Origin of the sequence: Microbacterium sp. (assembly GCF_047607225.1) — a bacterium.
In the GTDB taxonomy this organism is placed as follows: Bacteria; Actinomycetota; Actinomycetes; order Actinomycetales; family Microbacteriaceae; genus Microbacterium.
The window spans coordinates 1-40,630 of the sequence record NZ_JASGDO010000029.1 but is presented as its reverse complement, the minus strand read 5'-3'; the positions used below and the strand labels follow the sequence as shown (position 1 = coordinate 40,630).

Here is a 40,630-nt window from a genome sequence, read left to right as displayed (position 1 = left end):
GTGGGGGTGGTTGTCTCCCGGGGTGCTCGTGTGGGTGGTGGGGGGGGGGGGGGGGGGGGGGCGCTGGCGGGGGGGGCGGGAGTGCGGCGCGGCGGCCGCACCCCCGACGGGTCAGTCGACGACGAGGTTGGAGGCCTCGAGGTTGTACGTCTCGGCGATCTTGGCGAGCGTGCCGTCGTCGTACAGGGCCTTCAGCGCCTCGCGCAGCGGCTCGGTGACGGGGCTGTCCTTCGCCAGGAACATGCCGAACTGGGTGCTCGGCGGGAAGAACCCGCTCACGAGCCGCAGCTGACCGTTCGAGCGCGCCACGATGTCGGCGGCCGCGACATCGGTCTCGATGAGCGCGTCGGCGCTCCCGTTGACGACGGCCACGACCGTGTCGGCGGTCTTCGGGTACTGGTCGACCGACGTGCCGCTTCCGCACTCGGTGGCGATCTGCTCCGCGACCGTGGAGTTCTCCGATCCGCTCTGGCCCGAGATCGTCAGACCGCACAGATCGCTGTTCTTCGTGTAGTCGGTGTCGTCGTCGGCGCGGACGATGAGCGCGGGTCCGGTCTGCATGTACTGCACGCCGTCGAGCACCTCCAGGCGCGACTCGCTCATGTACAGGCCACCGGGGATGATGTCGCAGCGCGCGGCCTGGATACCCGGCTGCAGGCCCTCGAAGGTCGTGACCTCGAAGGTCGCCTCCTTGCCCCAGTACGCGGCGATCGCACGGGCGGCATCGGCGTCGAAACCGATGATCTCGCCGTCGGTGCCGTTCTCGTAGTACTCCAGCGGCGGGTACTCGGGGTCGATGCAGAACGTGACGGTGCTGCCGTCGACGAGGCCTTCCGGAGCCTCGGCGCCGGCGGCGACGGAGGGGGCGTTGCTGGTGGGGGATTCCGGCGCGGTCGAGGAACAACCGGCAAGGGCGAGCGTGGCGGCAAGGGCCGCGACGCCGACGGCGGTGAGCTTCTTCATGCTGACTTCTCTCGGTCGGGTGCAAGGGTCCGCTGTGGAGCTCACGGATGACGATCATGCTAGGTACGGCGCGCACCCGGTCCCGCCCATATCGGCGATGGGCGGCACTCCTCGTTGCGGATTCGGTCGCGAAGTCGGCCTGTTCCCGAGCAGTCGCGGACGCTCGGAGGGGTTCGGGTGCGATTCTGTTATCGCACCCGAACAGAATCGGGCCGTAAATTCCCTGTTTCTAGAGTGTTTCGGACGGCCAGAAGCGCTGTCGGCCAGGTGATCGGGGGATCAGGATGAAACTCATGGCGCGTGGACCCCGATCACTCGACGACGCCCTGATCGGTCTGTTGCGCACCGACGGGAGGGCGTCGATCAGTTCGCTCGGACGCCACTTGGGGGTGCCACGACCCGTCGTCCGCGAGCGCCTGCGACGGCTCGTGACCGAGGGTCACGTCACCGTCACCGCGGTCGCCGACCCCGCGGTCCTCGGGCTCCAGACCCTCTGTCACCTCGCCGTGCACATCGACCGCTCACCGCGCGAGGTGGCGCACGCCCTCACCACCTTGGCCGACACGTCGCTCGTGACGATCACGAGCGGTCCGCACGACCTGGTCGTCGAGGTACGCTCGCGCGGGCAGAGCGAGATGTTCGACGCCATCGCCCGTATCCGGGCGATCCCCGGCATCACCCACGTGACGACGCTCCTGTACGTCGACGTGCACAAGAGCCCCTATTCCTCGCTCGACAGCCGGCCCCAGCGCACCGTGCTCGACCGTCTCGACGAGCGGATCATCGGTATCCTGCAAGCCGACGGGCGGGCGTCGTTCACCGCCATCGGGCAGGAGCTGGGGATCAGCGAGTCCACCGCGCGCACCCGGGTTCGCCGGCTCGTCGACGACCACGTGATCCGCATCACGGCGGTCGCCAAGCGCAACACCGTGACCCAGAGCCTCGCGCTCGGCATGGGGATCAACGTCGGTGGCGACACCGCGCCTCTCATCGCCGATCTGATCCGCCGCCCCGAGGTGGAGTTCCTCGCCACGAGCATCGGCGCGTTCGATCTGCTCGTGACCCTGTCGGGCGACTCCCTCGAGGTGCTCCGACGCGTGACCGACGATGTCCGCAGCGCCGAATCGGTCACCCGGATGGAGTCGTGGATCCACCTCTCGATCATCAAGGAGTCGTACTCGCCGCCGGACGCGCTGGGCCTCACGCCCGCGACCCCTCTGGACACCGGCGCTGCTTAGCAGTCTGCCCTGGGGTTATCCCTCCACGTCCATCGCGTCGCGGATGCGGCGATCGAGCTCATCGAGTTCGGCGATGACCTCGAGAGCCGCCCAGACCCGGTCTTTCTTGCGACCGGTGATCTCCATCAGCTCGTTGCCGAGGGGTCGCCGCGGTTGCCCGCGATCGCCTTGGCGTAGTCGGCGGCGCAGACGGGCGGTGAGTAGCCCGCCCGCTATCGCACCATCCGCGCGTCAGTGATCAAGGGAGCGTGAGGGTCGACCTGCTCGACGCCGTCGAAGTGGAAACCGTTGCGGAGATAGAACGCGGTTGCGCGCGGATTCTCCTTTGCCACCCACAGCATCGCCGGGCCGTCCCCCAGCGTCTCGTCCAGCAGCGCCTGGCCGACCCCCGTCCCGTGCTTCGCGGCCAGCACGTAGATCGCATAGAGGAGGCGCTGACGAGGTGGCTCCTCGCCGCCTATCCCTTCGCCCGGGCCGACCCACGCGAATCCAACGATCTCGCCATCGGCCTCAGCCACGCGAACGGTCATGTCGTCATTCGGATGAGTCAACACGTGCTGCCACATCCGGCGACGGCCTGCGACGTACTCCTCAGAGAAATAGTGCTCGGGGAGCAGGTCGGAGTAGGTCTCCTTCCACGTCGCGACGTGGATGTCAGCGATCGCGGAGGCCTCCTCCGCGCGCGGCTCCCTGACGGTGAATGCCATCCGCCAATGCTGTCACGGCCGGCGACTGTGGGTCGACGCGTCCATATGGACATCGCGTCGGAGACCTACACGACCGGCAGCCGCCTAGTGGAAGTCGTTCGCCATGTCGGTGAAGCGGGAGAAGTGACCCTGGAAGGCGACGGTGACGGTGTCGGTGGGGCCGTTACGGTGCTTGGGGACGATCAGGCCGGCCTCGGCGGCGCGGGGGCTGTCCGTCTCGTCGGCGGCCTCGCGGTGGAGCAGATCGCTGATGGCGGGCTTCCGCGGACCCTCCCGCACGACGACCATCCTGGAAGAGTGCCGCGACCTTGACCACCGACGGTCAGGCGCAAATGGCCTCTGTCAACGAGCCAGGATAGGGGTCGGGCACCAGCAGACACCAAACATTGCGAGCGCGCGGATGAGCGCAACGACCGCCCAAAACAGAGCACGGCGACCTGCTGCTGGAGAACTGACCCCACACTGAGGTCATTACGAGAACTGTCAGCACCGGAGCCGAATCCGGGACGACGGATGCCACCCGACCCAGCCAGCCACGGCCTTCAGCTATTTCGACTATTCACACGGTAGGCAATGAGCCAGGCTTCCGACCTCCGCGCGTTTGCGCTCCGAGTAGCGGATGCGGACAGCCCCCGGATCCGCGTTCCCGTCGCCCGCGACAAGCGCCGCGGCTCACGCGACGGAACCTTCGACGGCGACACCGCTGACTATCGAAACCGCAACGCCATCGAGCACCGCACCATGCAACGACGCGGCCTCACACCCGCCACGAAGGGCTCGCGAACGTCTACCGCGCCTCCAACATACTCAACGGCCTCATCGCCTGGAGACGGCAACTCTCAGGCATGCCCGGCGCCGTGAGCGAACCAAACCTTGTGAGCTCCGACTCCAGGTGGTGGAAGGCACCGGTGCGGCGTTCTTCTATGCCGTCAACTCGAGGACGTGCTCGAAGAGGGGATGGTCGTGCTCAAGGGCCAGACTGCTTCCCGTTTCAATCACTGCGTCGTCCGCAGCATTATGGCATCGGACACAGCCGAGTTATCCACAGCCTCCAATCCAGCTGGTTCGACTGCCTAGGGGTCAGCTACACTCTCGGAATTACTGCGCAGCTCGAGTTGTGGCGGCGCGGTGCCGCAGGACTATCGTGATCTCGATGAGGAGGAGGTGAATGCATGGGCGCCATCAACGAAACGACAGAGCAGGTCTCGATTGAGGATCTGATCTTCGACGAAGTCGAGCTCGACGATTTTGTGGACCTCGCCAAGAACACTGTCAATGTCTGCAAGATCGTCACGTGAGACCGGCCGCGCGCTCGGTGCGCCGAGCGCGCGGCCCGTCGGGGAGCAACAACAGATGCAGGTAAGCCAGTTCGTCGAGTTCAGCGATCGAGTCCTAACACATCACGATGGAAGTGAGCGCGTCGGCGTCTACGTCACGAACATCCCGCGACTCATCTTCATTCCTCTTGATCTTGCGAGACAGGTCGGGTCAGGAGAAATCGAGACCTTGTCTCCTGACGCCGCGCGCGCCCTCCAGCGCGCCGGGGTCCTCACAATGAGTGCAGCAGAGGACCGCGCTGCGGTTGTTTCGGAGATGGCTGAGGCAGAGCTTGACCCATCGGTGCGTAGCTTTGTGCTTCTGCCCAGCTCCTACTGCAACATGAGCTGCTCCTACTGCGGTCAGGAGCACCTCCGGGGCACGATGGCACCTGACCATCGCACTACCATCGAAGAACGAGTGATAGGTGCTATCAGAGACCCCACTGTGGAGCACGTCCACGTGGCATGGTTCGGCGCGGAACCACTCATGGCATATGCCCGGCTGATGGACATGGCGCAGAAGTTCATCGGCGAGGCCGATCTCCGCGGCGTTCGCTACACCTCCAAGATCACCACCAACGGCGCCCTTCTCTCCGAGCGCAAACTTCTCAGCTTGTGGGAGGACGCTCGAGTATCACGGCTCGATATCACGCTGGACGGTCCTGAACACATCCATGACGCGCACCGACCACTCAAAAGTGGCAAAGGGTCGTTTGCCTCCCTCGTCAATGTACTCAAGTGGGCGGCCAGAGAGTCCCGACTCGATACCGTACAGTTCATCCTCCGCACCAACGTGGACAGGCACAACATTGACTACATTGATGAATATCTCACGATGATGGCTGAGAGCGGTCTGACCAGTGAAAAGTTCGTCTACCAGCTCTCACCGATTCACAGCTGGGGCAACGACATATCTGAGCTAGAGCGAGAGTCCGAAGCCATGGCCAAAGAGTGCGACTGGTTCCGGACCATGGAGGCCCTGGGACTGAAGCACAAGCTCCTACCTGCGAAGATTTCCGGCTCAACGTGCGTTGCGACTCACGTCGGCAGCGAAGTCATCGATAAGGACGGTCGAATGTATAGCTGCACCGAGCAGCCCCTAGTGCCTAGAGACAAGTTCACCACCATGATCACCTCAGTCTCCAACCTCGCAGCATCCGCCAAACGCCCGCTCGGATCACTCGACGAATGGTCGGCTCAGGTTAAGTCACGGCCCGAGCTCCCCTGCAGCACATGCTCGCTACTACCCGTGTGCGGGGGCGGATGTCCAAAGCGCTGGAACGAAGGAGAGCGAGCTTGCCCGACCCTGCGCGCAACCGTGCGCCAACGTATCTCACTGCTGGCACAACGAAACGGCTACGTCGCCGGCGACCCGTTCCACCTCCGATGACGGATCAGACCGAGGCTCGCCTCGTCCGATCTCCGGATTTACGCATCCGCCCGCGCGGGACGACTTTTGTCGTCGACTCGCCGCGCCTGACGACAGCGTATGAAGTCCATGGCGCTGGGCTCGACGTCCTGCGCCTTACCGCCGAGCCCGTCTCGCCCGAGGTACTTGTCGACTGGCTGGACCTCGACCGCGACACTGCAGCGCGTCTTGTCGGTTCCATGGTTCGGTCAGGTCTATTGATCGACGCGACTGAGTCGGTGGCACCCGCTTCACCCTTCGACGTGTGGGGTCAGGCCGTCGGTGTCGCGCACTGGGAAGGAGAGCGCACCGCTTACGCTGCGAACGAGGCGGACGAAAACACCGTCAAAGCGAAGGTGTTGAGCCGCACCCGGCCGCCAATGACCAACCGGCGAGGGGATGTGACCGGCAATGACGTACGGCTGACAGCGCCAGAGCCGCTCGTGCGACCGCTCGGCGAGGTGTTGCGCAGCCGACGAACGTCACGGTTCTCGCAGCGGCGCGCCGTCAGCTTGGTGGACCTGTCCACACTTCTTGGGTCCGTGTTCGGGATAATCAGCGTTCGGGACGCGGGCGATTTTGGTGCCGGTTACCTCAAGGCCTACCCCAGCGCCGGTGCGCTCCACGACATCGACCCGTACCTGGTCGTCTTCGACGTCCCCGGTGTGGCGCCAGGGACGTACGCGTACATCGACTCTAGGAACTGTCTCGTCCCGGTCTCGGACGAGGCGGATTCCGCGGAGTGGGATCGAGCGACTGCTAGCCAAGGCCCGCCCGGAGCCTGTGCGATGCTGCTCGTTCTTGTGTCTTCCACGGAAAGGCTAGCCTGGAAGTACCGCTCACCACGTGCGTACAGAGATGTCTGGCAGCACGCGGGCCACGCTACTCAATGCGCGCTCCTGGTCAACACTGCTTTGGGTCTCGAGTCCTTCGTAACCAACGCCATCACGACGCCCGAGGTAAGCAGATTACTGGGATTGACCTCGACTGAATGGCCGACAACGGTTATCGCAGTGAATGGTGGTCCCACAAGATCATGAGCGTCGCGACCCCCTCATTGCCGTCCAGCATGCGCGAGATCATCGGGGATCGAAGCTACCTGGAACTTGATCTCGCCTCCAGCACCGCAGCAGCACAACGGGCGTTCAGCAACGGCGGGTTCAGCGAGCCGACTGCGCGTGAGCTTAACGGACTCGCGCTCGCGCTCTCAGTCGCAGGCAGGGCGAAGCTCGCAAGGAGTCTCTGTGTCGCCGTTGTGCGCCGCGCTTCGTCAGAGCCTCGGATGTGGTACCTAGGCACAGACGCACAGCTCAACATCGTGCGGCTCGACGTGGCAAGAGACGGTGCGCGCGCTCCCGTCGTTGACTCTCTGCGCCGCCTCATCGTGAGCGGTGAGAGCAGCCTTGCTGGTAACTGGCATCTCCGACTGCCGTCCTCCGCCCGTCATGCTGATGCCAGGCGACTGGCCGCCTTCCGGCTGCAAGCGCTTGTGGCGTACACCGATACGATCGCACAGGCTCATCTTCGTTCTGGCTCACATGAGTTGCTGCTTGACCACGCTCTCCGCAGCGCCAGTGACTGGCCTCGGGCACTCGCCAGTGGGCTAACCACCCCGCTCGAGGTTCTCGCCCACACGAACCTCCGTCCACCTGTGCCTGCCTATACAACTGAGACGGTGAAGGCCCGGATGACCGTGCTCGTCGACGTCCAGGCGGCGATACACCAGGCCTCCTTTGACGCGACGCGGGCCGGGGCCAACCTCTATGCGGCTGGTATCGCTGCACTGAAGTCCCAGGACGCTTTCGCCTACAGGAGTACTTCGCAACGGATCGCTCTGACGGTGGCTACCACGCTCAGCGACATTCAAGATTCGCGCGGTGCTGAGCTTTCATTGCGTGCACTGCGGATGAGTGGCCTCGAAAACCGCCCGAGGCTTCGTAACCGGCTAGCGTCCCTTGCAGGGACGCACGCAGGCCGTGTCATTCCGTCCCAGAAGCGCGTCGACGAACCGGCCGTGCTCGATCTGATCTCCGCCCTCAACAGGCCCACTTGACAAGGACGCCATGACTCCGAGACATCAAACGCTCTTCGCTCTGCCCTTGACCTTCTTCGGGTTCCTGATGGCAGTGGCTGTTTCAGACCTCGGGGACTCCTTCCGGGTGCTTGCACTGGATCTGTGGTTCTACGAATCGAGTCCAGATAAGGAAGGCGCGCGCCTCACACTCCTCTTGGCCTCAGTCATCCCCGCTCTGCTCATTGCGCCGCTCGCGGGGGCTGTCGCAGACCGTTTCGACCTGCGCCGCACTTTCATCGCGACGACCACCCTGAGGGGCGTCATCAGTCTCGGCCTGGCGGCGGTCGCCTACAGCCTCGGGGCCGGGGAGATCGCCCTCGTGCTCGTCATCGCCTCCGCGGTGGCAAGCGTCTTCTTCACATCGTCGGCATTCGTCTTCGTGCCGAGACTCGTCACGCAGAACCTCCTCCCTCGCGCGAACGGCATCCTGGAATCGATGACCTGGACGCTCGCGGCGGTGGGGCCGGCCGCGGGAGCGCTCGCGTTCGCCGCGTGGGGACCGGTTCCTTCCTTCCTCATTGACGGGGCCTCTTTCCTGCTCTCCGCTCTCCTGTTCACGTTCGTACTCAGGAAACCGGTCGAAGAGGTCACCGAACAACAGAGCACCCGAAGTGGCCTTCGCCAGTGGGCGCGGGAGTTCGGCGCACTGCTTCGCGGGATCAGGCCCGCCGCTGCCTACCTCACGTCGAATCGGTACGCCCTGGGGCTTCTCGTCGCGTCCTACGGAGTCACCATCACGGCCGCCGCGAACTCGTTCAGCCTCATCTTCCTCATCGCGGCAGACTTGCAGCTGCCAGCGGAAGCGTTCGGGTTCGTACTGTCTTGGAACGGCGTCGTCGCCGTGGTCGCCGCACTCGTCGTCGGCTTTGTCGTGAGAGCCTCCGGGATGCAGACCCTCTACCTCACCTGCCTCGGGCTGTTCGCGGTGGCGCAGATCGTCATCGGCCTGGCACCCAACTTGCTCATTCTCACCCTTGGCGTGGCCCTTAGCGCACTCATCAATGCGCCCTACAACGTCGCGGTGACGACGCTCTTCCAGACCGCTATCGCTGACGAATACCTCGGCCGCGTCGAGGGGCTCGACGTGAGCATCGACAACGCGCTGCGTATCGGGACTTTCGTTGCGGCTGCGGCTGCCGTGGCGATGTGGGGGGCACGTTCTGTTCTCGTGTTGTCGGGTGCCGTTGCGCTCGTCCTTCTCATTGTGGGGGGCGCACTCATGCTGAGATCAACGGCCCCGGGCGGCACGTCTCGGAACGAGGCTGACGACGTCCCCGCGAGCAACCTCTCCTCCCCGTCGCACGACTGAGGCGGCGATCCGGGGACCCGCAAAGCTGAGCGGCCCAGCACCCGCCTCGTCCGCCCAACTCGGCGTTCGGACCTGTGGGCAGGAGAGGGAGACGACGCCGCCTCGGGCTGTGAACGCACCGGGGAGCTGGGGTCACGAAGCGCCGTCCTAGGGGCGCCTTCGATGAGGTCGCCTCCCGCGGTTAGCGCCTCGACGATCAACGCCGAGCTGGTCCGCGAGTTTCGATACCAAGTTCGAGGGTCAAGTTCCGTTCACTCCGTTCGGCGGAACTGAGATAGGTCCTGTGGGAGCCAAGGTCCTGCGCGAACTCCTGTTGCGAGCGCCCGCGGATGGGACGGAGCGGTCGTGGGTTTCCCAAGCGTCATGTTCAGCGGGATCCGCTCGGCCAGCGTTCGCGCATAGCAACCTGCTGCAAATCGGTCGACGTACGCACACCCCCTACTGGAAGTCGTTCGCCATGTCGGTGAAGCGGGAGAAGTGACCCTGGAAGGCGACGGTGACGGTGTCGGTAGGACCGTTACGGTGCTTGGCGACGATCAGGTCGGCCTCGCCGGCGCGGGGGCTGTCCTTCTCGTAGGCGGCCTCGCGGTGGAGGAGGATCACCATGTCGGCGTCCTGCTCGATCGAGCCCGACTCACGCAGGTCGCTGATGGCGGGCTTCTTGTCGGCACGCTGCTCGGGACCACGGTTCAGCTGCGACAGCGCGATCACCGGCACCTGCAGCTCCTTCGCGAGGAGCTTGAGCGCACGGGAGAACTCCGAGACCTCCTGCTGGCGGCTCTCGACGCGCTTGCCGCTGGTCATGAGCTGGAGGTAGTCGATGACCACCATCTTCAGCCCCACTCGCTGCTTGAGCTTGCGGCACTTGGCGCGGATCTCGACGAGGGTCATGTTGGGGCTGTCGTCGATGTAGAGGGGCGCGTCGTTGATGCGGCCGCGGGTGGAGGCGATCGTCGTCCAGTCGCGGTTGTCGAGCATGCCCTTGCGCATGCTCTGGAGCGGCACGGCCCCCTCGGCGCTCATGAGACGCATCGCGATCTCGCTCTTTCCCATTTCGAGGGAGAAGAAGATCGTGGGGTGGTTGTGCTTGATGGCGGCCGCGCGGGCGAAGTCGAGCGCGAGCGTGGACTTACCCATGGCCGGACGCGCCGCCACGACGATCATCTGGCCCGGGTGGAGGCCGTTGGTCAGCTGGTCGAGACCCGCGAAGCCCGTGGGGATGCCGGTCATCTGACCGTCGCGACCACGTGCGGCCTCGATCTCCTCGATGGCGGCACCGACGGCGACCTCGAGCGGCACGTAGTCCTCGGCCTGCTCGGCGCCGGTGACGGAGTAGATCTCGGCCTGCGCGTTGTTGACGAGGTCGAGCGCCTCGCCCTGACCGTTGTAGCCCATCTGCACGATGCGGGTGCCGGCCTCGACGAGGCGCCGCAGCAGCGCCCGTTCGCGGACGATCGACGCGTAATAGGCGGAGTTCGCCGCCGTGGGAACGATCGAGGTGAGCGAGTGCAGGTAGTCGGCACCACCGGAGCGCTGCAGGTCGCCCGTCTTGATGAGCTCGTCGGTGACGGCGATGACGTCGGTGGGCTCGCCGTGCGAGTACAGCGAGAGGATGGCCTCGAAGATCAGCTCGTGCTTGGGGACGTAGAAGTCGGTGCCACGCAGGGCCTCCACGACATCGGCCACGGCGTCGGGCGAGAGCAGCATGCCGCCCAGGGTGCTCTGCTCTGCCAGCAGATCGTGCGGTGGGGTGCGATCGTGACCGCGATCTCCGGACGGGCCGCCGAGGCGCTCCTCCGAGATGTCGGCGATCGACATGCGCACTCCCCTTCCGCAGCCCACCCATCGAGCCACACGCCACGCTAGGCACGCCCTCCGACACTCGCAAACGCGCCTGTGGATAACTGTGTGGAGAAGATGCGCGAAACGCCGCACAGCCTGTGTACAGCTTCTGTGGAAAACGCCCGGGATCCGAACGAATCTCGCAAGCGATTATGGCTCTGACCTGGTGTTCTCTGTTCCACAGCCTGTGGAGGAGAAACGTGTGTGAAGTGGCACTTGAAGGTTGAGAGTGCGCGGTCGGTCTGGGGACAACCACGGGGATAACTCTGGATTTGTCAAGTCCGCTCGTCCGGCGGCGTCTCATCCCTGGCGCGTCGTCGAGACCCGCGGTGGCGTCAGCTGCGCTTCTGCGTGGGAAAGCGCCGACGCTCCCACGAACCCAGGATGTGCTCCTCCATGGCCTGCCGCGCAGCCTGACGATCGCCGGCGGCGATGGCGTCCACCACACGCTCGTGCTCCTGCATCGTGAGCTCGAACGCCCGCTCCGGGTCGACGCCGTGATACCGGGTGCTCTCCAAGGCGCGTTCGAACAGCACGCGTGCCACGTTCTCGGCCAGAAGGTTGTCCGAAAGCTCCATCACGGTCTGGTGGAACTTGACATCGGCTTCGCGGAAAGCGGCGGAGTCGTCGATGACCGCTCGCATGGCGTCGAGGCTCGCGCGGAGTCGGGCGACGACCTGCTCGTCCGCCGACGTCGCCACCGCCCCCGCCATCACGGACTCCAGTGCTCCTCGCACCACACTGAGGTCGTCGAGGATGCCGAGGTCGTCGTCGTGCCCGATGAGGGCCGCCAAGACGAGAGGGTCGAGCAGGTTCCACGACGACATCGGGTTGACGTGCGTGCCGCGTCCCTGCGCGACGGTGACCATGCCCTTCTCCTGCAGTCGTTTCATCGACTCGCGGATGACGGTGCGGCTGACGCCGAACTCTTGAGCGAGCACCGCCTCGGGAGGAAACCCTCCGCCCTGCGGAATGGTGCCCGAAACGATCGTCTCGACGAGTTCGCGCAGCACCGCGACACCGATGCGGTCGATCGGCGCGCGTGCGGCGACGACGCGCGCACCCCCGTTATCGACAGCCATGCGCCCACCTTAGGGGAGCGGATGCCGTTGCGCCGTCGAGACGCACCAGATTGGCTATCTTTCAGCAGACATGTGATGTATGCTGTTTGGACCACCGTCGGTGTCGAGAGTCAAGGGCGATATGAAGATCACGGGGTACCGCACGCTGCGGACCGTCCACGACTGGGGTCGTCCGGTCGGCGATGCGAATGGACACATCTCCTCCGGCGTCACCGAGGTGCCCCTGGTCATCCTCGAGACCGATGAGGGCATCGAGGGCGTCGGCATGGGATCCCACCACGACCTCGACCGCATCTATCCCGCGCTCGACGGACGCGACCCCCGCGCCGTGACCTCTCTGTACGACGCCATGCTGGCCCGAGTGTTCAAGTCCGGCCACACCGGCGCGACGTTCGGCGGCATCGGCACGTTCGACATGGCCCTCTGGGATCTCAAGGCGAAGATCGCTGGAGAGCCGCTCTGGCGCCTGCTCGGCGGCGCCGACCGCTTCGTGCCCGGCTACGCGTCAGGGCTCGACATCGCGCTCGACGACGACGAACTGCGCACGTTCTACGACGCGATGGCCGAGCGCGGCTTCACGGGCGGCAAGCTCAAGGGCGGCCGCGACGCCGATCATGACATCCGGCGCCTGGGCATCGTCGCCGACGCTCTCCGTGCGAACACGTCCGCACCCACCCTGCTGCTCGACGCCAACGAGTCGTGGAACCTCAAGCAGGCGGTGCGGTACCTGACGCGCATCGAAGAGCATCTCGACCTCACCTGGATCGAAGAGCCTCTGCGGAGGTGGGATGCCGTCGGCCACGCCCGTCTCAGCACAGCGGTGCGCGCCGCGGTCGCCACCGGCGAGAACCTGACGGGGCTCGAGCAGTACCGTCCGCTCTTCGATGCCGGCGCCGTCGACGTGGTGCAGGCGGGGGCCGTCTGGGGGATCACGCACTTCCTCCGGGTGGCGATCGCCGCCCACAGTCGCGACCTGCCGGTGAGTCCGGTCGGCCTCACGGCGAACTACGCCGTGACGGCGGCTGCCGCCGCGGTGCCGAACCACCTCACGGCCGAGATCCAGGATCTCGGCGCGCCGTTCGGCCTCTCCCTGGACCAGATCGTGACCGACGGCGGCGTCGTGCTCGGCGACACCCCCGGCGCGGGCGTGTCGATCGACGAGGCCGCGATCGCCGCACAGCACCTCTCGGGAAGCTGGGCCTCTCCCGAGGGACCGCACGTGCGGTCCCAGCGTGCGGGCCTGCGCATGTTCACCCACGCCGACGGGGAGTGACCGTGGAACTTCGCCCCGGCATCCACCGCATCGCCGCCCCGCTCGGCGAGCGGTTCATCGCGATGTACCTGTTCACCGGCCCGGCCGGTGCGCTCCTGTTCGACACCGGAGTGGACGAGAGCATCCAGCAGACCCTGCTCCCCTATCTCGCCGAGCACGGCATCGGCCTCGACACGGTGCGCTGGGTGGTGAGCTCCCACTGCGACTTCGACCACACCGGCGGAAACGCTGCGCTGGCCGCCCATGCACCGGCGGCCGAGTTCCTCGCCGGTGCCGCGGACGCGGAGATGACCGTCGACGTGGAGGAGCTGATCCGCGGCCGATACGGCGAGTTCGCCGAGCGCGACGGATTCGACGACCCCCCGGAGACGACGGCTCTCGTGCGCTCCTCGACGCGACTGCACCGCGTCGATCGCACCCTGCACGGCGGCGAGACCTTCGACCTGGGCGATCGCGTCATCCGCGTCGTGCACGCGCCGGGCCACTCACCGGGACATCTCGCCCTGTGGGATGAGGAGAACGCCGCGCTCGCGATCTCCGACGCGGTGCTCGGCGAGACCGTGCCGACCGCCGATGGCGCGCCGGCCTTCCCCCCGACCTATCGCGACACCGACCCGTACCTGGCCACCATCGCCCGCATCCGCGCGTTGGCGCCGCAGCTGCTGCTCACCGCGCACTATCCGGTGTACGAAGGCCGCGCGGCGATGGACTTCCTCGACACCTCCGAGGCGTACGTGGCGCGGATCGACGAGGTCATCACGCGCGCACTTCGCGACGCGACCGGGCCTCTCACGACCCTCGAGCTCATCGCACGCACCCACGCGGAGCTCGGCCCCTGGTCAGACGACGCCGCCCAGTACCTGATCTTCCCTCTCACCGGCAATCTCGAGCGTCTGGTCGCTCAGGGCATCGTGACCGAGGCGGACCGCGCCGGGCGGCGCACGTGGGAATGGAGCGGCGCATGACACGTGTGCGGCTCGGCGCGATCGGCGCCGGCTGGTGGGCCACCAGCAACCACTTCCCGCTCTTCGCCGCACGCGCCGACGTCGAGCTGGTCGGCGTCTGCGGGCTCGGCGACGACCTGCCCGACATCCGCGACCGGTTCGGCTTCGGATTCGCCACGGAAGACCCGGAGGAGCTGTTCGCGGCAGGCCTGGATGCCGTCGTGATCACCACCCCGCACGATCTCCACCATCCGTTGGCGGCCCGCGCGCTCGATCTCGGTCTGCACGTGCTGTGCGAGAAGCCGATGACCCTCGCAGCCACGGAGGCCTGGGACCTGGTCGAGCGTGCCGAGAGGGCCGGCACGGTGTTCCTCGTGCCGTACGGCTGGAACTACAAGCCGTTCACGACCGCCGCCAAGCGCCTGATCGACGACGGCTCGATCGGTGAGATCCAGTACGCGCTCTGCCACATGGCCTCGCCCACGCGTGGCCTGTTCGGCAACGACCCGTCGCACATGCTCGAGCGATGGAGCTCCGCCACCGCCCCCGACCCCACCACCTGGTCGAGCCCGGCGCGGGGCGGGGGCTACGCCCACGGACAGGTCACCCACTCCTCCGCGCTGCTGTTCTGGCTGACCGGCCTGCGCGCCCGCAGCATATCGGGGCGGGTTCTCGCCGCCGGCGCCCCGGTCGATCTGTTCGACGCGGGTGTCATCCGGTTCGACAACGGTGCGCTCGGCACGCTCTCGGGGGCGGCCACCCTCGCCGACGGCGACAAGTACCAGATCGACATCCGCCTCTTTGGCACGGAGGGGGTGCTGATGATCGACGTCGAGCGCGAGCGTGTGGCGCTGAGCCGCTACGACGGCACCCGTGTCGACATCGAGATCGGCGAGGGAGAGGGCGAGTACGAATGCCTCGTCCCGCCTGCGCGGTTCATCGACCTCATCACTGGCGCGTCGACCGAGAACAACTCGGGCGTGGAGGTCGCGGCGCGCTCCGTCGAGCTCGTCGATGCGCTCCTCCGATCCTCGGCCGCCGACGGCGCCGACGTCCTCGTCCACGACTGAACCTGCCCCGACCCCTTGGTGATCCGATGACTGACCTTCCCCGCGTCCTCTCCGGCATCCGCGTGATCGACTGCTCGATCGCGATGGCGGGCCCCTTCGCCGCACAGCGTCTCGGCGACCTCGGCGCCGACGTGATCAAAGTCGAGCCGACGCGAGGTGAGTGGCAGCGCTTCGCCTCGGCCGGCGGCGCGCAGGGCAACGCCGTGAACGTGTCGTTCCTCTCGCTGAACCGCAACAAGCGCTCGCTCGCTGTCGACCTCAAGGCAGAGGCGGGACAACGGGTCGTGCGCGAGCTGGTCGCCACCGCAGACGTGTTCCTGCAGAACTACCGCCCGGGGGTGGCGGCACGTCTCGGCCTCGACTACGAGACCCTGCGCGAGGTGAACCCGTCGCTCGTGTACGTGTCGATGTCGGGTTACGGCGAAGACGGGCCCTACCGCGATCGGCCGGGACAGGACCTGCTGCTCCAGGCGATGAGCGGCGCGATGCTCTCCGCGGGCCGCGCGGGCGAGCCGCCGAGTCCGGCCGGTCAGTTCCTCGCGGATGCCGTGACCGCGTCGACCGCGTTCGAAGCGGTGCTGGCCGCGCTGCTGCACCGGGAGCGCACCGGCGAGGGGCAGCTCGTGACGGTCAACATGCTCGACGCCCTGACCACGCTGCAGATGCAGGAGCTCTCGGTCTACACGGTGGGTCACGTGCCCCAGGAGCGTGGTTCGCAGCCCAACGCGCACGTCTACATCCGCGCGCCGTACGGCGTCTTCGCGACCGCGGACGGGTACATCGCACTGGGCTTCGCCGACCTCGAGACCCTCGGCGCAGTGATCGGTGAACCGAGTTTCGCGGGGCTCGACCCGGAGGTGGAGGGCTGGTCGCATCGTGACGAGCTCTACGAGAAGACCGCCGCCGCGCTGTCGACCCGCACATCGGCGGAGTGGCTCGACGCACTCCTCGACGCGGGCATCTGGGCGGGCCCGGTCTACGGCTACGCCGACCTCGTCGACGATCCGCAGATCGTCCACAACGGCACGTTCGTCGAGTACGAGCACCCCACCGAGGGCACCGTGAAGACGCCCGGATTCCCCTACCGTTTCTCGCGCACGCCGGCACGCATCGACCGCGCTGCTCCGCTCGTCGGCGAGCACACCAGCGAGATCCTGGGCGAACTGGGCTACGGCGGAGGCGACGTGGCGACACTCCTCGCCGACGGCGTGCTCGCCGAGACACGTCTGGATGCCGTCGGCACCGGTGGCCGGACGTGAGCGCATTCGTCGGCCTCACCTGGGACCATCCGCGGGGCCGCAACGCACTCGAGACGGCTGCTCGCACGCGCGATCCGGGTCTGCTGTCGTGGGACGTACAACCCCTCGAGGGCTTCGAGTCGGCGCCGATCGACGAGCTCGCGTCGCGCTACGACCTCCTGGTGCTCGACCACCCGCACCTGGGCGATGCCCTCGCCGCCGACTGTCTCCGTCCGATCGATGAGCTGTTCACCGACGTGCGACTCCGAGAATGGACCCGTGCGGCGGTGGGTCCCAGCGTCGCGTCGTACGAGATCGACGGTCACCTGTGGGCGCTGCCGCTCGACGCGGCCACGCAGGTGAGCGTGCGAGACGACGCGCTCGTGCCGACCGCTCCCGCGGACTGGGATGCCGCGGTCACGCTGGCCGACCGTGGCCTCGTGGCCATGAGCCTCGCCGGCCCGCACGCCTTCCTGAGCCTGTGCTCGATCGCCGTGTCGCTCGGCGATGACCCCGGCCGGGGCGCCCGCCTGTTCGCACCCGAGACCGCCCGGCGCGCCCTCGATCTCCTTGTCCGCCTCAGTGCACGGGCGCCCGCGGGCACCGCCGACCTCAACCCCATCGGGCTGCTGGACCGTATGCGCGACCGCGGCGACATCGGCTGCATCCCGCTCATCTACGGCTACGTCACCTACGCGTCGGACCGCCTCGTCTTCGGCGATGTGCCGCGGGGGCCAGCGGGCCTCGGATCGACCATCGGCGGCACGGGAATCGCGGTGACCACACGGTCCACGCCCACTCCCGAACTGCTCGCCCACCTGGCGTGGCTGCTCGCCGACGAGACGCAGCGATCGTTCATCCCGCGCCACGACGGTCAGCCGAGCGCTCGGGCGGCATGGGACGATGCCGCTGTCGATGCCGCCGCGCACCGGTTCTACAGCGGCACTCGCGCCAGCATCGAAGAGTCGTGGGTGCGGCCCCGCCTCCCCGGTTACATCCCGTTCCAGTCCGTCGCCTCCGCGCTCGTGAGAGACGTCGTCGTCGGGGTGCGGGAGCCGGACTCCGTCCTCGACGAGCTCGAGGAGCGATTCGCCACGCTCTCGCTTTCCACCCCCCAAGTGGCGCATTCTGCCCCCCACCTGGCACATCCGGAGGTGTCCCCGTGAGCGACTACGACAGCGGCATCGATCTGATCGAGGCCGACCTCGACGGTTTCGTCCTGACCATCCGGCTGAACCGCCCCGACAAGCTCAACGCCGTGACGCAGGAGATGTCGGCCGCCCTCGTCGACCTGATCACCCGCGCGAACGACGACCCCGCCGTGCGAGCGATCGTGTACACCGGCTCGGGACGCGCTTTCAGTGCGGGATCCGACATCCGCACGCTCGACCAGTATGCGACGCCGTGGGAGTTCCGCAATCGCCGCGATTACTGCGATGCGCTGCGCGCGGCGCGCAAGCCGATCGTCGCCGCGATCAACGGCTACGCGCTCGGCGGCGGACTCGAGACCGCGCTCACCTGCGACATCCGCATCGCCGCGACCACGGCCACCTTCGCCGCCCCCGAGATCAAACTCGGCTGGATCGGCGGCGGCGGGATGTCCGCGCTGCTCACGGCGTCGATCGGCGCCGGCAACGCCGCTCTGATGCTCATGACCGGCGACCCGATCGACGCGCAGCGCGCCCTGCGCTGGGGCTTGGTGAGCGAGGTGGTCGAGCCCGACGCGCTCCTCGGCCGCGCACACGAGATCGCCGCCGTGATCGCGGCGCGACCCCCGATCGCCGCCGAGACGGCCAAGGCCAACCTGCGGGCCGCCCAGAACCTGCCCCAGGATCAGGCGATCGCGTACGAGCGTGAACTCCAGGGGATCACCTTTGCGACCGAGGATGCCGCCGAGGGCCGCGCCGCATTCGCCGAGAAGCGCGTGCCCGTCTTCCGCGGTCGCTGACCGATCGCAGGCCGCACGACGACCCCGCACGAAATCCCCCGCACGACAGCCCCGAGGAGAGACATGACCGACTGGACCGGCGGCGCAGCAGCCGCACTCCCGCACGACGTCGCCGGCGCCACGCTGGTCGGGCGCGCATGGGATCCTCGGGCAGGCGGCCCGTGCATCGTCGCACTCCGCGGTGACGACCTCGTCGACCTGAGCTCGTCGTTCGCCACCATGCGCGACCTCACCGAAGGTGCCGACCCGGCATCCGCTGTCGCCGACGCCGTCGGCAGCGCCCGCCGCGTGGGATCGTTCGCCGACGCACTCGCCAACACTCCCGCCGACGTGCGCGATACGGGGCGTCCATGGCTGCTCTCCCCCATCGATCTGCACGTCGTGAAAGCCGCGGGAGTGACTTTCCCCGTCTCGATGCTCGAGCGCATCATCGAGGAGAGAGCGCGAGGCGAGGCAGACGCCGCGCACGGTGTGCGTGCGCAGATCATGGATGCCCTCGGCTCGGAGCTCGGCGACCTCACCCCGGGATCACCGGAAGCCGCCCGTCTCAAGGAGGTGCTCGTCCGCGAGGGATTGTGGAGCCAGTATCTCGAGGTGGGCATCGGCCCGGATGCCGAGGTCTTCACCAAGGCGCCGGTGATGGCGACGGTGGGGACGGCGGTCGACGTCGGCCTGCGCGAGGGCTCGGAGTGGAACAACCCGGAGCCCGAGGTGGTGCTCGTGATCTCGTCTCGGGGCGACATCGTCGGCGCGACGCTCGGCAACGACGTCAACCTCCGCGACATCGAGGGGCGGAGCGCGCTCCTGCTCGGACAGGCGAAGGACAACAACGCCTCGGCCGCGGTGGGGCCGCTCATCCGACTCTTCGACGCGGAGTTCACCCTCGACCACCTGCGCCAGGAGACGGTGGCTCTCACGGTGACGGGAGCCGATGGCTTCACCATGAGCGCGACGTCGCCGCTGGCGCAGATCAGCCGGGACCCCGCAGACCTCGCTGCGCAGACGATCGGAGCACATCACCAGTACCCCGACGGGCTCGTGCTCTACCTCGGCACCATGTTCGCCCCGATCGACGATCGCGACGAGCCCGGTCGCGGCTTCACTCATCACCTCGACGACATCGTGCGGATCGAGAGCCCTCGTCTCGGCGCGCTCGTCAACCGCGTCCGCCGCAGCGAGACGGTCGCTCCGTGGGAGTTCGGGATCGCCGCTCTGTACGCCAATCTCGCCCAGCGCGACCTGCTCACGAAAGCGACGTCCTGATGCTCACCACGACCGACCCGCGCACCGGCGTCACCGTTCCGACCGCACTCGCACCGACCGCACCCGAGGAGCTCTCGCCGATCACGGCGGCGGCCGCCGTTGCCGGAGCCGAGCTGCAGCGTCGTTCCCGTGCGTGGCGGGCCGGGCTTCTGCGCGCCCTCGCCGACGGGCTCGAGGCAGAACGCGACGGCCTCGTCGAAGCCGCCCTCGCCGAGACGGGGCTCGCGGCGCCGCGCCTGCAGACCGAGCTCACCCGCTCCGCGTTCCAGTTCCGCCTGTTCGCCGATGCCGTCGATGACGGAGGCTACCTCGAAGCCGTCATCGACCACGCCGCCGACACCCCGATGGGCCCCGGTCCCGACGTCCGTCGCATGCTCGTGCCGCTCGGCCCGGTGGCCGTGTTCGGTTCGAGCAACTTCCCGTTCGCCTTCTCGGTCGTCGGCGGCGACACGGCGTCCGCGCTCGCGGCGGGGAACCCGGTGGTCATCAAGGCCCACAGTTCGCACCCCCTCACCTCCGAGCGCTCGTTCACCGCTCTGCGCCACGCCGCCGACGCGTACGGCGCACCGGAGGGAATGCTCGGCATCGTCTACGGACAGAGCGCCGGAGCGGCGCTCGTCGCCGACCCGATCATCGCCGCCGTGGGGTTCACCGGCTCGCTCTCCACGGGTCGCATCCTCCTCGACATCATCGAGCGCCGCGAGCGGCCCATTCCGTTCTTTGGCGAACTGGCGAGCGTCAACCCGCTGATCGTGACGCCTGCGGCGGCGGCCGCACGGGGTTCCGCCATCGCCGAGGGCCTGTTCGCGTCGTTCACCGGGTCGGCCGGCCAGCTCTGCACGAAGCCCGGCATCGCGTTCCTCCCGGCCTCCGCCGACGACATCGTCGCCACCATCGTCGATCGCGCCCGGGATGCCGGTGCTCAGCCGCTGCTGAACGCCCGCATCCACGCCTCGCTCGACGAGATCCGTCAGCGACTCGTCGACGAGGGCGGCGCACGGGTGCTGGTGGCACCCCACGCCGGCGATGAGGGCTTCTCGGTCACTCCGGCGGTGCTCGAGATCGCGGCCGTCGACCTCACCGCCGCCGCCACCGAGGAAGCATTCGGCCCGCTCATCCTTTTCGTGCGCTACGACGATGTGACGCAGATCGATGCCGCGTTGGCGACGATCCCTCCCTCGCTGACGGCCACGATCCACAGCGAGAGCGAGGACGCGGCGTTGACCGCCCGACTCACCGACATCGTGATGCCCCGCGTCGGTCGCATCGTCTACAACGGCTACCCCACCGGTGTCCGAGTCTCGTGGGGCATGCACCACGGCGGCCCGTGGCCGGCGACCAACACGCAGCACACCTCGGTGGGAGTCACCGCGATGCGGCGCTTCCTGCGGCCGCTCGCCTGGCAGGATGCCCCCGACGCCGTGCTCCCCGACGAGCTGCGCGACCACGCCGTGGGCGTGCCCCGTCGCATCGACGGCGTCCTCCGCCTCGGCTGACCGTTGCACCTCGCGTATTTGCCGCCGTAAGATGAGTAGGTCGACAGGACTGCCAACGCGGTTCCGGTCAGCCGGTGGGACTGCCAACGCGGTGCCCACGAAGCGCTGAGTCGAACGCATACGAAGCCGTGGACACGTCCACGGCTTCGTACTTTTTGGGGGATGACAGTTGTACCTGCTATTCGTTGACGAGTCGGGTACGCACCCGGGACCTCATCCGTTTGTCCTCGGGGGTGTGGCCGTCCACGAGGACGACGCCGCCCAGTTGCAGAAGGAACTGGATCAGCTTGTGATCGACCAGCTCAAGCGGGTGCCCCCCAACCTGGACGAGTACGAGGTGCACGCCTCAGACATGCGAAACGCTCGCAAGCCGAAGAGTGAGTCTCCGCATCGACAGACGAGCATCTGGGCCAACGTGGAGCGTTCGGTTCGACTTGCAATCCTCACAGAGGTGTACAAGCGCCTGGCCGATTTCACACCAAGCAATCCCGACCTTCCTGTGGTTCTGTTCGGTGTGGCGGTCGAACGCGACTTCCATTCGGACTGGAGCCCCGTCGAGCGCGAGAGGTGGGCCTATGAGGTTCTCCTCGGGAAGTTCGACGTGATGCTGAAGACGCTACGGACTCAGCGCAACCTACCCAACCGTGGGCTTGTCATCCACGATCGCAGAGTTGTGGCTGAGCGTGATATCCAAACCTGGACCGCCCAGTGGCGGTCAACAGCTGAGCGAATCGGTCAACTCCGCAATCTCGCCGACGTCCCACTGTTCGGTGACTCACGAGCTACGCGGCTGCTTCAGGCAGCGGATGTCGTCTCCTACGCGGTCTTCCGCCGCTATAACCGCAACGCTTCAAGCAGCGAGTACTTCGACATCATTTGGCCTGCGTTCCATTCGGAAAAGGACGCGGTGCACGGAGCCGTCCACTACACGCCGGAGTACAGCACCGGATCGTGCGACTGTGAGCCATGTGATCAGCGGCTCAAGGCCGAAGCGGCTAAGACGAAGATGTACGGTCGCAATCCGCACGCACGTACTCCGCATGACTAACACCTCCGCCTCGGCTGAGGCGGCATCGATCAGTCGAGGTGCCAGATCTCCTCGAGCATCTCCCAATTGGGGTGCGGGGAACCTTCGTGGAACGGCAGCTGACAGGGTCCGGTTCGGGCCCACCATCGCTGCGTCGCCTCGTCGGCGGCCATCACCGCCTGGTCGGCCGCATAGTCCTCGCCGACGTACTCGAAGTAGCCGACGATGACATCCCCGGTCACGAAGATCGTGAAGTTGCGGATGCCGGTCGCCGAGATCGTCGCCTCGACTTCGGGCCACACCTCCGCGTGAAGGTCGAGATACTCCTCCCGGCGCTCCGGCCGCAACCGGGCGATCATGCCGAAGCGGCGCACCCGCGCACTCACTCCTTCGTGCCGCCGGCCGTCATGCCCGAGACGAGGAAGCGCTGCGAGAACAGGAAGATCACGAGCACGGGCGCCACGGAGAGGATCGTGGCCATCGCCAACACGGGAAGACTGATGGTGACCGATCCTGCCGAGGTCGGGTTGAACAGCGGCACGTTCGAGAGCAGCTCGGCGAGACCCACCTGAATCGGCGATTTGCGCCCGGGGACCATGACGAACGGCAGGAAGTAGTTGTTCCAGTTGCCGACGAGGTTGAAGAACCCCACCAGCGCGATCACGGGTGTCGCGAGCGGCATCGCCACCTGCGCGAAGACGCGGAACTCCCCAGCGCCGTCGATGCGTGCCGCGTTGAGGAGATCGCGCGACACGGCCGTGGAGAAGTAGATGTAGGTGAGGTAGACGCCGAACGGGAAGAACGAGAAGGGAAGGATCACCGACAGCGGCGTGCCCACGAGTTTCAGCGCACTGAGCTCGAGGAACACCGGGAGCACGAGCGCCGTGTTGGGGATGAGCATGACGATCAGCGTCACCGCCAGCAGGGCGCGACGCCCACGGAACTCGACCAGTGCGAGGGCGTATCCGGCCGGGATGCTCACCACGAGAGTCAGCAGCAGCGCGAGCCCGGAGTACATCGTGGCGTTGCCCAGCCACACCCACACGATGCCGTTCTGGAACGCCATGAGCTCGTTCCAGTTCGAGGCCAGTGTGTCGAGGCCGCCGAAGCTGAACGGATTGTCGAGCAGCAGCTGACGCGCGGTCTTGGTGGGAGCCAGCACCAGCCAGACGATCGGCAGCACGAAGAAGATCAGGAAGAAGCCGATCACCGCCCATGCCAGGGTTCGTCCCATCCATCCGCGCGGGGAGGGGTGAGCGGTCTGCGGGTCGTGCAGGCCGTAGGGCCGTTTGCGTCCGCCGCGCGGGCGGACGATGGTTTCAGTCGCGCTCAAAGAGTCCTCCTCGGAACACGAACAGGGCCGAGAGACCGGCGGCGACGACCAGCAGCAGGATCGAGATGGCGGCCGAGCCGCTGAAGTCGTTCTGCTTGAAGGCGTAGAGGTAGGCGAGCTGGTTGAGGGAGTAGTCAGGGGGCACGACGCCCTTGGACGCTTGAGAGAGCACGCGCGGCTCGACGAACAGCTGCGTGCCCGCAGCCAGCGACATCACCATCATGTAGCTGATCCACTTGCGCATGAGCGGGATCTGGATGTGCCACGCCGTCTTGACGGGACCGGCGCCATCGATGCGGGCAGCTTCCATGACCTCCTGCGGCACGTTGTTGAGGGCGCCGTAGAGGATGATGATCCAGCCGCCGGCTCCCGCCCAGAAGGCGATGAGCGTGAAGACCACGGGAAGGTTGTCGAGCGAGACGGCCTTGACGAACGTCTCGATGCCCAGCGCGTGGAGCACGCCCGAGACGGGGCTCACGGTGGGGTCGAGCAGGAACAGCCACAGCATCACGCTGGACGCCCCCGCCAGGGCTCCCGGGATGTAGTAGAAGAAGCGCACGCCGGTGGACGCCCACCGCGCGTGGAGGCCGTGCACGAGGAGCGCGAGGAGCACCGCGAACAGCGTGAGGACGACCAGCCACACCACGATGTACAGCGAGACGTGCTGCACCGCTGGCCAGAAGCGGTAGTCGCTCAGCACTCGCTGGAAGTTCTCGAACCCGACGAAGGCTCCATTGCGGGTGAACGAGAGGAACACCGCGTAGAGGGCGGGGAAGATCCCGAAGGCCAGCAGCAGCACCGTGTAGGCGGCGCTGAAGGCGTATCCGATGCGAGCCTGGGTGCGGTCGGGACGCTTGCGGCCCCGCCGTGGCTCCCGCCGCCCCTCCTCGAGAGGGTCGACGGCAGGAGCCGTGAGGTCAGCGATCGTAGTGATGGCGGTGCCTTACTGTGCGACGGTGTACCCGTTGACCTGGGCCTCGTTGAGGTACTTCTCCTGCCAGGCGTCGGTGACGTCGGCGATCGGAGTGCCCTCACCGAGCGCCGGGACGACGATCTCGGCGTACGCGGTCTCGGGGCTGAAGTTGGGGAAGCCCCAGCCGCCCCACACGCTCGACGCGGCCTTCTGCACGGCGGCCTTGAAGTCGCCCACGAAGTACCCGCTCGCCGCCTGCGCATCGAGCCAGGTCGAGGCGGTGGAGTCGTAGGCGGGAAGACCCGAGGCGAGCGTGGCCGCGTCGTCGGACGAGATCACGAACTCGAGGAACTGCTTGACGGCATCCAGGTTGGCGGAGTGGCTGGAGGCGTACCAGACGCCACCGCCGACGTTCCCGGTCACCTCTTCCCCACCGTCCCAGTAGAGCGGATCGGCGGCGCCGATCTCGCCGGCGGGCGCGTTGACGTTGTCGGCGTTCTGGAAGATGGCGCCGGCGTACCAGGCCGGTCCGGGCATCGCCACGATCTTGTCGGCGTACTTCTCCACGAACGTGGCGCTGAACACGCTGTCGGTCACGAGAGTGCCGTTGGCCAGCATGTGATCCAGGAGGTTCGTCATCGCGACCGACTTGGGGTCGCTGAAGTCCGAGGAGAACGTGTCGCCGTCCAGCTGGAAGATCGGCGCCTGCGCACCCCAGTAGTAGACGTACGTGCCGACGAACGAGTCGCCCACCGAGCCGAGGATGTAACCCGGGTGATCTGCGGCGAGCTTGTCGCTCAGCTCCTGGTAGTCCTCCCACGTCTCGGGGATGTCGTAGCCGAACTCGTCGAGGAGCTTCTCGTTGTACCAGAGCGACACGGGTGCCAGGTCGTTGCGCAGGCCGTAGACGGTGCCGTCCACCGTCATCGGGTCGAGCGCGCCGGCCGTGAAGCCGCCGAGGAAGTCGTCGTCGAGGAAGCCCTTGTTCAGCGGAGCGGCGAATGCCTGCGTGCCGTTGTTCTCCTTGGCCGCCCACGAGGTGTCGTTCGTCTGCGTGGAGAAGACGACGTCGGGCCATCCCTCGCCGGACTGGTCGAACAGCGACACCTTGGTCTGGAACGACCCCGATCCGCCGGCGTTGCCGTCGTACGTCTCGATCGAGATCGGCACGTCGGGGTTCGCCTCCTGGAACGCCTTGGCGAGCGGCTCGCGAGCCGCGTCGACCCAGACGGTGATGGTGCTCGACGCATCCTGCTCCGCCGTGGCGAAGCCGAACTCATCGTTGACTTCGGTGGCGTCAGTGCTGCACGCGCTGAGCGCGACGACGCCAGCAAGGACGAAGCCGGTCGCGGCGATGCGAGTGAGGGGTCTGCGGTGCTGTGGTGCCATTGCCATAGCCTTCCTGGTCGGCGTCGTTGACGACTGCTGCGCGCGGGCGAGCGGCGCGTTGCTATTAGATCATACATCTGACCTATGAGCAATGCGTCCTTCGCTGGCGCGGGCGCATCGATAGGCGGCGACGGCCGAGCCCTCCCCGATCGCGGCGCGTTCGGTGGGGCTGAGCTCGGCGATCGCCTCGCGCACGGCGCGCGTCGCTGCGGCGTAGCCCCCGGCCAGCTCCGCGATCGGCCAGTCGCCCCCGTAGAGCAGGCGGCTCGCCCCGAAGCAGGCCAGCGCGTGGTCGATCACCGGCCGCACATCGTCGACGCCGGCCGGTGCGAGCCGGGGCACAGTGCGATAGAGCCCCGAGAGCTTCGCCACCACGTTCGGTCGACGCGCGACCTCGGCGAGCGCCCCGGCCCACGACGGCTTCTCGATGTCGATGGGCGGCTGTCCGAGATGGTCGACGACGAATGTCACCCCCGGAAACGCGTCGGCGAGCACAGCGGCCTGCCGCAGGTGCGACTCGGTGACGGCGACGACATCGAACGTGAGGCCGGTCTCCTGGAGCAGCCGAACGCCCTCTCGGAATCCGGGGCGAAGCATCCATTCCGCCTCGGGACGCATGTGGATGAGCGTGCGCACACCCACCATCAACGGATCGTGGGCGAACTCCTCGAGCACCGCTGCCGCCCGGGACGGATCGTGCAACGGCGCGTACCCGACGATCCCGCGCACACGCGGGTCGCCCGCGGCGAGCTCGCGCATCACGGCGGTGTCGTCGGCGGTGTCGTCGGACTGAACGAGGATGACGGCATCCACACCGCACGCGCGCAGCTCACTCGACACGTCGGCCAGTGTGAGCGTGCGATCGATCTGCTCGAGGCCTCGAAGCCAGTCGTAGGGGCTGCGCTCGACGTCCCACACATGCACATGCGCATCCAGCGTCATGTCAGCGTCGCCTCCGCGTCGGCATCGAGCAGCCCGGCCTGGACGAGATCCCGCCAGAGCTGCGGAGGGATCACCGCGGATGCGCGCGCGACCGCATCGACCACCTGCTCCGGCGTGCGGCAGCCGACCACGGCCGAGGCGATGGCGCGGTGGCCGATCGCGAACTGCATCGCCACGTCGGGAAGACTCACCCCCCAGCGGTCGCAGATGTCGGCGATCGCCTCGGCCCGCTCCACCAGGTCGGCAGGCGCGGGCAGATAGTCGTAGGTGGCACCGGGGCTCACCCGCGCGCGAGCGAGCAGACCGGAGTTGTAGACGCCGACGTTGACCACGGCGACACCGCGTTGCGCGGCCAGGGGAAGCAGATCGCGCAACGCAGGCTGTTCCAGCAGGGTGTAGCGGCCGGCGAGCATCACGACATCGATGTCGGAGCGACGGATGAACTCGGCCGGCATCGCCGACTGGTTCATCCCCACTCCGACGGCGGTCACGGCGCCCTGATCTCGGAGCTCGATCAGCGTGGCCATACCCTCGGTCGAAGCGACCTGCCAATGATCGTCGGGGTCGTGGAGATACACGATGTCGACGCGATCGAGCCCGAGCCTGTCCAGGCTCCCCTCGAGACTGCGCAGGATGCCGTCTCGGGTGAAGTCCCAGGTGCGTCGCATCGCCGCCGGCACCGCGAAGCCGCCATCGTCCAGCCGATGCGCCGTCTCGGGCGAGTCGACGAGGAGCCGGCCCACTTTCGTCGAAAGGACGTACTCGTCTCGCGGGTATTTGCGAAGCGCTCTGCCCAGCCGCCTCTCCGACAACCCCAGCCCATAGTGCGGGGCAGTGTCAAAGCTTCGGATCCCTTCGGCCCACGCAGCATCGACCACGGCCTCCGCCTGCTCGTCGTCGATCTCTCGCGACAGGTTGCCCAACTGCGCGCCGCCGAGCCCGACGCGGGTGAGGTGGGGAAGGCGACCGGCGGCGTGGGGGGTCATGATTCTCCTGGGGAGTCGGATCGGTGGCGGGGCAGTCGTCGGCAGGCGAGGGCTCAGCGCACGACGGGATCGGTGGCCTCGAGCAGGTCGAGATCGGATCGATGGGGCAGACCCTCCCAGTCGCCGGGGTGCAGGCACGCGAAGGCCCCGGCGCGCAGAGCGGTGCGCAGCGACTGCGGGGCGTCGGCGCCCGAGAGGGTGTCGGCGAGGTAGCCGGCGACGAAGGCGTCGCCGGCGCCGACCGTGTCGATCGGCGCGATCGGCACGGCCGGGAGATCGTACTCCCGCCCGTCGATACGCGCAAAGGCGCCGCGTTCGCCCCGCTTGACGACGACATCCGCCCCGCTCTCACCCAGCGCGCGTGCCAGGTCTGCGGCCGACGCATCCGGAGCAGCGCCGGTCGCGAGAAGCCGCGCCTCATCCTCTCCGGCGAACACCAGGTGCGACACGGAGAGCAGCTCTCGGTACGACGCCGCGGCGCGTGCACGACCCGCGTGCGTGGTGCCCCACAGCGACGAGCGGTGGTTCACGTCGAACGAGATCCTCGCCCCGCGCGCGCGGGCGATCTCGACGGCCGCGAAGACCGCCTCGTGCGCCGCCTCCGACAGGGCGGGGGTGATGCCGGTCACGTGGAGCACCCCGACGTCGGTCCAGAGCGACTCATCGGCGAGGTCGGCGGCGGTGAGCCGGCTTCCCGCGCTCCCGGTGCGGTGATAGTCGACGATGACGCGCCCGCCCCGTCGCGTCTTCACCATGATGCCGCTCGGGGCATCGGCGTCGACGACCGCTCGGACATCCACCTGCTCTGCGCGCAGTTCGCGACATATTCTCCCGCCGACACCGTCGTCACCGACGCGCCCGATCCAGCGGGCCCTGCCACCCAGGCGCGCCACACCGATGGCGACATTGCTCTCCGCCCCGCCGATGCCGAAGCGAAAGCCGTCGACGTGTGCCGCGGCACCCGGCTGGTCCGCGTGGAAGAGCCCCATCGTCTCGCCGAGGGTGACCAGCGCGCGGGTCATCGCAGCCCCGCCACATCCGCCGCGCGCCGAGAGAGATCGCGGATGCGGGCGAAGTCTCCAGCGACGATGTGCTCGCGAGGCACCATCCAGCTGCCACTGACGGCGGGGACGGCGGTGTGCTCGAGATACCCAGGGGTGTTGGCGAGCGTGACGCCACCGCTCGGCACGAACCCCACACCGGGGAACGGCGCCGACAGCGCGGTGATCGCGGCACGACCTCCGACGGCATCCGCGGGAAACAGCTTCACCGCATCGCAGCCGAGCCGCACAGCGCGCATGACCTCGGTCGCTGTGGCCACTCCGGGCAGCAGCGGCAGGTCCAGCTCGCCGGCGCGCGCGACGCTGGCCTCGTCGAGTCCGGGGCTCACGGTGAAGCGCGCCCCCACGGCGGCGGCGCGCTCCACGTCGTCGGCCGTCAGCACGGTGCCCACGCCCACCTCGATCGCGGTGCCGGCGGAGATCAGTCGTCCGATCGCGTCCCAGGCGGCGGGCGTGCGCAGGGTCACCTCGACTGCGCGGATCCCCGCCTCAGCCAACGCCTCCCCGACCCCCACGGCCCGTCCCGGATCGTCGATGGTGACCACCGGGATGAGCCGCAGAGACGCCACGACGGCCCGGATGCTCATCGACCGAGCCATCCGCCGTCGACGGGGAGCACCACGCCGTCGACATAGTCCGAGGCGGCGCTGGCCAGGAACACGGTCGCGCCCGCGAGGTCGTCGGGTCGACCCCAGCGGCCTGCGGGGATACGGGAGAGGATCGCCGACGAGCGATTCTCGTCCTCTCGCAGCGCCTGGGTGTTGTCGGTGGCGATGTAGCCGGGGGCGATCGCGTTGACGTTGACCCCGAGCGGTGACCATTCGTTGGCAAGAGCCTTGGTCAGCCCGCCGATGCCCGACTTCGCCGCCGCGTAGCCGGGCACGGTGACCCCGCCCTGGAAGGTCAGGAGGGAGGCGGTGAAGATCACCTTGCCGCCGCCGCGCTCGATCATGCCCCGCCCCACGGCCTGCGTGAGGACGAACTGACTGGCGAGGTTGATCTCGACGACTCGGTCGAACCACTCGAGAGGATGCTCGGCAGCAGGAGCGCGCAGGATGGTCCCGGCGTTGTTCACGAGGATGTCCACCGGGTCCCCCGCGAGGCGCTCGCCCAGCGCGACGACCGCGCCGCGATCAGCGAAGTCGCACGCGATGCCCACGAACCGACGACCGAGCGCCCGCACCTCGTGCTCGACGGCGCTGCCGGAGGACTCCAGTGTCGCGCTCACTCCGATGATGTCGGCGCCGGCCGCTGCGAGTGCGACCGCCATCGCCCGCCCGATCCCGCGGCGGGCGCCGGTGACCACCGCGGTGCGACCGGCGAGGTCGAACAACCCGCTCATCGCTGGCCCGCCACGTCGATCAGCACCTTGAGCGCCCGGCCCGACTCGAGCGTGCGAAAGGCCTCCGCCGTCTCTGACAGCGGGGAGACGGCGGTGATGACCGCGTCGGCGGGGATCACGTGCTCGTCGAGCAGTTCGACCGCGCGCACGAAGTCCTCGCGCTCGTACACCCGCGCCCCCAGGATGGTCAGCTCCCGCCAGAACACCCGTTGCAGGTCGACCTCTCTCGGGGTGGGATGGATGGCGACCACCACGACGGTGCCACGCACCTTGGCCAACGCTGTCGCCGTCCGCACCGCTGCGGCAGCGCCGGAGACCTCGAAGACCACGTCGGCGCCGGCGCCGGCGGTCCATTCCTCGATGTGGGCCACGACGTCGACGCCGGCGGGATCGACCGTCGCGAATCCGAGCGCCTCGACTCCACCGCGGCGCGCGGCGTCGAGTTCGATCACGGTCACCGCCGCACCGGCGTGGCGGGCCACCGTCGCGATGAGCACGCCGATGGGACCGCCGCCGATGACGACGACGCGGTCGCCTGCGCGCAGTCCCGACCGACGCACGTCATGCACGGCCACCGCCACGGGCTCCACGAGCGCGGCGTGGTCGAGGCGCAGCGTGGGCGGCAGCGCGACGAGGGTGTCGGCGGGCACGTTCCACAAGGGCTGGAGCGCGCCCGGGGAGTCGATTCCGATGAAGTTCAAGTTCTGGCAGATGTGGGTGTGCCCGGCACGGCAGGCCGGACACGTGCCGTCCCATGCCAGAGGCATCACGGTGACGTGCTGACCGACGCTCCACGCGGTCACCTCCGCGCCCACGGCCGCGATGGTTCCGCTCATCTCGTGCCCGAACACCAGCGGCGTCGCCACGCGAGCGTCCATGGCGCCGTGCAGGATGTGCAGGTCGGTGCCGCAGAGGCCGGCGTAGGCGACCGCGACCTGCACCTCGTCCGGTCCCGGCGCCGACGGCTCGGCTTCGGCGATGGCAATCCGGCCGCCCCCGACATAGTTCGCAGTCAGCATCGACGCTCCTCGGCTCTGTCTCCGCGGTGTTGACCGCGTCATAACGGCATCCTACGGAAAATTCATCAGACATCATATCCTTGACACAGCGGGCGCCGAAGACGGTGCCGGAGAGGACAGAACATGGGCTTCCAGCGACGAGGCGAACCCGGGGCCGAGATCCCCGTCTACACCGACGGGCACCGGTCGTTCGACCTGCGCGGGATCACCGACGATCTGACGGGCGGGTTCTGGGCGTCGGACGGGATCGCCCGGGCGCGCGCGGCGCACGCCGCCGGGGAACTGCCCGAGCTCGCCGGGGCCGACACCCTGCGTCTGGGTGCGCCCATCGCGACGCCCGGGAAGATCGTCTGCGTCGGCCTCAACTACACCGACCATGCCGCCGAGTCGGGGCTCGCCGTTCCCACCGAGCCCGTCGTGTTCATGAAGGATCCCTTCACGATCGTCGGCCCCTACGACGATGTGCTCATCCCCCGCCGATCGGTCAAGACCGATTGGGAGGTCGAGCTGGGTATCGTCATCGGCCGGACCGCCCGCTACCTCGAGCCCGAAGACGACGTCGATGACGTGATCGCCGGATACACCGTCTCCCACGACGTCTCCGAGCGCGAGTTCCAGCTCGAACGCGGCGGCCAGTGGGACAAGGGCAAGAGCTGCGAGAGCTTCAATCCACTCGGACCGACGCTCGTCCCCGCCGATGAGATCGACGATCCGCAGAACCTGGGACTGCGGTTGTGGGTCAATGACATCCCCCGTCAAGACGGCAACACCCGCGACATGATCTTCTCCGTCCACCACATCGTGAGATACCTGTCGCAGTTCATGGTGCTGCGCCCCGGCGACCTGATCAACACCGGCACACCCGCCGGTGTCGCTCTCGGGCTCGCCGATGCGCCGTACCTGCGCGCGGGTGACGTCGTGCGCCTGGAGATCGACGGCCTGGGCGGGATGCAACAGCGGATGGTGCCGGCGTGACCGCCGAGTTCGACGGCCTGGTCGCCGTCGTCACCGGTGGCGCCTCCGGCATCGGACTGGCCACCGCCACCGAGCTGCACACGCGTGGTGCGACCGTGGCCGTCATCGATCGCTCGCTCGACGGACTCCCGCAGGCCCTCCACGGCTATGTGGGCGACGTCCGCTCCCGCCAGAGCGTGGATGCCGCCATCGCCGCCATCGCCGAGGATCACGGCGGCATCGACATCGTCGTCAACAATGCCGGCATTGCCGCCATCGGCAGCGTCGAGGAGCTCGCTGACGACCAATGGGGCGACGTCCTCGACGTCAACGTGGTCGGGATGGCCCGCGTCACGCGCGCCGCGCTGCCGTGGCTGCGCGCGTCGCGGGCGGCTGCCGTGGTCAACGTCTGTTCGATCGCGGCGCTCAACGGACTCCCCCGGCGCGCGCTCTATGCGGCCTCGAAGGGTGCCGTGCTGTCGTTGACCTTCGCGATGGCCACTGACCATGTCGGCGACGGCATCCGGGTCAACGCCGTCGGTCCGGGGACGGTCCACACCCCGTTCGTCGACCGCTTCCTGACGCAGTTCGACGACCCCGCTGCCGAGAAGGCCGCGCTCGACGCACGCCAGGCGACCGGTCGGATGGTCACCGCGGACGAGGTCGCCGATGCGATCGCCTACCTGGCGAGTCCCCGCTCGGGTTCGACCACCGGCATCCTCCTCCCCGTCGACGGCGGCGTCACCCACCTGCGGACCCGCGGCTGAGTCCGGTCACGGCGCGGCCCTGGACAGCCGCGTGCTCGCCCGGTATGTTCTGTCTCACCAGGCACCCCGCGCGATCACTCAGATCGCCCCCCAACGTCGAGACGCGACGGAGGTGAACGTGGAGACGGTACGAACGGCCAGCATCCCCCCGCAGGCCGAAACGTCCCGAGCGGCGTACGCCCCTCGGTGGTTCCACGTCGCTCTCTGTGCCGTCGGCCTCGCGCTGGGATGGATGGTCTTGTCCACCGCGACAGGGTGGGGTGCCGAGCCCTCACACGCAGACGACGACGATCGGCCCGGTCTGCTCGGATCGGTCACCGGTCTCGTGGAGGGCACCGTCGACATCCTGCCCGACCCCCTCGAGGAGGTCGTCGAGAAGCCGGTCGTCGCGGTGACCTCAACGGCCGCGAAGACCGTGGAGAAGACCACCGAGAAGGCCACCGAGGTCATCTCGAAGAGCACGACGAAGGTCGCCGACGCCAAGCCGGCCACCACGGTGACCAAGACGGTCACGAAAGCGGTGAGCAAGACTCCCGTGGTCGGCGCGGTGGTCGACGAACTCGGTGCGGATGATCTGGTCGATCACGTCGGCGGCGTGGTGGACGACGTGCTGGCGGATGCCGGCCACGCCGTCGACACCGTCGTCGAGATCGTCGTCGATGGCGGTCCCACCGTCGTGCTCCCGGCGACCCCGCTGCCCGAGACGCCGGGCGAGGCGGGACCATCGCCCGAGGAGCCCGCGACCTCTCCGGGCGCCGACGCCGTGCCCTCCTCCGGCGACACTTCGCTCGCGGGCGAAAGCACGCCGGTGGATGCGGCGTTCTGGGCCGCGATCACCGCGGCATCCGCCTCCTCCCGCGACTCCGTCGCCACCGTCGACGGTGCGCGCACCGCCCCCCGTGCGACCCGCGCCGACGCCCCCGCCGCTCCCCCCGGCACACCTGCGCTCCTCCCCGCGCAGGTGTGTGCCGCCCTCGGTCTTTCCTCCGGCTCCTCCGGCACTGCCACGGGACCCGGCGCCCTCCCGGCCTCCGCGCCCTCGTACGCACGTCATGCCTGGTCGTGCATCGTGGGCCACGGAGGATGGATCGCGCCGGCATCGCCGGCCTCCTCGCCCGACACGTCTCCGGACTGACCGCCCGCGAGCGCTGACCGCCCCCGATCGGCGCAGACGAGCATTGGCGCGCCTCCTGCGCGCCCACCCCCCATTCAGTCAAGGAGACACCATGCGTACATTCATCAAGCGCGCCCTCTGGGGCACGCTCCTCGCCGGCGGGCTCACGCTCGCCGGCGCCTCGGTCGCGATGGCGGCCGAGACCGACGGCGACGATGGTCTGCTGTCGGGCACCCAGGCCCTCATCGACGTCACGGTGCCCGTGACGGTGTCGGGCAACGGCATCTCCGTGTTGGGCGATTCGTCGAGCAGCTCAGAGTCGGCCGATGCCGCCGAGCCGACAGCGGCTTCGGCCGATGCCGGCGGCGCCTCCACCGGCGGCAGCGACGGCGTCGCGTCCGGCACCCAGGGACTCATCTCCGTGAAGGTTCCGGTCACGGTCGAAGGCAACGCCGTGTCGGTGGTCGGCGACAGCAAGAGCGACAAGCCCACCGCCGGCGGCGGATCGTCGGATGCCGCGGAGGCACCTGCGGAGGCGACCACCGACGGGACCGACGGTGTCGCCTCCGGCTCGCAGGTCGTCACACCGATCGAGGTTCCGGTCACGGTTGAGGGCAACGCCATCTCGGTGCGTGGAGACAGCGAGAGCAGCACCGCCGGCGGGGCACCTGCCTCGGCACCGGCCGACGACACCGCGGCAACCGGAGCCACAACCAGCGGGTCGGACGGCGTCGCCTCCGGCAGCCAGGTCGTCGCCCCGGTGGAGCTCCCGGTCACGGTCGGCGGCAACGCCATCTCCCTCCTCGGAGACAGCACCAGCACCGGCACCCCGACCGGCAGTGGAACGGCCTCCGGGACGGGGATCGGACCGGTCACGTCCGGCACCGAGGGCCTGCTGAGCGGCACTCAGCTGGCGCTTCCGGTGTCGATTCCGGTGACGCTCGGTGGCAACGCCATCTCGGTGGTCGGCGACAGTGAGACCACGACGCCGGTCGTGCCGACCGACCCGACGGATCCGACCGACCCGACGGACCCCACCGACCCGACGGACCCCACCGACCCCACGGACCCGACCGACCCGGGAACGCCCACTGACCCGGGCACGCCCACGGACCCGGGCACGCCGACGGACGGGACGACGATCGTCGGCTCACCCGCGGGCGCACCCACCGCGGCGGCCCTGGCCGAGACGGGTGGACAGCCTCTGCTGCCCTTCGTGGCCCTCGCACTTCTGCTGATGATCGGGGGAGGGGTGATGCGTCTGACGCGCCGCACGATCTGACGGCAGGAGCGAACGGGGGCGCCGGCTCAGCCTGGCGCGGCGTCCCCGCCTTCGCTTGCCCGCCCTCGGCGAGGTTCTCACGGGGTCGGCTAGGTTGAGCCCGTGAGACGAGCACCCGGCGGCAGTCCGACCGAGCGACCGCGCGCAGTGGTGATCCTGGTCGCGTTGATCGCGCTGTCGGTGGCCGCCCGCTGGTACGTCACCTTGCAGACGTTGTCGGTGGCGGGGTGCGCAGACGACGCTTGCAGCCACACGGTATGGGTGACGTTCGCCAGCTTCCGCGGCCTGCTGATCACGCTACCCGTGCTGAGCACGGTCATCATCATCGTCCGAGGCCGCCGTCAGCAGTCGAGCTGGTGGGCGCCCACGGCATGCATCGCCCTGCTCGTCGTGGCAACGGTGACGGCCGTCGCTGTGATCCAGACGACAGTTGCGGGGTAGCGAGACCTCGGGAAACGACGAAGGGCCGCAGGATCACTCCCACGGCCCTTCGATATCGACGCGATTACTTCGCGGCGACCACCTGCAGGGTGATCACGGCGGTGAGGTCGTCGCGCAGACGAACGGTCGCCTCGTGCTCGCCGACCGACTTGATCGGCGAGGTGATGTGGATCTTGCGCTTGTCGAGCTCGCCGAGACCGGCGGCCTTGACGGCGTCGGCCACATCGGCGGTCTTCACCGAGCCGAACAGGCGGCCCTCGGCGCCGGCCTTGACCGACAGCTTGACCTTGTTCGACTCGAGCGAGTTCTTGAGCGCCACGGCCTCTTCGTGGTCGTGGATCGCGCGGGCGTCACGGGCGGCGCGGATGGACGCCACCTGCTTCTCGCCACCGCGGGTCCAGGCCACTGCGAAGCCCTGGGGGATGAGGTAGTTGCGGGCGTACCCGTTCTTGACCTCGATGACGTCACCGGCGCTTCCGAGCCCGGCGACCTCGTTCGTGAGAATCAGCTTTGCCATGTCGGGACCCCTTAGCGGCCAGCGCCGGCGTAAGGCAGGAGCGCCATCTCGCGCGCGTTCTTGATCGCCTTGGCGATCAGACGCTGCTCCTGCACCGAGACACCGGTGATACGACGGGCGCGGATCTTCCCGCGCTCCGAGATGAACTTACGAAGCGTTGCGACGTCCTTGTAGTCGATGACGCCGACGCGGATCGCCTTCGCGGGAGCGGCGTTCTTCGCGCCCTTCCGCGGCTTGCGGCGATCGCCGGTAGCCTTTCCAGCCATGTTGTTTCCTTAGTTGTGGTCGGATGCCGTGGCATCCGAAGTCCTGATCAGAACGGGGTGTCGTCGCCGTAGCCGGCGCCGGGGGCGCTCCAGGCATCCGGAGCAGCAGAGCCGGGGGTCGCCCACGGCTCTTCCTGCTGGACCTGGGGACGCGACTGGCCACCACCGCCACCGCCAGAGGCGGCGCGGGTGACCTGGGCGGTCGCGTAGCGGAGCGAGGGGCCGATCTCGTCGACCTCCAGCTCGATCGCGGTGCGGTTGTTGCCCTCGCGGTCCTGGTAGGAGCGCTGCTTCAGACGGCCGGTCGCGATGACCCGCATGCCCTTGGTGAGCGAACCGGCCACGTGCTCGGCGAACTCGCGCCACACCGACGCGCGGAGGAACAGCGCTTCGCCGTCCTTCCACTCGTTGGCCTGACGGTCGAAGTTGCGCGGAGTCGACGCGATCGTGAAGTTCGCGACCGGCAGGCCGTTCTGCGTGTAGCGCAGCTCGGGGTCTGCCGTGAGGTTGCCCACGACGGTGATGACGGTCTCGCCGGCCATCGTCGTCAGGCCTTCGCAGCCTTGCGGGCAGCCTTGGCCTCAGCGCGCTCCTTCTCGGCGGCGACCTGAGCGATCGCCTCCTCGGCGCGGAGGACCTTCGTACGCATGATCTGCTCGTTCAGCTTGAGCTGACGGTCGAGCTCCTGCGTGGCGGCGCTGGTGGCGGTGAAGTTGACGACGGCGTAGATGCCCTCGTTCTTCTTCTGGATCTCGTACGCGAGACGGCGCTTGCCCCACACGTCGACGTTGTCGATCGAGCCACCATCTGCGGTGATGACCTTCAGGAAACCGTCGAGCTTGGGAGCGACCTGGCGCTCGTCGACCTCGGGGTCAAGGATGACCATGAGTTCGTACTGGTGCGTGTGCGTCACTAACCCACCTCCTTCGGACTAGAACGGATACCGGGCGGTTCCCGGCATCAGGAGGGTTGATGCACGTGCCGTTCCACGCCGGAGCGCAGGCAGACAACCACAACAGTCTAGCGGACCCGGCGGGCGCCGCGAGCCACGGCCGGAGGCGCCCGGTAGCGTGGCCGTCATGACGTCCACCTTCGACGAACGTCCCCTCACCGAACCGGTCGACAGGGCGGCCGCCCGCGCGTACGTCGCGGAGCTGCGCAAGAGCGGGCGTGCGCCGGCGGGAACGGGGCCGATCGGCATCGTCATCGGTGTCGCCTTCGCCGCGGTCTTCCTCCTGGTGTTCGGCGGGGTGTTCGCGAGCATCTTCACGACCTTCCTGGCGGTGGGCTCGGGAAGTGGAGCGCCGGGCGTGCTCTCGTTCGTCCCCTTCGTGATGATCGTCCTGATCATCGCGCTGATCGCGACCCTGGTGTGGCGGTTCTCCCGCAACAGCACGGCGGTGCGCTGGTATCGCCTCGACCGGTTCGCGCGGGCCAACGGCATGCAGTGGCATCCGGAGGCGATCAACCCGCCGCTCCCGGGGATGATCTTCTCGCTCGGCCGGTCGCGGAAGGCGACGGACATCGTCCGCGGCGCCCACCCGCGCTTCGTCGAGTTCGGCAACTACCAGTACACGACGGGCTCCGGGAAGAACCAGACCACCCACAAGTGGGGCTACGTGGCCGTGAAGCTCTCGACGCCGCTTCCCCACATCGTGCTCGATGCCACGAGCAACAACGGTCTCTTCGGCTCCAACCTCCCCGCCGCCTTCAACCGCGACCAGCGCCTGAGCCTCGAGGGTGACTTCGACCGGCACTTCTCGCTGTACTGCCCGGAGGGCTACGAGGCCGACGCCCTCTATCTGTTCACGCCCGACATCATGGCGCGCTTCATCGACCACGCCGCGGCGCTGGACGTGGAGATCGTCGACGACTGGATGTTCCTGTACGCCAAGCGCGACTTCTCGACGCTCTATCCCGGCACCTGGGCGTGGCTGTTCTCGGTGGTGCGCGCTTTCCTCGACAAGTTCGCGCAGTGGGAGCGCTGGCGTGACGACCGTCTCGCTGCCCTCGCGGCCCCGGTCGTCCCGACGCCGGGCGCCTCCGCAAACGGCCCGGCGGGAGCGGCGGACGGCGCGGGAACACCCGGCGTCGCCGGTCCGCTTCCGTTCGTCGCGCCGATGGCCGCGCTCCGGCCGCCACCCGGTGTAGCCGCGCCCGGACGACGGCTGAAGCAGCGGTTCCCGTGGGCGATCGTCATCGTCTTCGTCGCGTTCCTCGCCTTCTTCCTCTTCGGACAGGCGGGCGTGTTCGCCGGATTCCTCAGCGGCCTCTTCCGCTAGTCGTCTGCGCGCCGAACGGCCAGCCACAGCCAGGAGCAGCCGCGACGCGACGTGCCGGCGTGGAGCTCGGCGCCTGTGGCCGTGAACGGCGGCTCCCCGTCGGCGAGCGGAGTCACGTCGTAGCGCGCGTCGGCCTGCAATCCGCGCCACGCCAAGGCGACGTCTTCGCTCTCGGTGTCGAGCGCGAAGGCCGCGAGCAGATGCCCGTGCCGCGAGTCGAGCTGGAAGACGGGCTGGCGGCAGCCGCCACCGTCGCGCAACGGGGGAGGCGTCAGCGTCGTCAGCACGCCGTCGACGAGGAGAGGCGCGATGCGAGCGCGGAAGGCGTGAACGTGCGCCGCAAGCCGCGCCCGCAGCCGCTCGGGAAGCTCGGTGAGGCGGATCGAGACGCCGGTGCGGTGCAGGAGCGCCGCGCGGAGGGAGCGATCGAACTCGGCGTCGGAGAGCTCCGCCCACGCCCGGCGCTGCGCGGGGTGGTCGCCGAGCCACTGCGACCACGTCCAGTGGAGGATCGCGGCCGGCGGCAGCATGAGCGAGGCGCCCCAGAGCACCTGTAGGTGGTGCTCTGTCCAGTCCGGGTCGGAGAGGAAGTGGCAGTGCACGTGCTGTGCGATCCCGAGGTCGATGCGCAGTCCCCCCGACGAGCACGACTCCAGGACGACGTCGGGATGGCGCTCCCGGAAGAGATCCAGCATCGCATACAGGCCCTCGTAGTGGCGGAACAGCCCGTCGCCGCGGCCGTGGCCGTGATCGTCACGGTCGCAACCGCTTCCGGGGTCGACGTTGAAGTCGAGCTTCAGCCACCGCGCTCCGGTGCGGGTGACGATGTCGTCCATCGCGTCGAGGACGAAGGTGCGCCCGGCGGGACTGCCGAGGCACACGTAGCCGAGGAACGTCGGGTCGTCGGGGTCGAGCGACACGGTGATGCGCGCGGCGCCGTCGGGGGTCGAGCGCGTGGCGACGATCTCGGGATGGGCTCGGCGTGCCCGTGCGTCGGCGCCGAGGGCCTCCGCCTCGATCCACACCCCGAAGTCAGCCCCGGCCTCTCTCACGCGGTCGGCGAGCGCCGCCACGCCTCCGGGGAAGCGGACCGTGTTCTCCCGCTCCCAGTCGCCGCGCTCGGTCTGCCAGTCCGCCGCGCGGTCGGCGCTGCCGAACCATCCCGCGTCGAGCGTGGCGACCTCCAGACCCAGGGCGGCGGCGGCACGGGATTCGGCGACGAACGTGTCGGCGTCGATCTCGCGGTCTTCATAGGGCCACCAGTGGTTCCACTCGGTGGGCATGGCGTCGCTGCGCGATGACCGAGGGATGATCCCCCCGACGGCCGCGGCGAGGGCCGCCCCGGCTTCGGTCAGCGTCGCGCCATGGGCGACGAACACCGACGGGGCGACGACGGATTCGCCGGGCGCGAGATCGATGAAGAAGTCGTGCGGCTCCACGCCTGCCCGGAGCACGCCGTCGTCGTCGATCGCGACCCGCCAGTTGCCGCTCCATGCGACCGAGACGAGCACGACGACGCCGGGTGCCTCCAACGCCACGAGCGGGTGGGCGCCGTGGGAGGAGCGCCCGGTGCGGACCCCGACGTGGAGCCCGCACGCATCCGAGTGCTCGACGGGCTCGAACTCCGCTCCCCAGGCCGACGCGAAGGTCCGCGCCGACCAGCCCCGCGGCGCGAGACGCGCCACGAGGGCGTCGAGCTCGGTCACGTGGCCGGGGGCGTCATCGGGGGCGGTGACCTCGAGCGTCGCCTCCCACGCGTCGCCGCGCCGAACCCACGCGCGGTGCTCCCCCACCCCGCCGGGCGCCGGCGCCGCGGGCGTC

The 40,630-nt window shown here is 68.4% G+C and carries 41 protein-coding genes and 1 pseudogene; 21 read left to right on the top strand and 21 right to left on the bottom strand.

What is annotated here, in order from left to right; genetic code table 11:
* Positions 1–111: 111 nt before the first annotated feature.
* Positions 112–963 (bottom strand): transporter substrate-binding domain-containing protein, encoded by an 852-nt coding sequence (locus tag QM591_RS05210; protein ID WP_415130298.1) that lies wholly within the window; start codon positions 961–963, stop codon positions 112–114.
* A 293-nt stretch (positions 964–1,256) separates the two neighbouring features.
* Here QM591_RS05210 and QM591_RS05205 point away from each other — a divergent pair, with 293 nt between their 5' ends.
* The gene (locus tag QM591_RS05205; protein ID WP_415130296.1) at positions 1,257–2,201 is read left to right on the top strand and encodes an Lrp/AsnC family transcriptional regulator; all 945 of its coding nucleotides are present in this window, start codon (positions 1,257–1,259) and stop codon (positions 2,199–2,201) included.
* A 212-nt stretch (positions 2,202–2,413) separates the two neighbouring features.
* Here the strand turns inward: QM591_RS05205 and QM591_RS05200 are convergent, their stop codons facing one another.
* Both QM591_RS05200 and QM591_RS05195 read right to left on the bottom strand, forming a co-directional pair.
* Entirely contained in the window at positions 2,414–2,908 is a 495-nt protein-coding gene (locus QM591_RS05200; RefSeq protein WP_415130294.1) for a GNAT family N-acetyltransferase, read from the bottom strand.
* A gap of 84 nt (positions 2,909–2,992) precedes the next feature.
* Positions 2,993–3,151 (bottom strand): annotated as a pseudogene (locus QM591_RS05195) (DnaB-like helicase C-terminal domain-containing protein); the annotation flags it as partial.
* Positions 3,152–4,080: 929 nt separating this feature from the next.
* On the opposite strand from QM591_RS05195, the gene QM591_RS05190 reads away from it, so the two are divergent.
* From QM591_RS05190 to QM591_RS05170, 5 genes are read left to right on the top strand one after another with little or no spacing between them, the layout of a single operon-like run.
* Positions 4,081–4,206: a hypothetical protein gene (locus QM591_RS05190; protein WP_415130292.1), complete on the top strand. Its 126-nt coding sequence runs from the start codon at positions 4,081–4,083 to the stop codon at positions 4,204–4,206.
* Between the two features lie 55 nt (positions 4,207–4,261).
* Positions 4,262–5,617 carry a radical SAM protein gene (locus QM591_RS05185; protein ID WP_415130290.1) on the top strand — a complete coding sequence of 452 codons (1,356 nt, stop codon included), beginning with the start codon at positions 4,262–4,264 and terminating at the stop codon, positions 5,615–5,617.
* Positions 5,614–6,675 carry a SagB family peptide dehydrogenase gene (locus tag QM591_RS05180; protein ID WP_415130288.1) on the top strand — a complete coding sequence of 354 codons (1,062 nt, stop codon included), beginning with the start codon at positions 5,614–5,616 and terminating at the stop codon, positions 6,673–6,675. Before QM591_RS05185 ends, QM591_RS05180 begins: the two co-directional genes overlap by 4 nt.
* Positions 6,627–7,688, top strand: a complete 1,062-nt coding sequence (locus QM591_RS05175) for a hypothetical protein (RefSeq protein ID WP_415130286.1) — start codon at positions 6,627–6,629, stop codon at positions 7,686–7,688. Before QM591_RS05180 ends, QM591_RS05175 begins: the two co-directional genes overlap by 49 nt.
* 10 nt (positions 7,689–7,698) lie before the next feature.
* Positions 7,699–9,018 (top strand): MFS transporter, encoded by a 1,320-nt coding sequence (locus QM591_RS05170; protein ID WP_415130284.1) that lies wholly within the window; start codon positions 7,699–7,701, stop codon positions 9,016–9,018.
* 196 nt (positions 9,019–9,214) lie between these two features.
* On the opposite strand, the gene QM591_RS05165 is transcribed toward QM591_RS05170, so the two are convergent.
* From QM591_RS05165 to QM591_RS05155, 3 genes are all read right to left on the bottom strand, one after another.
* Positions 9,215–9,376: a helix-turn-helix domain-containing protein gene (locus QM591_RS05165; protein ID WP_415130282.1), complete on the bottom strand. Its 162-nt coding sequence runs from the start codon at positions 9,374–9,376 to the stop codon at positions 9,215–9,217.
* Positions 9,377–9,456: 80 nt separating this feature from the next.
* On the bottom strand, positions 9,457–10,836 hold the full coding sequence (gene dnaB, locus QM591_RS05160; RefSeq protein WP_415130280.1) for a replicative DNA helicase: 1,380 nt from the start codon (positions 10,834–10,836) through the stop codon (positions 9,457–9,459).
* A gap of 359 nt (positions 10,837–11,195) precedes the next feature.
* On the bottom strand, positions 11,196–11,942 hold the full coding sequence (locus QM591_RS05155; RefSeq protein ID WP_415130278.1) for a FadR/GntR family transcriptional regulator: 747 nt from the start codon (positions 11,940–11,942) through the stop codon (positions 11,196–11,198).
* Between the two features lie 121 nt (positions 11,943–12,063).
* Between QM591_RS05155 and QM591_RS05150 the strand changes: the two genes are divergently transcribed.
* The 9 genes from QM591_RS05150 (at position 12,064) to QM591_RS05110 (ending at position 22,222) form a co-directional block, all read left to right on the top strand.
* Positions 12,064–13,215 carry a mandelate racemase/muconate lactonizing enzyme family protein gene (locus QM591_RS05150; protein WP_415130276.1) on the top strand — a complete coding sequence of 384 codons (1,152 nt, stop codon included), beginning with the start codon at positions 12,064–12,066 and terminating at the stop codon, positions 13,213–13,215.
* Positions 13,216–13,217: 2 nt separating this feature from the next.
* On the top strand, positions 13,218–14,180 hold the full coding sequence (locus QM591_RS05145; protein ID WP_415130274.1) for an MBL fold metallo-hydrolase: 963 nt from the start codon (positions 13,218–13,220) through the stop codon (positions 14,178–14,180).
* The gene (locus QM591_RS05140; RefSeq protein WP_415130272.1) at positions 14,177–15,229 is read left to right on the top strand and encodes a Gfo/Idh/MocA family protein; all 1,053 of its coding nucleotides are present in this window, start codon (positions 14,177–14,179) and stop codon (positions 15,227–15,229) included. Before QM591_RS05145 ends, QM591_RS05140 begins: the two co-directional genes overlap by 4 nt.
* A 26-nt stretch (positions 15,230–15,255) precedes the next feature.
* On the top strand, positions 15,256–16,488 hold the full coding sequence (locus QM591_RS05135; RefSeq protein ID WP_415130270.1) for a CaiB/BaiF CoA transferase family protein: 1,233 nt from the start codon (positions 15,256–15,258) through the stop codon (positions 16,486–16,488).
* Positions 16,485–17,633, top strand: a complete 1,149-nt coding sequence (locus tag QM591_RS05130) for a hypothetical protein (protein WP_415130268.1) — start codon at positions 16,485–16,487, stop codon at positions 17,631–17,633. The genes QM591_RS05135 and QM591_RS05130 overlap by 4 nt, the downstream gene beginning before the upstream one ends.
* Positions 17,630–18,415 carry an enoyl-CoA hydratase/isomerase family protein gene (locus tag QM591_RS05125; protein WP_415130266.1) on the top strand — a complete coding sequence of 262 codons (786 nt, stop codon included), beginning with the start codon at positions 17,630–17,632 and terminating at the stop codon, positions 18,413–18,415. Before QM591_RS05130 ends, QM591_RS05125 begins: the two co-directional genes overlap by 4 nt.
* Before the next feature lie 63 nt (positions 18,416–18,478).
* Positions 18,479–19,678, top strand: a complete 1,200-nt coding sequence (locus tag QM591_RS05120) for a fumarylacetoacetate hydrolase family protein (RefSeq protein ID WP_415130264.1) — start codon at positions 18,479–18,481, stop codon at positions 19,676–19,678.
* Positions 19,678–21,174 carry an aldehyde dehydrogenase family protein gene (locus QM591_RS05115; protein WP_415130262.1) on the top strand — a complete coding sequence of 499 codons (1,497 nt, stop codon included), beginning with the start codon at positions 19,678–19,680 and terminating at the stop codon, positions 21,172–21,174. Before QM591_RS05120 ends, QM591_RS05115 begins: the two co-directional genes overlap by 1 nt.
* 169 nt (positions 21,175–21,343) lie before the next feature.
* Positions 21,344–22,222, top strand: a complete 879-nt coding sequence (locus QM591_RS05110; RefSeq protein WP_415130260.1) for a DUF3800 domain-containing protein — start codon at positions 21,344–21,346, stop codon at positions 22,220–22,222.
* A 29-nt stretch (positions 22,223–22,251) separates the two neighbouring features.
* Here QM591_RS05110 and QM591_RS05105 read toward each other — a convergent pair whose 3' ends face one another.
* From QM591_RS05105 to QM591_RS05060, 10 genes are all read right to left on the bottom strand, one after another.
* Entirely contained in the window at positions 22,252–22,575 is a 324-nt protein-coding gene (locus QM591_RS05105; RefSeq protein ID WP_415130258.1) for an L-rhamnose mutarotase, read from the bottom strand.
* 8 nt (positions 22,576–22,583) lie between these two features.
* A complete protein-coding gene (locus tag QM591_RS05100; protein WP_415130256.1) occupies positions 22,584–23,534 on the bottom strand; it encodes a carbohydrate ABC transporter permease in 951 nt (316 codons plus the stop codon).
* Positions 23,521–24,333, bottom strand: a complete 813-nt coding sequence (locus QM591_RS05095; RefSeq protein WP_415130254.1) for a carbohydrate ABC transporter permease — start codon at positions 24,331–24,333, stop codon at positions 23,521–23,523. Before QM591_RS05095 ends, QM591_RS05100 begins: the two co-directional genes overlap by 14 nt.
* A 144-nt stretch (positions 24,334–24,477) precedes the next feature.
* The gene (locus tag QM591_RS05090; protein WP_415130252.1) at positions 24,478–25,836 is read right to left on the bottom strand and encodes an ABC transporter substrate-binding protein; all 1,359 of its coding nucleotides are present in this window, start codon (positions 25,834–25,836) and stop codon (positions 24,478–24,480) included.
* 69 nt (positions 25,837–25,905) lie between these two features.
* Entirely contained in the window at positions 25,906–26,778 is an 873-nt protein-coding gene (locus tag QM591_RS05085) for an amidohydrolase family protein (protein ID WP_415130250.1), read from the bottom strand.
* The gene (locus tag QM591_RS05080; protein WP_415130248.1) at positions 26,775–27,764 is read right to left on the bottom strand and encodes an aldo/keto reductase; all 990 of its coding nucleotides are present in this window, start codon (positions 27,762–27,764) and stop codon (positions 26,775–26,777) included. The genes QM591_RS05085 and QM591_RS05080 overlap by 4 nt, the downstream gene beginning before the upstream one ends.
* Before the next feature lie 53 nt (positions 27,765–27,817).
* Positions 27,818–28,786, bottom strand: a complete 969-nt coding sequence (locus QM591_RS05075) for a sugar kinase (RefSeq protein WP_415130246.1) — start codon at positions 28,784–28,786, stop codon at positions 27,818–27,820.
* Positions 28,783–29,412: a bifunctional 4-hydroxy-2-oxoglutarate aldolase/2-dehydro-3-deoxy-phosphogluconate aldolase gene (locus tag QM591_RS05070; protein WP_415130244.1), complete on the bottom strand. Its 630-nt coding sequence runs from the start codon at positions 29,410–29,412 to the stop codon at positions 28,783–28,785. The genes QM591_RS05075 and QM591_RS05070 overlap by 4 nt, the downstream gene beginning before the upstream one ends.
* On the bottom strand, positions 29,409–30,167 hold the full coding sequence (locus QM591_RS05065) for an SDR family oxidoreductase (RefSeq protein WP_415130242.1): 759 nt from the start codon (positions 30,165–30,167) through the stop codon (positions 29,409–29,411). Before QM591_RS05065 ends, QM591_RS05070 begins: the two co-directional genes overlap by 4 nt.
* The gene (locus tag QM591_RS05060; RefSeq protein ID WP_415130240.1) at positions 30,164–31,186 is read right to left on the bottom strand and encodes a zinc-dependent alcohol dehydrogenase; all 1,023 of its coding nucleotides are present in this window, start codon (positions 31,184–31,186) and stop codon (positions 30,164–30,166) included. Before QM591_RS05060 ends, QM591_RS05065 begins: the two co-directional genes overlap by 4 nt.
* Before the next feature lie 123 nt (positions 31,187–31,309).
* Between QM591_RS05060 and QM591_RS05055 the strand changes: the two genes are divergently transcribed.
* From QM591_RS05055 to QM591_RS05035, 5 genes are all read left to right on the top strand, one after another.
* On the top strand, positions 31,310–32,161 hold the full coding sequence (locus QM591_RS05055; protein WP_415130238.1) for a fumarylacetoacetate hydrolase family protein: 852 nt from the start codon (positions 31,310–31,312) through the stop codon (positions 32,159–32,161).
* Positions 32,158–32,907 (top strand): SDR family NAD(P)-dependent oxidoreductase, encoded by a 750-nt coding sequence (locus QM591_RS05050; protein WP_415130236.1) that lies wholly within the window; start codon positions 32,158–32,160, stop codon positions 32,905–32,907. The genes QM591_RS05055 and QM591_RS05050 overlap by 4 nt, the downstream gene beginning before the upstream one ends.
* A gap of 118 nt (positions 32,908–33,025) precedes the next feature.
* Positions 33,026–34,042 carry a hypothetical protein gene (locus QM591_RS05045; protein WP_415130234.1) on the top strand — a complete coding sequence of 339 codons (1,017 nt, stop codon included), beginning with the start codon at positions 33,026–33,028 and terminating at the stop codon, positions 34,040–34,042.
* 91 nt (positions 34,043–34,133) lie between these two features.
* On the top strand, positions 34,134–35,303 hold the full coding sequence (locus tag QM591_RS05040) for a chaplin family protein (RefSeq protein ID WP_415130232.1): 1,170 nt from the start codon (positions 34,134–34,136) through the stop codon (positions 35,301–35,303).
* Between the two features lie 102 nt (positions 35,304–35,405).
* Positions 35,406–35,744, top strand: coding sequence for a hypothetical protein (locus QM591_RS05035; RefSeq protein WP_415130230.1), 339 nt, complete (start codon positions 35,406–35,408; stop codon positions 35,742–35,744).
* A 64-nt stretch (positions 35,745–35,808) separates the two neighbouring features.
* Here the strand turns inward: QM591_RS05035 and rplI are convergent, their stop codons facing one another.
* From rplI to rpsF, 4 genes are read right to left on the bottom strand one after another with little or no spacing between them, the layout of a single operon-like run.
* Entirely contained in the window at positions 35,809–36,261 is a 453-nt protein-coding gene (rplI, locus tag QM591_RS05030) for a 50S ribosomal protein L9 (protein ID WP_067165066.1), read from the bottom strand.
* Between the two features lie 11 nt (positions 36,262–36,272).
* Positions 36,273–36,527, bottom strand: coding sequence for a 30S ribosomal protein S18 (gene rpsR, locus QM591_RS05025; RefSeq protein ID WP_005054609.1), 255 nt, complete (start codon positions 36,525–36,527; stop codon positions 36,273–36,275).
* Between the two features lie 47 nt (positions 36,528–36,574).
* Positions 36,575–37,069, bottom strand: a complete 495-nt coding sequence (locus QM591_RS05020; RefSeq protein WP_144806697.1) for a single-stranded DNA-binding protein — start codon at positions 37,067–37,069, stop codon at positions 36,575–36,577.
* Positions 37,070–37,074: 5 nt separating this feature from the next.
* Positions 37,075–37,413, bottom strand: a complete 339-nt coding sequence (gene rpsF, locus QM591_RS05015; RefSeq protein WP_284528807.1) for a 30S ribosomal protein S6 — start codon at positions 37,411–37,413, stop codon at positions 37,075–37,077.
* A 193-nt stretch (positions 37,414–37,606) separates the two neighbouring features.
* Here rpsF and QM591_RS05010 point away from each other — a divergent pair, with 193 nt between their 5' ends.
* On the top strand, positions 37,607–38,809 hold the full coding sequence (locus tag QM591_RS05010; RefSeq protein ID WP_415130227.1) for a hypothetical protein: 1,203 nt from the start codon (positions 37,607–37,609) through the stop codon (positions 38,807–38,809).
* On the opposite strand, the gene QM591_RS05005 is transcribed toward QM591_RS05010, so the two are convergent.
* Positions 38,806–40,630: alpha-galactosidase (locus QM591_RS05005; RefSeq protein ID WP_415130225.1), on the bottom strand; the 1,825-nt coding region annotated here is incomplete at its 5' end. The two genes, QM591_RS05010 and QM591_RS05005, sit on opposite strands and share 4 nt — an antisense overlap.

Bases quoted from the DNA above. Each gene is read 5' to 3' on its own strand.
- QM591_RS05185 (WP_415130290.1), top strand. From the start codon at position 4,262: ATGCAGGTAAGCCAGTTCGTCGAGTTCAGCGATCGAGTCCTAACACAT.
- rplI (WP_067165066.1), bottom strand. From the start codon at position 36,261: ATGGCAAAGCTGATTCTCACGAACGAGGTCGCCGGGCTCGGAAGCGCC.
- QM591_RS05190 (WP_415130292.1), top strand. From the start codon at position 4,081: ATGGGCGCCATCAACGAAACGACAGAGCAGGTCTCGATTGAGGATCTG.
- QM591_RS05120 (WP_415130264.1), top strand. From the start codon at position 18,479: ATGACCGACTGGACCGGCGGCGCAGCAGCCGCACTCCCGCACGACGTC.
- QM591_RS05010 (WP_415130227.1), top strand. From the start codon at position 37,607: ATGACGTCCACCTTCGACGAACGTCCCCTCACCGAACCGGTCGACAGG.
- QM591_RS05075 (WP_415130246.1), bottom strand. From the start codon at position 28,786: ATGACCCGCGCGCTGGTCACCCTCGGCGAGACGATGGGGCTCTTCCAC.
- rpsR (WP_005054609.1), bottom strand. From the start codon at position 36,527: ATGGCTGGAAAGGCTACCGGCGATCGCCGCAAGCCGCGGAAGGGCGCG.
- dnaB (WP_415130280.1), bottom strand. From the start codon at position 10,836: ATGTCGATCGCCGACATCTCGGAGGAGCGCCTCGGCGGCCCGTCCGGA.
- QM591_RS05170 (WP_415130284.1), top strand. From the start codon at position 7,699: ATGACTCCGAGACATCAAACGCTCTTCGCTCTGCCCTTGACCTTCTTC.
- QM591_RS05055 (WP_415130238.1), top strand. From the start codon at position 31,310: ATGGGCTTCCAGCGACGAGGCGAACCCGGGGCCGAGATCCCCGTCTAC.
- QM591_RS05080 (WP_415130248.1), bottom strand. From the start codon at position 27,764: ATGACCCCCCACGCCGCCGGTCGCCTTCCCCACCTCACCCGCGTCGGG.
- QM591_RS05175 (WP_415130286.1), top strand. From the start codon at position 6,627: ATGGCCGACAACGGTTATCGCAGTGAATGGTGGTCCCACAAGATCATG.
- QM591_RS05150 (WP_415130276.1), top strand. From the start codon at position 12,064: ATGAAGATCACGGGGTACCGCACGCTGCGGACCGTCCACGACTGGGGT.
- QM591_RS05090 (WP_415130252.1), bottom strand. From the start codon at position 25,836: ATGGCACCACAGCACCGCAGACCCCTCACTCGCATCGCCGCGACCGGC.
- QM591_RS05040 (WP_415130232.1), top strand. From the start codon at position 34,134: ATGCGTACATTCATCAAGCGCGCCCTCTGGGGCACGCTCCTCGCCGGC.
- QM591_RS05135 (WP_415130270.1), top strand. From the start codon at position 15,256: ATGACTGACCTTCCCCGCGTCCTCTCCGGCATCCGCGTGATCGACTGC.
- QM591_RS05065 (WP_415130242.1), bottom strand. From the start codon at position 30,167: ATGAGCGGGTTGTTCGACCTCGCCGGTCGCACCGCGGTGGTCACCGGC.
- QM591_RS05070 (WP_415130244.1), bottom strand. From the start codon at position 29,412: ATGAGCATCCGGGCCGTCGTGGCGTCTCTGCGGCTCATCCCGGTGGTC.
- QM591_RS05060 (WP_415130240.1), bottom strand. From the start codon at position 31,186: ATGCTGACTGCGAACTATGTCGGGGGCGGCCGGATTGCCATCGCCGAA.
- QM591_RS05205 (WP_415130296.1), top strand. From the start codon at position 1,257: ATGGCGCGTGGACCCCGATCACTCGACGACGCCCTGATCGGTCTGTTG.
- QM591_RS05140 (WP_415130272.1), top strand. From the start codon at position 14,177: ATGACACGTGTGCGGCTCGGCGCGATCGGCGCCGGCTGGTGGGCCACC.
- QM591_RS05180 (WP_415130288.1), top strand. From the start codon at position 5,614: ATGACGGATCAGACCGAGGCTCGCCTCGTCCGATCTCCGGATTTACGC.
- rpsF (WP_284528807.1), bottom strand. From the start codon at position 37,413: ATGGTCATCCTTGACCCCGAGGTCGACGAGCGCCAGGTCGCTCCCAAG.
- QM591_RS05210 (WP_415130298.1), bottom strand. From the start codon at position 963: ATGAAGAAGCTCACCGCCGTCGGCGTCGCGGCCCTTGCCGCCACGCTC.
- QM591_RS05020 (WP_144806697.1), bottom strand. From the start codon at position 37,069: ATGGCCGGCGAGACCGTCATCACCGTCGTGGGCAACCTCACGGCAGAC.
- QM591_RS05155 (WP_415130278.1), bottom strand. From the start codon at position 11,942: ATGGCTGTCGATAACGGGGGTGCGCGCGTCGTCGCCGCACGCGCGCCG.
- QM591_RS05200 (WP_415130294.1), bottom strand. From the start codon at position 2,908: ATGGCATTCACCGTCAGGGAGCCGCGCGCGGAGGAGGCCTCCGCGATC.
- QM591_RS05115 (WP_415130262.1), top strand. From the start codon at position 19,678: ATGCTCACCACGACCGACCCGCGCACCGGCGTCACCGTTCCGACCGCA.
- QM591_RS05085 (WP_415130250.1), bottom strand. From the start codon at position 26,778: ATGACGCTGGATGCGCATGTGCATGTGTGGGACGTCGAGCGCAGCCCC.